The 47,919-nt window shown below is 71.6% G+C and carries 41 protein-coding genes, 1 tRNA gene and 1 pseudogene; 18 read left to right on the top strand and 25 right to left on the bottom strand.

Features of this window, described 5'->3' with window-relative positions; genetic code table 11:
• On the top strand, positions 1-1,523 hold a 1,523-nt coding region (locus tag IG54_RS0130730; RefSeq protein WP_037898034.1), incomplete at its 5' end, for an alkaline phosphatase family protein.
• 143 nt (positions 1,524-1,666) lie between these two features.
• Positions 1,667-3,064 (top strand): amino acid permease, encoded by a 1,398-nt coding sequence (locus tag IG54_RS0130725; RefSeq protein WP_030791975.1) that lies wholly within the window; start codon positions 1,667-1,669, stop codon positions 3,062-3,064.
• A 16-nt stretch (positions 3,065-3,080) separates the two neighbouring features.
• Here the strand turns inward: IG54_RS0130725 and IG54_RS0130720 are convergent, their stop codons facing one another.
• Positions 3,081-4,712 (bottom strand): DUF6345 domain-containing protein, encoded by a 1,632-nt coding sequence (locus IG54_RS0130720; protein ID WP_030791973.1) that lies wholly within the window; start codon positions 4,710-4,712, stop codon positions 3,081-3,083.
• Between the two features lie 312 nt (positions 4,713-5,024).
• Entirely contained in the window at positions 5,025-5,486 is a 462-nt protein-coding gene (locus IG54_RS0130715) for a GNAT family N-acetyltransferase (RefSeq protein WP_030791971.1), read from the bottom strand.
• 277 nt (positions 5,487-5,763) lie between these two features.
• Here IG54_RS0130715 and IG54_RS39460 point away from each other — a divergent pair, with 277 nt between their 5' ends.
• The 6 genes from IG54_RS39460 to dnaK all read left to right on the top strand — a co-directional run bounded on the left by IG54_RS39460 (position 5,764) and on the right by dnaK (position 12,060).
• Positions 5,764-6,150 carry a hypothetical protein gene (locus IG54_RS39460; RefSeq protein ID WP_158708958.1) on the top strand — a complete coding sequence of 129 codons (387 nt, stop codon included), beginning with the start codon at positions 5,764-5,766 and terminating at the stop codon, positions 6,148-6,150.
• Positions 6,147-6,899 (top strand): hypothetical protein, encoded by a 753-nt coding sequence (locus IG54_RS0130705; RefSeq protein ID WP_030791967.1) that lies wholly within the window; start codon positions 6,147-6,149, stop codon positions 6,897-6,899. The genes IG54_RS39460 and IG54_RS0130705 overlap by 4 nt, the downstream gene beginning before the upstream one ends.
• 266 nt (positions 6,900-7,165) lie before the next feature.
• Entirely contained in the window at positions 7,166-8,257 is a 1,092-nt protein-coding gene (locus IG54_RS0130700; RefSeq protein ID WP_030791964.1) for a hypothetical protein, read from the top strand.
• A 100-nt stretch (positions 8,258-8,357) separates the two neighbouring features.
• Positions 8,358-9,458, top strand: coding sequence for a hypothetical protein (locus IG54_RS0130695; RefSeq protein ID WP_420712300.1), 1,101 nt, complete (start codon positions 8,358-8,360; stop codon positions 9,456-9,458).
• 114 nt (positions 9,459-9,572) lie between these two features.
• Positions 9,573-9,998: an OsmC family protein gene (locus tag IG54_RS0130690; RefSeq protein WP_030791958.1), complete on the top strand. Its 426-nt coding sequence runs from the start codon at positions 9,573-9,575 to the stop codon at positions 9,996-9,998.
• Between the two features lie 151 nt (positions 9,999-10,149).
• Positions 10,150-12,060 carry a molecular chaperone DnaK gene (dnaK, locus tag IG54_RS0130685; protein WP_030791955.1) on the top strand — a complete coding sequence of 637 codons (1,911 nt, stop codon included), beginning with the start codon at positions 10,150-10,152 and terminating at the stop codon, positions 12,058-12,060.
• On the opposite strand, the gene narI is transcribed toward dnaK, so the two are convergent.
• The 4 genes from narI to IG54_RS0130665 are packed head-to-tail and all read right to left on the bottom strand — an operon-like array spanning position 12,057 to position 18,697.
• Positions 12,057-12,779: a respiratory nitrate reductase subunit gamma gene (gene narI / locus IG54_RS0130680; RefSeq protein ID WP_030791952.1), complete on the bottom strand. Its 723-nt coding sequence runs from the start codon at positions 12,777-12,779 to the stop codon at positions 12,057-12,059. The two genes, dnaK and narI, sit on opposite strands and share 4 nt — an antisense overlap.
• Positions 12,779-13,351 (bottom strand): nitrate reductase molybdenum cofactor assembly chaperone, encoded by a 573-nt coding sequence (gene narJ, locus IG54_RS0130675; RefSeq protein ID WP_030791949.1) that lies wholly within the window; start codon positions 13,349-13,351, stop codon positions 12,779-12,781. Before narJ ends, narI begins: the two co-directional genes overlap by 1 nt.
• Complete coding sequence (gene narH / locus IG54_RS0130670) at positions 13,348-15,012, bottom strand: nitrate reductase subunit beta (protein ID WP_037898030.1); 1,665 nt, start codon at positions 15,010-15,012, stop codon at positions 13,348-13,350. Before narH ends, narJ begins: the two co-directional genes overlap by 4 nt.
• Position 15,013: 1 nt before the next feature.
• Entirely contained in the window at positions 15,014-18,697 is a 3,684-nt protein-coding gene (locus IG54_RS0130665; RefSeq protein ID WP_030791942.1) for a nitrate reductase subunit alpha, read from the bottom strand.
• 288 nt (positions 18,698-18,985) lie between these two features.
• On the opposite strand from IG54_RS0130665, the gene IG54_RS0130660 reads away from it, so the two are divergent.
• Complete coding sequence (locus IG54_RS0130660) at positions 18,986-19,402, top strand: hypothetical protein (protein WP_030791939.1); 417 nt, start codon at positions 18,986-18,988, stop codon at positions 19,400-19,402.
• A 3-nt stretch (positions 19,403-19,405) separates the two neighbouring features.
• On the opposite strand, the gene IG54_RS0130655 is transcribed toward IG54_RS0130660, so the two are convergent.
• Positions 19,406-20,269, bottom strand: coding sequence for a helix-turn-helix domain-containing protein (locus tag IG54_RS0130655; protein ID WP_030791936.1), 864 nt, complete (start codon positions 20,267-20,269; stop codon positions 19,406-19,408).
• A gap of 65 nt (positions 20,270-20,334) precedes the next feature.
• On the opposite strand from IG54_RS0130655, the gene IG54_RS0130650 reads away from it, so the two are divergent.
• From IG54_RS0130650 to IG54_RS0130635, 4 genes are all read left to right on the top strand, one after another.
• Positions 20,335-20,652 (top strand): 4a-hydroxytetrahydrobiopterin dehydratase, encoded by a 318-nt coding sequence (locus tag IG54_RS0130650; RefSeq protein ID WP_030791933.1) that lies wholly within the window; start codon positions 20,335-20,337, stop codon positions 20,650-20,652.
• 40 nt (positions 20,653-20,692) lie between these two features.
• Positions 20,693-21,433 (top strand): class I SAM-dependent methyltransferase, encoded by a 741-nt coding sequence (locus IG54_RS0130645; RefSeq protein WP_030791930.1) that lies wholly within the window; start codon positions 20,693-20,695, stop codon positions 21,431-21,433.
• Positions 21,434-21,553: 120 nt separating this feature from the next.
• A complete protein-coding gene (locus IG54_RS0130640) occupies positions 21,554-22,498 on the top strand; it encodes a class I SAM-dependent methyltransferase (RefSeq protein WP_030791928.1) in 945 nt (314 codons plus the stop codon).
• A gap of 54 nt (positions 22,499-22,552) precedes the next feature.
• Positions 22,553-22,984 carry a CU044_2847 family protein gene (locus tag IG54_RS0130635; protein ID WP_063756282.1) on the top strand — a complete coding sequence of 144 codons (432 nt, stop codon included), beginning with the start codon at positions 22,553-22,555 and terminating at the stop codon, positions 22,982-22,984.
• 121 nt (positions 22,985-23,105) lie between these two features.
• Here the strand turns inward: IG54_RS0130635 and IG54_RS0130630 are convergent, their stop codons facing one another.
• From IG54_RS0130630 to IG54_RS0130620, 3 genes are all read right to left on the bottom strand, one after another.
• On the bottom strand, positions 23,106-23,978 hold the full coding sequence (locus IG54_RS0130630) for an aldo/keto reductase (RefSeq protein WP_051820171.1): 873 nt from the start codon (positions 23,976-23,978) through the stop codon (positions 23,106-23,108).
• Between the two features lie 88 nt (positions 23,979-24,066).
• Positions 24,067-25,866, bottom strand: a complete 1,800-nt coding sequence (locus IG54_RS0130625) for an AMP-dependent synthetase/ligase (protein ID WP_037898027.1) — start codon at positions 25,864-25,866, stop codon at positions 24,067-24,069.
• A 174-nt stretch (positions 25,867-26,040) separates the two neighbouring features.
• Positions 26,041-27,582 carry an MFS transporter gene (locus IG54_RS0130620; RefSeq protein ID WP_078594719.1) on the bottom strand — a complete coding sequence of 514 codons (1,542 nt, stop codon included), beginning with the start codon at positions 27,580-27,582 and terminating at the stop codon, positions 26,041-26,043.
• 122 nt (positions 27,583-27,704) lie between these two features.
• Here IG54_RS0130620 and IG54_RS0130615 point away from each other — a divergent pair, with 122 nt between their 5' ends.
• Entirely contained in the window at positions 27,705-28,694 is a 990-nt protein-coding gene (locus tag IG54_RS0130615; RefSeq protein WP_030791913.1) for an Lrp/AsnC family transcriptional regulator, read from the top strand.
• On the opposite strand, the gene IG54_RS0130610 is transcribed toward IG54_RS0130615, so the two are convergent.
• A complete protein-coding gene (locus IG54_RS0130610; RefSeq protein WP_030791910.1) occupies positions 28,669-29,559 on the bottom strand; it encodes a LysR substrate-binding domain-containing protein in 891 nt (296 codons plus the stop codon). The genes IG54_RS0130615 and IG54_RS0130610 overlap by 26 nt on opposite strands.
• Positions 29,560-29,714: 155 nt before the next feature.
• Here IG54_RS0130610 and IG54_RS0130600 point away from each other — a divergent pair, with 155 nt between their 5' ends.
• Positions 29,715-30,782: a bile acid:sodium symporter family protein gene (locus IG54_RS0130600; protein ID WP_030791907.1), complete on the top strand. Its 1,068-nt coding sequence runs from the start codon at positions 29,715-29,717 to the stop codon at positions 30,780-30,782.
• Here the strand turns inward: IG54_RS0130600 and IG54_RS0130595 are convergent.
• From IG54_RS0130595 to IG54_RS0130585, 3 genes are all read right to left on the bottom strand, one after another.
• Positions 30,718-31,983 (bottom strand): DUF4185 domain-containing protein, encoded by a 1,266-nt coding sequence (locus tag IG54_RS0130595; RefSeq protein WP_030791904.1) that lies wholly within the window; start codon positions 31,981-31,983, stop codon positions 30,718-30,720. The genes IG54_RS0130600 and IG54_RS0130595 overlap by 65 nt on opposite strands.
• Before the next feature lie 10 nt (positions 31,984-31,993).
• A complete protein-coding gene (locus tag IG54_RS0130590; RefSeq protein WP_030791901.1) occupies positions 31,994-33,904 on the bottom strand; it encodes an exo-alpha-sialidase in 1,911 nt (636 codons plus the stop codon).
• A 227-nt stretch (positions 33,905-34,131) separates the two neighbouring features.
• Positions 34,132-35,055 carry a quinone oxidoreductase family protein gene (locus IG54_RS0130585; RefSeq protein WP_030791899.1) on the bottom strand — a complete coding sequence of 308 codons (924 nt, stop codon included), beginning with the start codon at positions 35,053-35,055 and terminating at the stop codon, positions 34,132-34,134.
• Between the two features lie 94 nt (positions 35,056-35,149).
• Between IG54_RS0130585 and IG54_RS0130580 the strand changes: the two genes are divergently transcribed.
• On the top strand, positions 35,150-35,617 hold the full coding sequence (locus IG54_RS0130580) for a MarR family winged helix-turn-helix transcriptional regulator (RefSeq protein ID WP_030791896.1): 468 nt from the start codon (positions 35,150-35,152) through the stop codon (positions 35,615-35,617).
• Between the two features lie 54 nt (positions 35,618-35,671).
• Here the strand turns inward: IG54_RS0130580 and fdhD are convergent, their stop codons facing one another.
• Positions 35,672-36,520 carry a formate dehydrogenase accessory sulfurtransferase FdhD gene (gene fdhD, locus IG54_RS0130575; protein ID WP_030791892.1) on the bottom strand — a complete coding sequence of 283 codons (849 nt, stop codon included), beginning with the start codon at positions 36,518-36,520 and terminating at the stop codon, positions 35,672-35,674.
• 276 nt (positions 36,521-36,796) lie between these two features.
• Here fdhD and IG54_RS0130570 point away from each other — a divergent pair.
• Positions 36,797-37,651 (top strand): annotated as a pseudogene (locus IG54_RS0130570) (beta-ketoacyl-ACP synthase III); the annotation flags it as partial.
• A 117-nt stretch (positions 37,652-37,768) separates the two neighbouring features.
• On the opposite strand, the gene IG54_RS40770 reads toward IG54_RS0130570, so the two are convergent.
• Both IG54_RS40770 and IG54_RS0130565 read right to left on the bottom strand, forming a co-directional pair.
• Positions 37,769-38,191 (bottom strand): PaaI family thioesterase, encoded by a 423-nt coding sequence (locus tag IG54_RS40770; protein ID WP_078594718.1) that lies wholly within the window; start codon positions 38,189-38,191, stop codon positions 37,769-37,771.
• Positions 38,192-38,278: 87 nt separating this feature from the next.
• Complete coding sequence (locus tag IG54_RS0130565; protein ID WP_030791885.1) at positions 38,279-39,595, bottom strand: DUF2254 domain-containing protein; 1,317 nt, start codon at positions 39,593-39,595, stop codon at positions 38,279-38,281.
• Between the two features lie 141 nt (positions 39,596-39,736).
• Here IG54_RS0130565 and IG54_RS0130560 point away from each other — a divergent pair.
• Positions 39,737-39,824 (top strand) — tRNA-Leu (locus tag IG54_RS0130560).
• Positions 39,825-39,935: 111 nt separating this feature from the next.
• On the opposite strand, the gene IG54_RS0130555 is transcribed toward IG54_RS0130560, so the two are convergent.
• The 8 genes from IG54_RS0130555 to IG54_RS0130520 all read right to left on the bottom strand — a co-directional run bounded on the left by IG54_RS0130555 (position 39,936) and on the right by IG54_RS0130520 (position 47,730).
• Positions 39,936-40,676 (bottom strand): class I SAM-dependent methyltransferase, encoded by a 741-nt coding sequence (locus tag IG54_RS0130555; protein WP_030791881.1) that lies wholly within the window; start codon positions 40,674-40,676, stop codon positions 39,936-39,938.
• 91 nt (positions 40,677-40,767) lie between these two features.
• Positions 40,768-41,430 (bottom strand): GntR family transcriptional regulator, encoded by a 663-nt coding sequence (locus IG54_RS0130550; protein ID WP_030791877.1) that lies wholly within the window; start codon positions 41,428-41,430, stop codon positions 40,768-40,770.
• A 90-nt stretch (positions 41,431-41,520) separates the two neighbouring features.
• Entirely contained in the window at positions 41,521-42,525 is a 1,005-nt protein-coding gene (locus IG54_RS0130545; RefSeq protein WP_030791874.1) for a proline racemase family protein, read from the bottom strand.
• Positions 42,526-42,604: 79 nt separating this feature from the next.
• Positions 42,605-43,513 carry a dihydrodipicolinate synthase family protein gene (locus tag IG54_RS0130540; RefSeq protein WP_030791871.1) on the bottom strand — a complete coding sequence of 303 codons (909 nt, stop codon included), beginning with the start codon at positions 43,511-43,513 and terminating at the stop codon, positions 42,605-42,607.
• Positions 43,510-45,102, bottom strand: a complete 1,593-nt coding sequence (locus IG54_RS0130535) for an NAD(P)/FAD-dependent oxidoreductase (protein ID WP_030791868.1) — start codon at positions 45,100-45,102, stop codon at positions 43,510-43,512. The genes IG54_RS0130540 and IG54_RS0130535 overlap by 4 nt, the downstream gene beginning before the upstream one ends.
• A complete protein-coding gene (locus tag IG54_RS0130530; RefSeq protein WP_051820169.1) occupies positions 45,083-45,442 on the bottom strand; it encodes a (2Fe-2S)-binding protein in 360 nt (119 codons plus the stop codon). Before IG54_RS0130530 ends, IG54_RS0130535 begins: the two co-directional genes overlap by 20 nt.
• An 82-nt stretch (positions 45,443-45,524) precedes the next feature.
• The gene (locus tag IG54_RS0130525; RefSeq protein ID WP_078594716.1) at positions 45,525-46,724 is read right to left on the bottom strand and encodes an NAD(P)/FAD-dependent oxidoreductase; all 1,200 of its coding nucleotides are present in this window, start codon (positions 46,722-46,724) and stop codon (positions 45,525-45,527) included.
• Positions 46,725-46,812: 88 nt separating this feature from the next.
• The gene (locus tag IG54_RS0130520) at positions 46,813-47,730 is read right to left on the bottom strand and encodes a helix-turn-helix transcriptional regulator (RefSeq protein ID WP_078594715.1); all 918 of its coding nucleotides are present in this window, start codon (positions 47,728-47,730) and stop codon (positions 46,813-46,815) included.
• Positions 47,731-47,919: the final 189 nt, after the last annotated feature.

Here is a 47,919-nt window from a genome sequence, read left to right as displayed (position 1 = left end):
CCCCCACCCACCGCCTCACCCCCTGGCGCACCGACTGGTCCAGCCAGACCGGCGCCAGCCAGCTCGGCATCCTGCACGGCTCCAACCACGATGTGCCCGCCTTCCGGTGGTACGAGAAGGACACCGGCGAGGTCATGGTCAGCAACCGGCCCGCCTCCGCCGTCGAACTACAGCGCCGCGCCGTCCGCCGCACCGGCGACGGCGGACTGCTGACCGTCGACGGCGCCAGCCGCGGCAACCTCTTCAGCGGGGGCGCCGAGCAGCTCGCGCTCGTGCTGTCCGTGGCCGCGAGGAGGGGCAAGAAGAACCGGTCCCGCGCCGGGTACTTCGCCTACTTCTCCGATCCCGCCAACGCCGTCCGCACGGCCCTCTCCTTCGTCGCCGAGGTCTTCCGGGAGATCGGCGAGTCCACGCGCGCCCGCGTCGAGCGGCGCCGCCCGAGGGTGAGCCGCGGCGGGCTCTACCCGTTCATCCGCGCCTTCGCGACCGTCGTGGAGCGCGATGTGGTGGTCGCCGCCGTCATCGGGGACATGCTCGCCGGGCGCAGCGCGGTCTACGCCGACCTCGTCGCGTACGACGAAGTGGCGCACCACTCCGGGCCGGCCGGCGGCGACGTGGAGAAGGTGCTCAGACGTCTCGACCGGTCGCTCGCCCTGCTCGCCCAGGTCGCCGAGCACGCCCCGCGCTCGTACCGGATCGTGCTGCTGTCCGACCACGGGCAGAGCCCGGGCGAGACGTTCCGCGCGCGCTACGGCCTGACCCTCGGCGACCTCGTGAAGGCCGGCTGCGGGCTCCCCGTGCCGCGCAGGGCGCAGCGTACGCACAGCGGCGCCGAGGCCCGTGCCGCGGTGCGGGCGGCACTGCGCCGGCCCGTCGAGGAGGGGCAGGACGAGCTGCGCCCGGCCCGCCGCGCCGAACCGATCGTGCTCGCCTCCGGCAACCTCGGGCTCGTCTCGTTCCCGGACGTGCGCCACCGCATGACCCGCGAGGAGATCGACCGCCGCCACCCGGCGCTGCTGCCCACCCTCGCCAACCATCCGGGCATCGGCTTCCTCCTCGTACGCAGCGCGGAGCGCGGTCCGGTGGTGCTCGGGGCGCGCGGCGCCGAGGTGTATCTGGACGAGGACCCGGCGGATCTCGGGCCGCTCGCGGACTTCGGTCCCGGCGCGGCCGACGCCGTGCGGCGCACGGACGGCTTTCCACACACCGCCGACATCATGGTCAACTCCTGGTACGACCCTCAGGACGGCGAGGTCCTCGCCTTCGAGGAGCAGATCGGCTCGCACGGCGGGCTCGGTGGCGCGCAGGGCCGCCCGTTCCTCCTGTCGCCGCTCGTGCTCTCCCCGCCCGTGGAGGAGGGGGAGGAGCTGGTCGGCGCCGAAGCGGTCCATCGCGTGCTGCGGCGCTGGCTGGTCGAGGCCATGGGTCATGCGGCGCCCATGGCTCCTGAGGCGCCGGTGACTCCGGAGGTCGCGGTGGCCGTCGCGGAGGTATCCGTTCCGGTGCATGATCCGCTGTCCTGAGCCCCTGGTGGCACAGCTTTTGCGGCCGTCGACCAGGCTCCGCAGGAGAAAGCACGCTGATTTGGAGCAGCGTCCGCCGTGCCCGACCATGTGTTCCGCTCGGCGATCCCGGGCCCCCTGGCACGACGAGAGGCGCACGACCCATGCACGACACCGGAACCGCACCGCAGTCGGCTCCGGCCCCCGAGACGCAAGCACCGAGCGAGACACAGGCATCGAGCAAGCACGCCCGGACCTTCGGTCTTCCCGTCGCCATCTGTCTCGTGATGGGCAACATCATCGGCGGCGGCATCTTCCTGCTCCCGGCCTCCGTCGCTCCGTTCGGCACCATCAGCCTCGTCGCGTTCGGCGTCCTGACCGCCGGCGCGATAGCCCTGGCCCTCGTCTTCGGGCGCCTCGCCGCGCGCGACCCGCGGACCGGTGGACCGTACGTCTACGCGCGCGAGGCCTTCGGCGACTTCGCGGGGTTCCTCGCGGCATGGTCGTACTGGATCACCACCTGGGTGTCCAACGCCGCCCTCGCCGTCGCCGCCGTCGGCTACCTCGACGTGCTCATACCGGTCGACGAGCACAAGTGGACCGCCTGCCTCGCCGCCCTCACCCTGCAACTCCTGCCCGCCCTCGCGAACTTCGCGGGCACGCGGTACGTCGGCGCGGTCCAGCTCGTCGCCACCGTACTGAAGTTCCTGCCGCTGCTGCTCGTCGCGATCGGCGGCCTCTTCTTCTTCGACAGCGCCAACCTCGGGCCCTTCCAGGCGAGCGACGACAGCCCGGTCGGCGCCGTCTCCGCCTCCGCCGCGATCCTGCTCTTCTCCTACCTGGGCGTGGAGTCCGCGGCGGTCAGCGCCGGTGAGGTCCGCGATCCGCGCCGCAACGTAGGGCGCGCCACCATCCTCGGCACCCTCGGCGCCGCCCTCGTCTACCTCCTCGGCACGCTCGCGGTCTTCGGGACCGTCGCGCACGACAGGCTGGTCGGCTCCACCGCGCCCTTCTCGGACGCCGTCAACGCCATGTTCGGCGGCTCCTGGGGCGGCACCGCGGTCGCCGTCGCCGCGCTCGTCTCGATGGTCGGCGCGCTCAACGGCTGGACGCTGCTGAGCGCCCAGACGCCGTACGCGGCCGCCAAGGACGGACTCTTCCCGAGCGCGTTCGGCAGGAAGAAGCGGGGCGTGCCGACCGTCGGCGTCCTCGTCACCGTCGTCCTCGCCTCGCTGCTGACCGTCTACAACTACACGGCGGGCGCCGGTGGCGTCTTCGAGTCCCTGGTCCTGATCACCACGTTCACGGCGACGGTGCCCTACCTGCTCGCCACCGCCGCGCAGATCTACTTCCTCGTCTCCGGGCAGGGCGAGCGCGTCCACTGCGGGCGCCTGGTGCGGGACGCGGTCCTCGCGGGCGCCGCGTTCGCGTTCTCCATGTGGCTGGTCGCCGGGTCCGGTTACGCGGCCGTCTACCAGGGCGTGCTGTTCCTCTTCGTCGGGGTGCTCGTGTACGCGTGGATGGCGGCCCGCAAGCAGCGGGCCGCCACCTCTCACGCCTGACGGGGGTCTCGCGCGCCTACCTCGCCAGTGGTGCGACGACCCAGCGCCGGGTCCTGAACATGCTGTCCCGCGAGCCGATCTCGATCAGCTTGCGGGCCGCCGGGTACGCCTCGTTGTCCTCCACCTCGTAGCCGACCTCGAAGGTGCCGGGCACGTCCTGGACCCGCAGCTCCTGCTCGGCCGCCGCGCCCTCCCGCGGCTGGTCCGCGGTGACCGCCGCGAGGTGGGCGAGCAGCGTCTTCTGCGCCGCGTCGAGCGCCTTGCGCGGGTCGCGCTCCAGCGGGGCGGCCGAGGATTTGCCGGCCTTGGGCTCGGGCGGCGAGACCTCCGTGCTCGGCTCGCGCGTGGCACCGGTGGGCCTGCGGGTGGCGATCTGCGACTGGATGACGGTGCCGTCGTTGTCGAGGCCGACGCGGATCAGGCCGCGGTCCGGGGTGATGACGGGCACGCCGTCGAACACCTGGCGGAAGGTCACGTGCGTCTCCAGGGAGACCGGGCGCCCGATCTCGGAGCCGTCCTTCGTCCCGGTGTTCTGCATCAGGTCGAGCACGCTGTCGACGACCAGCTCGGCACCCTCCGCGTACCGCTCGGCGAACGAGCGCGCCGCCTCGACCGCACGCTCGGTGGGCAGCTGCTGGGTGTTGCGGTGGTTGGGCGCGGCGAGCTTGACCCAGCTCACGCCGCGCGCGTCGGTGGAGACGATCCGGTCGCCGGAGGTGGCGCTGAGCACGCCCTGCTGCTCGACCTGGACCTCTTGCAGCGCCGCCGACGGGAAGTCGGCCAGCCGCCCGAGTCCGGCGAGTTCCTCGCCCGGGTTACGCGGCGCGAGCTGCACGATCTGCTGCCGACCGGGGATCCGGGTGAGCGGCTCCCTGACGCCCTCGCGAGCGTAGTACCAGCGCCAGGCGTACCAGTTGTCCGGTACGTGCTCGCGGTAGAAGTTCCGCTCGGTGTTGAGGCGGTTGACGGCCTCGGCCTGGGTGGCGCCGGCCGCGGCGACCGACGGTGCCTGGCCGTGGTGGATGTCCCAGCTGGCGTTCAGCCATGCGTCGCAGTACGTCTGTCCGGCCCGCCACTTCTCCCAGAACTTCTTGCCGTAGTCCGGGCTGTCGATACTGACGGTCTCGAACCCGAAGATCATGCGGAAGCCGATGTTGGGCCCGGCCCAGGTGCGGATCGGTGAGTGCCCGCCGGTGACCTTCAGCGAGTCACAGGTCGACCAGAAGACGTAGTTCGCCTTCTCGTTGCCGAGCGCCATCCGGTTGGAGACGGCGTCGCTGCGCCCGTCCCAGGCGGCGCCGAGGGGCGCGAAGAACACGCCGTTGTTGTCCATGCCGCCGTGGCCCGAGTGGTAGACGGCGCAGACGGCGTCCATGCCGTAGCGGTCCTGCCAGTTGTCGTACGTCTCCTCGTACGCCCACACCTGGGCGCCGCCGTCGGCGAACCAGAAGTTGCGGTCGTAGAACTGCTGGAGGTAGTCCAGCCAGCCGGTGGCGTCGGCGTGGGTGTGGTAGAGCGACGACTGGTTGACGAACTTCTGGATGCTGAAGGCACCCCACCAGCCGAAGGTCGAGTCCCGCTCACCCGCCGCTCCGGGCTTCTCCGGTTCGAGCGGGGACGGACCGCGGTCCGAGTAGTTGATGCGCATGGCCAAACCCCCTGAGAGGACTCCTCGCTGTCGTGCGCGAGAAGGCCTCAAAGTGTCACCGCGGACGCGCCTTGCCCAGTTGCCATTCCGGCCATAGGGCCCCCGCCACGGGCCCGTTCCCGCACCTCAGGAGCCTCTTCGGTCCGGCCGCGCGCACAACGTGTTCGTATCGCCCGCCGCGCACCTGCGCTCCCGGCTCGAACACCTCCCGGGGGTCCGCGGGCCCCCGCGCGGCCCGTTTCCATCCCGTGACCGCGGCAGGGGGGCCGGGGGCCACCGACTCTGCGGCCGTAGTCGAGCCGGCTCCGCCGCTCACATGGGCAACGACCGCAGCCGCACCGGCCCGGCGGGCCACTGGGCGTCCTCGTCGATCGGACGCCAGCCGAGCCTCTCGTACAGCACGACGAGCGGTGGGCGACAGAAGAGCAGGGCGTGCCGCGGGCCCAGAGTGCGGGCGTGGGACAGGGCCGCCGCGACGACCGACCGTGCCAGGCCCCGGCCGCGTACGTCGGGGGCGACGGCCACGCCGCCGACCCCGACGACTTCCAGGGCGGTTCCGCCGACCGTCAGCGGAAGGCGTCGCAGTCCCGCGTGTGCCACGAGCCGGCCCTCGTGACGTATGCCGAAGTGCTCTTCTTTGGACAGCCAGGCCAGGCCGGTCTCCGCGACGCCGAAGGGGTCGTCGCCATCGCCCAGGATCTCGGCCACGTCGGCGTGCGTGTACTGGGCGAGCCGGATCGCGCTCGGCGGGCCGGCCATAGGGTGTGTGCTCATCCCCGCATGTTCCAACAGGCCGCCCCGCAGTGTCCTTCGGCCCTGGAACCGGGTGCGGAGGGGGCGCTGGGCAGAGGACTTCGACCTGCCGGGTTCGGGTGCTCCTCTTCTCTTGTTTCGGATGCTCCTCTTCTCTTGTGATGACGAGGTCCGTAGCCTTTTATGTCGACCGTCTAAGTCTCTCCGCACGGACTGGGGGCACGTGGACACTGCGAGTCTGCTTCTGATCGGGGCGGCAGGCGGAGCGGTGCGTGGAATCGTGCACGCATACGACTGCATGTCCGAATGGCTCCTACGACGGCAGGAGTTCCGGCTCTCCGAGCAGTCCGAGGCCGAGGGAGCGCCTCCCGCCTTCGGTGCGTTCTACGACATCGCGGGCCAGAGCATCGCAGCCGTAGTGCACATGGTGATGGGGGCCGGGGTGGCTCTGCTCATGGAGGCCTGGGGGCAGATCGATGGTGGCTTCGCGACGTTCGCCGTCGGGGCATCGGCACCCTTGATCCTCGTCCAGCTCAAGCACACCCGGCTGGCCGGGGTCTTCATCGGCGACCCCGACGCGCCGCAGGCTCCCCAGCCGCAGGACGCTCAGCCACCGGCGACCGGGCCCCCGACCGAGCAGTCCGTCTCCCGGCGGCCGGCCGCGGGCCCGAGGGGCGCCGAATGACCCGGCCCACGCTGCTCCGCCGCGCTGCCGCGGCCGCGATCGGAGTCGACCGGCGCCCGAGCCATGCTCGCGCCCTGCCCCTTGCGCGGGGCCTCACGTTGACGCGCAGGGCCGGCGCCGCAATCATCGGCGTCCGCGCGGACCGTCTGCCCGCAGAGGCGAAAACCGAGGTGCCGGCGCGGAGGGCGGAAGCGGAGAGTGCGGGCGGCCGCCCACTGTCCGCGCTGCCCCCGTTGGTGACCCTCGGCGCGCCCGAGAGGCCGCCGCCCAGGGAACGGTCACGCCGTGGACTCATCCTGGCCACGGCCGCCGCCATCATGGCCGTCGCCTTTGGCACCTACGTCCACCACGAGGGTTCGCGCGTGGTGGAGCAGCCGCCGGCCCACAGGCCGACGGGCGTTCTGCCGGAGAGGTACCTCGGTACCTGGAAGAGTTCGCTCGAGCACAAGGAGGGCTCCCACGCCCGGACGATGGTGATTCGGCAGGGATACGTGGACGACACGGTGATGACCCTGACGGCAGTCGGGCCGAGAAGGGGTGGGGACGCATACCGCTGTGTGTTTGAAGCGCGATTGGACTCCGTCACATCTCGCGCCGTGCGGTTGGGCAGTTCGGTGGTGACCTCGGGGAAACCGCTCTCGGCGTGCGCGCCTGGGAAACCGTCGACGCTGACCCTGGTGGGCGAGGACAAGCTGCGGCGCGCCGACAGGGATGGCGCCGGCAAGCTGACGTACAAGCGCTCCCAGTAAGGACGAGCAGCTGCCTGCTTCGAGATGTCGGAACGGGGTGAGTCGGCGCCTTGGCCTGATCTCGGCCACGCTTCGTTCGAACTGATCGTCAATACCTACACTCACACATGCCCCGGTTCGCGACGGAAGCGGCCGGCGCGGCACTCAACCCCATGGGGCAGGCGGTCGGGCGGCCGAGCCATCAGGCACCGGTGAGTCGGGCATCGAGTCGTCGAACGGGAACGGGAGTGCGTGTGAGCGGGGTTGGCGGGCAGGACGGGTCGTCCGTGTCCGAAGAGGAGTGGGAGCGGTTCCTCCGCGAGTCGGTGACGGGTACGGCCAACGCCCCTGTGGAGCCGTCGGCGCGCGCCCGTGAGGTGGAGCGGCGGCTGCGGGAGCGTTCCGGGCGGCCGGAAGGCTGGCGTACGTACTCACCGGCCCGTCCCCGGCGCAGGACAGGCTGGTACGTGATCGGACTGGTGGCGGCCGTGGCCCTCCTGGTCGTGGCGCTCTTCCCACAGCGGCTCGGTGGTTGGTTCGGCGGCGACGAGGGCGGGCAGGACGGGAAGCCGATGGCCGCCGAGTCCAAGAGGCCGCGGAAGGCGCCCGGCGCCGGGAGCGGTCTGCGCCCCACCCTCGCCGAGCCCTTCCGGGGGTCGCCCGCCGCCCGCTGGGCCGACGGAGCGGCGGGGATCACGGTGCCGCCGGCCAGGGCGACCGGCTGGATGGACACCGCCCAGGTCGAGCGGGCGCTGCGGCGGAGTCGGGATTTCCTGGCGGCCGCCGGGCTCGACCCCCGCGTGCTGCGCGGCGAGCGGCCCACGAAGGCGATCGCCCTGCTGAACCCGCATCAGAAGGACGTCAAGGCATACCTCCGTACCGCCCTGTCGTCGGCGGAGCCCACGGAGGAGACCGACCCGCTGCTGCTGTTCAGCCGCTTCCGGCCGGACCAGGCCCGGCTGGTCGGTGACGTGGTCAAGACGCGCGGCCGGCTCATGTACCGGGAGGGGAAACGGGGGGCGGTCGAGGTGACGGCCGACGTCACCTTCGTGTACCCGGTCACCGCGGCGGGCGAAGGCGGGCGGGACGCCGAGGTCGTCCGTACGATCGTGCGGCGCGAAACGGTGATGAGCTGGGACGACCCGGCGAAGGTCGTCACCGAACCGGGCACGATGTCCCTCGTCTCCTACGCGCTCGACATGACCAACGGCGGCTGCTCCACCCCCACCGGCTACTTCGTGCCGCCCTTCGGCGCGGACGGCGTGCGGTCGGCCGACGAGGACCGTGAAGTCGACCCGTACGACCGCAGCAAGCCGATCGACACGGGTGACGGCATGCGGGGCACGGGCGACGGCTGCGCGAGCGCCAACCGCTCCTAGGGCGTGCCCTGGCCGACCCGCTCGGAAGGGGGGGCTCCGCGCGGGCAGCCGCTCTCCTGTGCCAGTCATGTCAGGAACAGGGCAACCATTTGAGGCAGGTGTGGGTCTACCGACCGAACACACTCACGAGGAGACCATCATCACCGCCATACGTAAGACTCTGACCGCCACCGCAGTCGTCGGCGCGGTCCTCGCCGGCTCGGCCGCCTGCGGCACCGTGGAGCAGCTGTCCGCCGGCCAGAAGCTCGACGAGGCCTTCGACAACCTGAACGAGGAGAAGTCGCTCTCCTTCGAGTTCTCCCTGGACACCGACGCCGCCTCGCTCAAGGCGCTGGACGACTCCTCGGAGCCGGGGTCCGGCGAGGAGATGCCGGACGAGGCCACGCGGCTGCTCAGCGACGCGACGATCAGCGTCACCGTGCAGTCGAAGAAGCCGTTCGGTGAGTCCGGTGAGAAGGACTTCGACCGTATGGCCATGAAGATCAGCGGTCCGGACGGGAAGCTGATCGAGTACCGGGTCATCGGCGACCTGACGTACCTCCGCACCGACGTGGCCCGCGTCGGCAAGGCCATGGGCACCCCCGTGCCGACCGCGGCGGACCTGCCCCCGGAGGCCGGCGCCCTCAAGAAGGTCCTTGAGGGCAAGTGGGTGAAGATCGACACCAAGCAGATGGAGCGGCTCGCCGCGGAGGGCGGCGGCGAGCCGGGGGCCGAGCCCTCCCCGGAGCCCACCCTCGACGCCAGGACGCAGAAGAAGCTCATGAAGGCCGTGCGCGAGGTCGTCGGCCGTGAGGTCAAGCTGAAGACGGCCGGGGGCGAGGACGGGACCGAGCGCATCACCGCCACCGCGCCCTTCCGCACCCTGGCCACCGAGCTGGTCGGCGAGCTGCGCCCGCTGGCGAAGAAGCTGCCGCCCGGTGTGGAGCTGCCGACGGCCAAGGAGCTGAAGGACGCCCCCGACGGCAAGGTCAGGGCGGACATCACGCTGAAGAACGACGAGCTGAAGGAGGTCCGCATCGACCTCGCCAAGCTCGCCGAGAACACCAAGGTCAAGAAGCTCGGCCTGGTCATCCGGATGACCGAGGGCACCAGGCCCACCGCCCCCGCGGGCGCCACCGAGCTGGATGTCGAGGAGCTGATGGGGGGAATGTTCGGCGCGATGGGCGCGGGCGGCCAGGCCGGTGCCGCAGGCGGGGAGTGACACGCAGACCGTGACGGGTCGCCACCGGGAGGCGCTGTCAGCCGCCCCCCGAGTGTGATCGGATGGTGGCAACGGAAGTTCCGATCACGGAACCGCACTGAAGGGAACTGCATCGTGGCAACCACGCGCTCCGCGCACACGGTCTGGGAAGGCTCTCTGACGGAGGGCTCGGGCACCGTCACTTTCGACTCCTCCGGCATCGGGCAGCAGGCGGTGTCCTGGCCGTCGCGCGCCGAGGAGGCGAACGGCAAGACGAGCCCGGAGGAGCTGATCGCCGCCGCGCACTCCAGCTGCTTCTCGATGGCGCTCTCGCACGGCCTGACGGGCGCCGGCACCCCGCCCACCCGCCTGACCACGTCCGCCGACGTGACCTTCCAGCCGGGCACCGGCATCACCGGCATCCACCTCACCGTCGAGGGCGAGGTGCCGGGCCTGGACGAGCAGGCCTTCACCGCCGCCGCCGAGGACGCCAAGGCCAACTGCCCGGTGAGCCAGGCGCTGACGGGCACGACCATCACGCTCTCCGCCAAGCTGGCCTGACGCGACGCCCGTTGACGATGCCGCCGTCCCGCACCGGGGCGGCGGCATCGTCGCGTCAGGGCATTGACAAGATGCCGCTCAAGTTTTGTGATGGAGTGCGGAGTAGACCTGGATACGGGGGACTTGGGCTCGCGGCGGAAGGGACTGGACCATGGCACGTGCGGTCGGGATCGATCTCGGAACGACGAACTCAGTGGTGGCCGTGCTGGAGGGCGGTGAACCGACCGTCGTCGCCAACGCGGAGGGCGCGCGCACCACCCCGTCGGTCGTCGCCTTCGCGAAGAACGGCGAGGTCCTGGTGGGAGAGGTCGCCAAGCGGCAGGCGGTCACGAACGTGGAGCGCACCGCCCGCTCCGTCAAACGCCACATGGGCGACAGCGGCTGGCGCTTCCCGGGGAGCGGCTCCGTGGACGGCGTCCGCTACACCGCGCAGGAGCTGTCCGCGCGCGTCCTCCAGAAGCTCAAGCGCGACGCCGAGTCCTACTTGGGCGAGGACGTCACCGACGCGGTGGTCACCGTGCCCGCGTACTTCGACGACACCCAGCGCCAGGCCACCAAGGAGGCCGGTGAGATCGCGGGGCTCAACGTCCTGCGCATCATCAACGAACCGACGGCCGCGGCCCTCGCGTACGGCCTGGACAAGGGCGACGACCAGACCGTCCTCGTCTTCGACCTGGGCGGCGGCACCTTCGACGTCTCGCTCCTGGAGATGGGCGAGGGCGTCATCGAGGTGAAGGCGACCAACGGCGACACCCAGCTGGGCGGCGACGACTGGGACCAGCGGATCGTCGAGCACCTGGTACGGCAGTTCAAGAACGGGCACGGCATCGACCTCGGCAAGGACAAGATGGCCCTCCAGCGCCTGCGCGAGGGCGCCGAGAAGGCGAAGATCGAGCTGTCCTCCTCCAGTGAGACGGACATCAACCTCCCCTACATCACCGCCTCGGCGGAGGGCCCGCTGCACCTCGCCGAAAAGCTGACGCGCGCCCAGTTCCAGGAACTGACGGCCGACCTGCTCGACCGCTGCAAGGAGCCCTTCCACCAGGCCGTCAAGGACGCGAACATCAAGCTCTCCGCGATCGACCACGTGATCCTGGTGGGCGGCTCCACCCGCATGCCCGCCGTGAGCGAACTGGTCAGGGAACTCACCGGGAAGGACCCGCACAAGGGCGTCAACCCCGACGAGGTGGTCGCGCTCGGCGCGACCCTCCAGGCCGGGGTGATCCGGGGAGACGTCAAGGACGTCCTGCTCCTCGACGTGACCCCGCTGTCCCTCGGCATCGAGACCAAGGGCGGCATCATGACCAAGCTCATCGAGCGCAACACCACGATCCCCACCCGGCGTTCGGAGACCTTCTCGACCGCCGAGGACAACCAGCCCTCGGTCGGCATCCAGGTCTTCCAGGGGGAGCGGGAGATCGCCGCCTACAACAAGAAGCTCGGCGTCTTCGATCTGACGGGGCTGCCGCCCGCCCCCCGCGGGGTCCCGAAGATCGAGGTCACCTTCGACATCGACGCCAACGGCATCATGCACGTCTCGGCGAAGGACGAGGCCACCGGACGCGAGCAGCGCATGACGGTGACCGGTGGCTCGGCGCTGCCCAAGGACGACATCAACCGCATGGTCCGCGAGGCCGAGCAGCACGCGGAGGAGGACCGCAAACGGCGCGAGGCCGCCGAGACCCGCAACCAGGCGGAGCAGCTCGTCTACCAGACGGAACGGTTCCTGCGGGAGAACCGGGAGAACGAGGACAAGATCCCTGCCGACACGAGGAGTGAAGTGGGGGCGGCGGCCGCGGAGTTGAAGGGCCTCCTGAAGGACCGCGGCGACGACACCGCGGCCCTGCGCGCGGGCGTCGAGAAGCTGGCGGCGGTCAGCCAGAAGATGGGCCAGGCGATGTACGCGGCCTCGGGCGGGGGCGCCCAGGAGGAGACCGGCTCCACGGGTTCCGCCGCGGAGGAGGGCGTGGTGGACGCCGAGATCGTGGACGAGGATGACAGGAGCAAGGCAGGCGAGGACCAGGACGGTCAGGGCAAGGGCGACCGGGGCAGGGCGACTTAAGAACCCGTCCGCTCCCAGCCACGCCTCTCCGGCCGTGCGCCAAGACGCTTCGGATCCCGGGCGCGGTAGACCACGTACGGCCGGAAGAGGTACTGGAGCGGCGCGCTGAACATATGGATCAGCCGGGTGAACGGCACCAGGGCGAACAGCACCATGCCGACGACCGCGTGGATCTCGTACAGCACCGGCACGCCCGTCATCCGGTCGATGTCCGGCTGGAGCGTGAAGAGGCTGCGTGCCCAAGGGGCGATGGCCTCGCGGTAGTTGTAGCCGTCGCCGGACGTGTGCGTCAGCTTGGCGACCATGCCGAGCACGATCGCCGCGAACAGCACCAGGTACATCAGCTTGTCGTTGGCGGTCGTCGCGCGGAACACCGGCGTGTTGGTCCGGCGCCGGTAGAGCAGCAGCAGGATGCCGAGGACGAGCAGGACCCCGGCCGCCGTGCCGCCGTACAGCGAGAACAGGTGGTACGTGTGCTCGCTCACGCCCGCCTTCTCCGTCCACGACTCGGGGAGGAACAGGCCCACCAGATGCCCGACGAGCACGAAGAGGATGCCGTAATGGAACATCGGCGAGGCGATGTTGAGGAGCTTGGACTCGTAGACCTGTGACGAACGGGTCGTCCAGCCGAACTTGTCGTAGCGGTAGCGCCAGATGACGCCCGCGACGAGCAGCACGAGGGCGAGGTAGGGAAGGACGCCCCACAGCAGCGTTTTCATCAGCGTTCCCCGATGAGTGCGAAGGGTTCGAGGCCCACGTCCTCGCGAGGCGGCCCCGAGCGGGCCAGGGCGAGGGCCTCGGCGCGGTCCTTGGGCGAGGGGCCCGGCAGGCTCGCGCACACCGCGTCGAGCACGGACGCGTACGGCGTGCCGAAGTCGGCGAGCGCGAGCCGCAGCAGCTCCAGGCCGCTGCGGTGCTCCAGGAGCAGTACGGGGCCCGCCCGCGCCGAGAACTCCAGGACCGCGGGCAGGAAGTCCGGCAGTTCCTCGCCGCTGAACTCCAGGCCGTGCGCGCGGTAGACCTCCTTGAAGCGGACCAGGGCCATGCCGCGCCGCCGGGTGTCGCCCTCCCGCCACCAGCTGAGATACAGGCTGTGCCGGTTCTTGAAGTCGAAGACCCGCACATAGTGCGCCGCGAGTTCCCGGGGGTCGGTGGTCGCGGCGTACGTCAGGAAGTCGTCGAATTCCGGGGGTGCGGCGGCCTTCAGCAGCGGAAGCCGCTCGTGGAACTGCTCGTCGGGGTAGCCGAGGCAGAGCGCCGCGGCCTGGTAGAGCACGGCGTGGCCGGTCACTGGTCGTCCTCCTCGGCGGCGTGCGCCTTCTCGATGGCGCTCGGCTCGCGGTCGGCGGTCTGCCGGTCGCGGAGCGCGTGGAAGTTCTCGATGGTGACCAGCGGCAGCTGCTTGCGGCCGGAGTCCTGGCCGAAGGGGCCGTCGCCGCCCATGCCGGGCCCGCCCTCGAAGTCGAGGCTGCACGAGTCGGACAGCTCGGGGAGGGCCGACTCCTCAAGGCGCCGCGCGTCCCCGACGGCCGCGGTCGGGATGACGTACCGGTCCTCGTACTTGGCGATGGCCAGCAGCCGGTACATGTCCTCGATCTCGGGCCCCGACATCCCCACCGACCGCGCCACCGAACTGTCCGGCGCGTCACCGAGGTTGATGGCCCGCATGTGCGCCCGCATCGCCGCCAGCTTCTCCAGCGAGGCGCGCACCGGGCCGACGTCCCCCGCCGTGAAGATCTCCGCGAGGTATTCGAGGGGGATGCGCAGGGTGTCGATGGCGCCGAAGAGGTTCGCCGCGTCCTCGCCGTCGTGCCCGGTCTCCGTCAGCGCGTCGACCACCGGGGAGAGCGGCGGGATGTACCAGACCATCGGCATGGTGCGGTACTCCGGATGCAGCGGGAGCGCCACCTTGTACGTGCTGATCAACGCGTGTACGGGGGAGCGGCGCGCCGCCTCGATCCAGTCGTACGTGATGCCGGACCGCTCGGCGTCACGGCGCACGTCGGGATCCTCGGGGTCGAGGAAGACATCCAACTGGGCTTGGTAGAGCTTGTGTTCGTCCGGCTCGGAGGCGGCCGCCGTCACCTTGTCCGGGTCGTAGAGGATCACCCCGAGATAGCGCAGCCGCCCCACGCAGGTCTCCGAGCAGACCGTGGGCAGGCCCACCTCGACGCGCGGGTAGCACATCGTGCACTTCTCGGCCTTGCCGGTGCGGTGGTTGAAGTAGACCTTCTTGTACGGGCAGCCGGTCACGCACTTGCGCCAGCCGCGGCAGTGGTCCTGGTCGACGAGGACGATGCCGTCCTCCTCGCGCTTGTACATCGCGCCGGACGGGCAGGACGCCACGCACGCGGGGTTGAGGCAGTGCTCGCAGATGCGGGGAAGGTATAACATGAACGTCTGCTCGAAGGCGAACTGCACCTTGTCGGCGGCCTGTTGACGGGTCTTGGCGACCATCGGGTCGAGGTGGCCGTGCTCGGTGGCGCCGCCGAGGTTGTCGTCCCAGTTCGACGACCACTCGATCTTCATCGGCTTGCCGGAGATCAGGGAGCGGGGCTCGGCCACCGGGTAGTCGTCGCCGAGCGGGGCGTCGGTGAGGTTCCTGTACTCGTACGTCCAGGGCTCGTAGTAGTCCTTGATCTCGGGCAGCTTGGGGTTGGAGAAGATCTCCAGGAGCGACTTGATCCGGCCGCCGTTCTTCAGCTTCAGGGCGCCGCGCCTGTTCAGCTCCCAGCCGCCGCGCCACTTCTCCTGGTCCTCGTAGCGGCGCGGATAGCCCTGGCCGGGCCGGGTCTCGACGTTGTTGAACCAGACGTACTCCATGCCGTCGCGGTTGGTCCACGCCTGCTTGCAGGTGACCGAACAGGTGTGACAGCCGATGCACTTGTCGAGGTTCATCACCATCGCGATCTGGGCCATCACACGTCTGCGGGGGGCCTGGTCACGGGGCATGTCAGTACTCCACCTTCTGCGACCTGCGGCGGATGACCGTCACCTCGTCGCGCTGGTTGCCCGTCGGACCCAGGTAGTTGAAGGCCCACGACAACTGCGCGTAACCGCCGATGAGATGGGACGGCTTGAGGATCAGCCGGGTCAGGGAGTTGTGGATCCCGCCGCGCCTGCCGGTGGTCTCCGCCTTGGGGACGTTCACCGTGCGCTCCTGCGCGTGGTGCATATAGACCGTGCCGGCCGGCATGCGGTGCGAGACGACGGCCCGAGCCACCACGACGCCGTTGCGGTTGACCGCCTCGATCCAGTCGTTGTCCCGCACGCCGATCGCGTCCGCGTCCTGCGGCGCCATCCAGATGCACTGGCCGCCGCGCGAGAGCGACAGCATGAAGAGGTTGTCCTGGTACTCGGAGTGGATCGACCACTTGTTGTGCGGGGTGAGGTAACGAACCGTCACCTCCTTCTCGCCGTCCGGCCCGAGCCGCGGCTCCCCGAACAGACGGTTCATGTCCAGCGGCGGCCGGTAGACGGGCATCGCCTCGCCCAGTTCGTGCATCCAGTCGTGGTCGATGAAGAAGTGCTGCCGCCCGGTGAGGGTGTGCCAGGGCTTGAGGTGCTCGGTGTTGAGCGTGAAGGCCGTGTAGCGGCGCCCGCCCGACTCGCTGCCGCTCCACTCCGGCGAGGTGATCACCGGCACCGGCGCGGCCTGCGTATCGGCGTACGTGATGCGCTTGCCCTCGTGCTCGGCGGCGAGGTGCGCCATCTCCTGGCCGGTGCGCGCCTCCAGGGTGTGGAAGCCCTGGGTGGCGAGGCGCCCGTTGGTCGTGCCGGACAGGGCGAGGATGGTGTTGGCCGCCTTCACGGCCGTGTTCAGGGCGGGACGGCCGTCGGCGGGTCCGCCGACCACCACGCCGTTGCGCTCCTTCAGCTCCTCGACCTCCTGGTCGGGGTGGAGGGCGATGCCCTTCGCGGGCAGCCCCAGTCGCTCCACCAGCGGCCCGAGCGCGGCGAACTTCGCGCCGATCGCGGTGTAGTCGCGCTCCACGACCGTGAGGTTCGGCATCGTCCTGCCCGGCACCGGCTCGCACTCGCCCTTGCGCCAGTCCAGGACGACCCCGCCGGGCTGCGCGGTCTCGCCCGGCGTGTCGTGCTGGAGCGCGGTGGCGACGACGTCCTTGCGCACGCCGAGGTGGTCCACCGCCAGCGCGCTCAGCCGCTCGGCGATCACGCGGAAGGTGTCGAAGTCGGTGCGGGCCTGCCAGGGCGGGTCGACGGCCGGGGTGAAGGAGTGCACGTAGGGGTGCATGTCGGTGGTCGACAGGTCGTGCTTCTCGTACCAGGTGGCGGCGGGCAGGACCACGTCCGACAGCAGCGTGGAGGACGTCTGCCGGAAGTCGAGGGAGACGAGGAGGTCGAGCTTGCCTTCGGGCGCCTCGTCGCGCCAGGTGACCGTGGAGGGGCGTTCGTCGGGGGCGGCCTCCTCGGCGCGCAGCGAGGAGTGCGTGCCGAGCAGATGCTTCGTGAAGTACTCCGCGCCCTTCGCGGACGAGCCGAGGAGATTGGCCCGCCACAGGGTCAGTACGCGCGGCCAGTTCTCAGGGGCGTCCGGATCTTCGCAGGCGAACTTGAGGGTGCCCGCCTTCAGTTCGCCGACGACGTTGGCCACCGGGTCGCCCGCCGTCGCGCCGAGGTCCAGAGGGTTGCGGTCGAACGTCGGGTACGACGGCATCCAGCCGGTCCGCGCCGACAGCGCCAGACAGTCGGCGCCCGTCATCCCCGCGAAGCGGCCCTCGCCGAGCGGCGAGGCCAGCACGTCCGCGGCGAACCTGTCGTAACGCCACTGGTCGGTGTTGAGGAACCAGTACGCGGCGCCGATCATCTGCCGCGGCGGCCTGCTCCAGTCCAGGCCCCCGGCGAGCGTCGCCCACCCCGTGACCGGGCGGCACTTCTCCTGCCCGACGTAATGCGCCCAGCCGCCGCCATTACGCCCCTGACAACCCGTCAGCTGGAGCAGGGCGAGGAAGGACCGGTAGATCGTCTCGGAGTGGAACCAGTGGTTGGTGCCGGCGCCCATCAGGATCATGCAGCGGCCCCGCGACTTCTCCGCCGTCGCCGCGAACTCCCGGGCGATCCGCACGCACTTGCCGGCGGGCACCGATGTGTGCGCCTCCTGCCAGGCGGGCGTGCCGGGCTGCGAGGCGTCCTCGTACGAAGCGGGCCAGGAACCGGGCAGCCCCGCGCGCCCGACGCCGTACTGCGCGAGCAGCAGATCGAAGACGGTGGTGACCAGCGGCCCGTCCTGCCCGCCCAGGCGCGTCGCGGGAACGCCCCGGCGCACGACCTCCCCGCGGCCCTGCCCGTGCGAGCCGCCCTCCGTGTCGAAGCGGGGCAGCAGCACCTCGACACCCGCCGCGACCGGGGAACCGTGCAGGCTCAAGCGCGGCTTGATGTCCCCGAGGTCCAGATTCCACTTGCCCTTGCCGGACTCGGTCCAGCGGAAGCCCAGCGAGCCGTTCGGCACGGCGGGCCGCCCGGTGTTCTCGTCGAGCACAGCCGTCTTCCAGTCGCCGCCCTCACCGTCCTCACCCAGATCGGTGGCGCGCAGGAACTTCGCGGGCACATACGCGCCGTCGCGCTCGGTGAGCGTCACCAGGAAGGGCAGGTCGGTGAACTTGCGTACGTAGTCGGTGAAGAACTCCGTCGGGCGATCGACGAAGAACTCTTTAAGGACGACGTGCCCCATCGCGAAGGCCAGCGCCCCGTCCGTGCCGGGGTGCGGATGCAGCCACTCATCGGCGAACTTGGCGTTGTCGGCGTAGTCGGGCGCGACGACCACGACCTTCTGCCCGCGATAGCGCGCCTCGGCCATCCAGTGCGCGTCGGGCGTCCGCGTCACCGGCACGTTCGAGCCCCACATCATCAGATACGCGGCGTCCCACCAGTCGCCCGACTCCGGTACGTCCGTCTGGTCGCCGAAGACCTGCGGCGAGGCGACGGGAAGGTCCGCGTACCAGTCGTAGAAGGAGAGCATCGGCGCGCCGATCAGCCCCATGAAACGGGCCCCCGCCGCGTGCGACACCATCGACATCGCGGGGATCGGCGAGAAGCCCGCGACGCGGTCGGGACCGTACGTCTTGATGGTGTGGACGTGCGCCGCCGCGATGATCTCGACGGCCTCGTCCCAGGTCGCCCGCACCAACCCGCCCTTGCCGCGCGCCTGTTGATACCGGCGGCGGCGTTCCGGGTCGCCCTGGATGTCCGCCCAGGCGAGCACCGGGTCCCGCAGCCGCGCCTTCGCCTCCCGGTACATCTCCACCAGGACGCCGCGCAGATACGGGTAGCGGACGCGGGTGGGGGAGTACGTGTACCAGGAGAACGCGGCGCCCCGGGGGCAGCCGCGCGGCTCGTACTCGGGGCGGTCGGGGCCGACGCTCGGGTAGTCCGTCTGCTGCGTCTCCCAGGTGATGATGCCGTCCTTGACGTACACCTTCCAACGGCAGGAGCCGGTGCAGTTCACGCCGTGCGTGGAGTTCACGACCTTGTCGTGGCTCCAGCGGTCACGGTAGAAGGCGTCCGCGTCCCGGCCCCCGGTCAGCGCGACGCTGTGCAGGTCGGGGGCGGTGGTGCCGTGCCGGAAGAACTTCCCCGCCCGCAGCAGGGCCGCGGCGGGCTCGGACGTCTCTGTCACCGTGGGCTCCCTAGATCTGCCTTTCAACGAACCTAGGGGGGCGGGGCGAAGGGCGCCTTTCGGCCGACGCCGTATGGGTTGCGGGCGCTCGCCGGGGGCGTGACGCGCCGGGGGAGGGGCCTCGGCGGAACGCCGCCAAGCGGTCCTCGCCGTGACGCCGCTCGTCGGCATTACCTGTGACGTAATCGACCGGTCGACGGGCGCTCGGCACAGTGGTGTCAACGGAAAACGGACCGGGGCCGCCGCCCCGTACCACCGCCCTTCCCCGCAGCCCGGAGGCAATCCGCCATGACGACCTACCAGCTCACCGCACTCGCCCGCACCACCGACCCGACCACCATGCTGCGCCGCTTCCTCGGCCTGGACGCGGTCGTGACCGCCGGCAACGGCCTGGCGTACGCCGCCGCCTCAGGGCCCCTCGGACGCTTCCTGGGCGTCGACTCCGGGCTGCTGCTCGGCCTCGGCGTCTTCCTCACCCTCTACGGCGCGGGCGTCGGCTACCTCGCGGCCCGCAAGAGCCCGCCGACGCTCGGCGTGCGGGCGGTCATCGAGGGCAACGCCGCCTGGGCGGTGCTCAGCGTCGTCGCCCTCGTCGTCTGGCTCTCGCCCAGCACGGCCGGCGCGGTCTGGATCCCGATGCAGGCCCTGACCGTCGGCGGCTTCGCCGCGCTCCAGTACGCGGCGCTGCGAGCCCTGCGGCCCTGACCGCTACGCCATACGGGTCTGGAGGAACTTGACCGTCGCCGGGTCGGCCGGGAGCAGCGTCTCGATGGCCAGCTCGGCGACGGTCACGTCCATCGGGGTGTTGAACGTCGAGATCGACGAGATGAAGGACAGGACGTGCCCGTCGTGCTCGATCCGCAGCGGCAGCGCGAAGTACGGTACGTCCGTCCCGGCGTCGAAGGCGTCCACCCCCGGATCCTCCACCGGATACGCGGCCACCTCCTCGTACACCGCCCGCAGGGCGTCCGAGCGCTGCAACGCGATCTGCCGCTCCATCTGGTGCAGCAGATGGCCGCGCCACTCGCGCAGATTGCGGATCCTCGGGGCGAGGCCCTCCGGGTGGAGGGTGAGCCGCATCGCGTTCAGGGGCCCGGCGAGAAGGTGCTCCGGAAGGCCTTCGAGGATCATCGCGATGCCGCGGTTCGCCGCGATCACGTCGTAGGCCGCGTCGACGACCAGCGCGGGATAGGGCTCGTAGCCGGTGAGCAGCTGCTCCAGGCCCTCGCGCAGCGTGCCCATCGAGGGGTCCTCCAGCGGGGTCTCCCTGAAGCGCGGCGCGTAACCGGCGGCCAGCAGCAGGGAGTTGCGCTCCCGCACCGGCACGTCGAGGTGGTCGGCGAGGCGCAGCACCAGCTCCTCGCTGGGGCGGGAGCGGCCCGTCTCGATGAAGCTGATGTGCCGCGCGGACGAATCGGCGCGCAGGGCCAGCTCCAGCTGACTGACCCGCCGCCGCTCGCGCCAGCCGCGCAGCAGCGGACCCACTCCGCTCGCGTGCCCCTTGGCCCTGCCTTTGGCGCTTCCCTTGATGCTTCCCTTGGTGTTCCCCTTGGCGGGCGCGGCGGTTGTCATACGTAGACGGTAATCGAAACGGGCTGTGGCAAGGTGAAGGCGACCCAGTGGAAGGAGCATCGCCCATGACCCCCGAACCGCTTTCGCACAAGGAGATCGAGGACCGCCTCGCCGAACTGCCCGGCTGGTCCCTCGACGGGTCCCTCGACGGCGGCAAGATCACCCGGTCGTACCGGCTCGGCTCGCACTTCGCGGCGGTCGGCCTGGTCGTCCACATCGCGCAGACGCAGGACGAACTGGACCACCACGCGGACATCGTCCTCGGCTACAACACCGTGGCCCTCTCCGTGAACACCCACAGCGCGGGCGGCGCGATCACCGCTCTCGACCTCGAACTGGCGCGCAGGGTGGAGGAGTTCGCCCCCGGGCACGGCGCGCACTGAGCACCACCGCGCTGGACTACAACCGTGCTGGACTACAACCATGCTGGACTACAACAAGGAAGCCGACCGCTACGACGCCTCGCGCGGCGGTGAGCCCCGCGCGGCCGCCGCCGCGGCCGCCGTCCTCGGGCTGCTGCCCGCGGACACCCGCACCCTCCTCGACGTCGCCTGCGGCACCGGTCTTGTCGCGCGCCGCCTCGCCGCCCGCGCCGGCCTGCGGGTGACGGGAGTGGACGCGGCACACCGCATGGCCCAGCTCGCGGCGGCCCGCTTGCCGGGCGCCGTAATCCTCGGCGACAGCCGCCAACTCCCCTTCCCGGACGGCTCGTTCGACGCCGTGAGTACGGTGTGGCTGCTGCACCTGTTCCCCGGCCCCGAGGAGACGGCGTCGGTCGTCGCCGAGTGCGCGCGGGTGCTGCGGCCCGGCGGCACCTACGTCACCACCGTCGACAAGGCCGCCTCGCACGACGTGGGCAGCGACATCGACACCGTGCTCGCCCCGCGCCCCGTGCGCCCCGCCGTCGACCGCGCCGAGGCCGTCGAGGCGTACGCCGCCGAGTACGGCCTCGCGCCGGCGGGCCGGGCCGGTTTCACCGGCCACGGCCAGGGCCGCTCGCCCCGCTCCACGGTCGACGACCTCCACCGGGGCTGGTTCACCCGGGTCCCGCCCGACAGCCCACTGGCCGCCCGACTGGAGGCCGGTCTCGCGGCGCTCCCGGACCAGGACGTGCCGCGCCCCGACCCCCGGTTCACCCTGCGCGCGTTCCGCAAGCGGGGCTGAGACGCGTAGCGCCGTTTGCCGTTACAGCAACGTGAGTGGTCGAAAACCGCGAAGGGAGAGCAGGCTGGTCCCTGTCCACGGCAAAGGGGACAACGGCAGGAACGGGAAGGCGGCACAGCGATGGGGCACCAGCACACGCACGGACAGAATCAGGGGCAGAGCCAGGGCCAGACCCCCGGCGAGGGCAGCCACGGCCACAGCCACGGGCACGGGCACGGCCATGACGGGGAGGACATGGACTGGGCCACCATGGGCACCATGCTGGAGCGCTACGCGGAGATCGCGGCGCCGATGTACGGCGAGGCGGCCGCCTGGCTGCGCACCTGGGTGCCGGAGCCCGGCGTCGTCGTCGACGTCGGCAGCGGCCCCGGCGCCATCTCCTTCCTGCTGGCCGACTCCTTCCCCAAGGCGCGGATCGTCGCGGCGGACCCCGAGGAACCCCTCCTCGAACGGGCCCGCGAACGTGCCGCCCGCGAGGGCCTGACCGACCGCTTCGACACGGTGCGCGCGGCGCTCCCCGACGCCATCGACGACGTACCGGCCGCCGACCTCCTGTGGCTGTGCAGGTCCCTGCACCACGTCGGCGACCAGGGCGCCGCGCTCAACGCCCTCGCGGAGCGCCTCGCACCCGGCGGCGCGATCGCCCTCCTGGAGGGCGGCCTGGGCACCCGCTACCTCCCCCGGGACATCGGCTTCGGCCGCCCCGGCCTCCTCGCCCGCCTCGAAGCCACCGACGAGGAGTGGTTCACCGGCATGCGCGCGGGACTGCCCGGCTCGAAGGACGCGGCGGAGGACTGGCCCGCTCTCCTCAACGGCGCGGGCCTGCGCCACGTGGCCACCCGCAGCTTCCTCCTCGACCTGCCGGCCCCGCTCTCCGACACGGCCCGCGCCCACGTCCTCGAAGAGTTCACCCGCCGCCGCGGAATGCACGAGGACCGCTTCACCCCCGACGACCTCGCGACCATCGACCGCCTCCTGGACAAGAACGACCCCCAGAGCCTGCACCACCGCCCCGACCTGTTCGTGCTGACGGCGCAGACGGTGTATGTGGCGGTCAAGGATTGACGCTACCTTTCAGGCAGCGACGGGGCCGGTCGGGTCCGGAGGGGGGAGCCGTACGTGAGTGAGCTGATCCGCTGGGAGTCCGACGAGGGGCCCGTCGTGGTCGAGGTGGACTCCAGGGACCCGGGGTTCCGGTCGGTGTCACGGCGGGGAGAGGGCGAAGAGGTCCATGAGGTCGAGGGGCGGTTCGAGGCGGCGCTCGGGCATGTGCGCGGGGCCGCGCTCTCCGCGCTGCGCACCTTTCGGGAGCGGGCGCTCGACCCCGACGCCATCGAGCTGGAGTTCGGCGTCAAGCTCACCGCTGCGGCGGGGGCCGTCATCGCGAAGACATCGACCGAGGGTCATCTGACGGTCCGGCTGACCTGGTCGCGCGAGACCGCGTCCCAGGGCACGCCCGCGACGGACGCCCCGACTCAGCCGGCACGGCGCCAGGATGCCGAGCAGGGCATACCCCACGACGTACCGCGGGGCCCGCAAGGCGACGAATAGCGCCTCCTATCCGGCCGTCCGGCGCTGGCGACCGTCAGGGCCCGCGGACGGACCGGCCCCGCCAAGCGGTTGGGCCCGCCTGCGCTGACCCCGAAGGGTCCGCGCAGGCGGGCCCTGTCGACTACGCCTCGTCGAACGTCACCGGGTCCGGGCCGAGCCGCCGGTCCTCGTTCAGGGCCGAGATCGCCGCCATGTCCTCGGGGTCGAGTTCGAAGCCGAAGACGTCGATGTTCTCCTTGATCCGCGACGGGGTCACGGACTTCGGGATCACGACGTTGCCCAGCTGGACGTGCCAGCGCAGCACGATCTGCGCGGGCGTGCGCCCGTGCTTGCGGGCGATGGCGACGATCGCCGGGATCTCCAGCAGCCCCTTGCCCTGGCCGAGCGGCGACCACGCCTCGGTGGCGATGCCCTGTGCGGCGTGGAACTCGCGGGAGGCGTGCTGCTGGAGGTGCGGGTGCAGCTCGATCTGGTTGACGACCGGGACGACGGACGTCTCGGAGATCAGCCGCTCCAGGTGCTCGGGCAGGAAGTTCGACACGCCGATGGACCTGGCGCGACCGTCTGCGTGGAGCTTCTCGAAGGCCTTGTACGTATCGACGTAGGTGTCCTTGGAGGGCATCGGCCAGTGGATCAGGTACAGGTCCACATAGTCGAGACCCAGCTTGTCCAGCGAGGCGTCGAACGCGCGCAGCGCCGAGTCGTGGCCCTGGTCGGTGTTCCAGAGCTTCGTCGTGACGAACAGCTCCTCGCGCGGCACGCCGGAGGCGGCGATGGCCTTGCCCGTGCCCTGTTCGTTGCCGTAGATCGCCGCGGTGTCGATACTGCGGTACCCGGCCTCCAGGGCGGTCGTGACAGCCCCCTGCGCCTCGTCGTCCGGCACCTGCCAGACACCGAAGCCGAGCTGGGGCATCTCGACGCCGTTGTTCAGGATGATCGGGGGGACCTTGCTCACTAGCTCTCGATCCTTCAAGTCGTCGGGTGGTACGTCCATGGTCAACGATCGGGGCTCGCGCCGCATTCCTGAACGGAAGCAAACATTCCAGACACATTCCGGACGCGTTCCGGACGCAGCGGTGACGTCAGGACCGGTAGAGCGCCTCGACCTCGGTCGAGTAGGCCTGCTCAATGGCCTTCCGCTTGAGTTTCAGTGAGGGCGTCAGCAACCCGTGCTCCTCGCTGAACTGATGCGCCAGTATCCGGAACGTACGAATGGACTCGGCCTGCGAGACAAGGGTGTTGGCGGCGACGACGGCCCGCCGCACCTCCGTCTCCAGATCGTGGTCCCGCACCAGCTCACCGGGCGGAAGCATGGGCTTGCGCCGCATGGTCAGCCAGTGTTCCACCGCCTCCGCGTCCAGCGTGACGAGCGCGGCGATGTAGGGGCGGTCGTTGCCGACGACGATGCACTGCGCGACCAGCGGATGATCGCGCACCCGCTCCTCCAACTGGGCCGGTGAGACGCTCTTGCCGCCCGAGGTCACCAGGATCTCCTTCTTGCGCCCGGTGATCGTCAGATAGCCGTCCTCGTCGAGCGAGCCCAGGTCACCGGTGGCGAGCCAGCCGTCCCGCAGCGTCGCGTCGGTCGCCGCCGGGTCGTTGAGGTAGCCCTGGAAGATGTTGCCGCCGCGCAGCCAGACCTCGCCGTCCTCCGCGACGCGTACCGTCGTACCCGGAATAGGTTGGCCCACCGTGCCGTAGCGGGTGCGCTCGGGCGGGTTGGCGGTCGCGGCGGCCGTCGACTCCGTCAGGCCGTACCCCTCGTAGACCGTCACGCCCGCGCCCGCGAAGAACAGGCCGAGCCGCCGGTCCATGCCCGAGCCGCCCGACATCGCGTGCCGCACCCGGCCGCCCATCGCCTCGCGCACCTTGGAGTACACCAGCTTGTCGAAGAGCTGGTGCTGCATGCGCAGCCCCGCCGAAGGACCGGGGCCCGCCCCGAAGGCCTTGGCCTCCAGGGCGTCCGCGTACCGCACCGCGCACTCGACGGCCTTGTCGAACGGGCCCGCCTTGCCGTCCCTCTCCGCTGTGCGCCGCGCCGCGTTGAAGACCTTCTCGAAGATGTACGGCACGGCCAGGATGAACGACGGCCGGAACGCGGCCAGATCGGGCAGCAGCGCCGCCGCGTTGAGGTTCGGCTGGTGCCCCATCTTGACCCGGCCGCGCACCGCCGCGACCTGCACCATCCGGCCGAAGACGTGCGCCAGCGGCAGGAAGAGCAGCGTGCTGGCCTCGTCGCCGCGCTTGGCGTGGAAGACCGGCTCCCAGCGCTCGACCATCACATCCGCCTCGAACATGAAGTTCGCGTGGGAGATCAGACAGCCCTTGGGCCGCCCAGTGGTGCCGGAGGTGTAGATGATCGTGGCGATCGAGTCGGGGGTGACCGCACGGCGGTGGCGGTGCACCACCTCGTCGGCGATGTCCCGGCCCGCGCCGTTCAGTTCACCCACGGCGTCGGCGTCCAGCTGCCACAGCCTGCGCAGCCGCGGCAGCCGGTCGATGACCGAGCCGATCGTCATCGCGTGGTCCTCGTGCTCGACCATCGCGGCGCTGACCTGCGCGTCGTGCAGCATCCACACGACCTGCTCGGCCGAGGAGGTCGGATAGACCGGCACGACCTGGGCGCCGATGGACCACAGCGCGAAGTCGAAGAGCGTCCACTCGTAGCGCGTACGGGACATGATGGCCACGCGGTCGCCGAACCGTACGCCGTGCGCGATCAGCCCCTTGGCGAGGGCGAGCACCTCGTCGCGGAAACGGGCCGAGGTGACGTCCTGCCACTGTCCGTCGGTCTTGCGGCCGAGGGCGATGCGCGTCGGATCCTCGGCGGCATGGTCGAAGACGGCGTCGGCAAGGCCCCCCACCAGTGGCGCCGACGCCATCGGAGGGTTCGAGAACTCGCGCAATGATGCTCCTTGTGGCGCTCCGCACAGCGCCGTGACCGTACCCCACGCCGCGGCCCCCGCGGGAGGGGGTCGATGCGCGGCCGGTGGGGGCCATCAGCACTGGTCAGCCGGTGGAAATACGGCCACAAGGGGAACGGCCGGACAGATTACTTACGCTTGAGTAAGTTTCGGTGGCGCAATCTCCACCGAATCTGTACGCGGCGTGCAGACCTGCGCCTGCCCCTTCCGGCGCGCGTCGCCGTCTCCCGTGGCCGGGGGCCGCTGACGCGACGTACGCACCATGACGAGCACCAGCGCTCCCGCGACGAGACCGGCGACACCCGCCGCGAGCGACGCCCCGTTCAGGCCCGCCGCGAAAGCCGCCCGGACCGAGTGCTCGGAGACCGTGCCGCGCAGGTCCGGGGCGCCACCGCCCGCCACGGTGTGCGCCGCGTCATGACCGAGCGAGTCCGCCATACGGGAGGTCAGCACCGTGCCGAACAGGGCGACCCCGACCGCGTAACCGAGCTGGCGGAAGGTGTTGACCGCGCCGCCCGCCATCCCCGAGTTCTCGGGCGGCACCGCGGCGAGCGCGGCCCCCGCGAGGCCCGGCGCGACCAGCCCCGTACCGATGCCGGCGAGCGTCAGCCCCGGCAGGAGCGCCGGCCAGGACGACCCGGCGTCGAGCACCGCCATGCACAGCCCGCCCGCCCCGATCAGCAGCAGCCCGCCGCCGATGACCAGGCGCGGCGCCACGCCGTGCAGCAGCCGTCCGCCGACCGCCGCCACGACGAACGACGTCGCCGCGAGCGGCAGCAGCACCAGGCTGCCCCGCACCGCACTCATGCCGAGCACGGTCTGGAGCCAGATGGAGAGGTAGGGGATGACACCGAACGCCGCCGCGTTGTATCCGATCGCGCCGAGCAGCACCCCGGTGAACGCGGGCTTGCGCAGCAGCCGCAGATCGAGGAGCGGATGGGTGACGCGCCGCTCGACCAGAACGAAGCAGAGCAGCGAGAGGGCCGACACGGCGAAGGCCGCGGTGGTGAGCGACGACGTCCAGCCGCCGGTCCCGCCGTGCAGCACGCCGTACGTCCCCGCGCCCGCGAAGCAGGCGAACGCGGCCGTACCCGCCCAGTCGACGCGGCGCCCGGCGGGGCCCTTGGACTCCGGCACGACCCGCAGCGTCAGCCAGACCGACGCCACACTCACCGGCAGGTTCACGAAGAAGATCCATCGCCAGCCGGGCCCCGCGGTGAGCAGCCCGCCCACGATCGGCCCGAGCGCGGCGGACGCCCCGCTCACGGCGCCCCAGACGCCGAGCGCGACGGACCGGTCGCGGCCCTGGTAGGCGGCGGCGAGCAGCGGCAGGGTCGTCGCGAACATCGCCGCGGCGCCGAGGCCCTGCGCGGCGCGGGCCGCCACGAGCAGTTCCGCGTCCGACGCGAGGCCGCAGCCCAGCGAGGCGACGGCGAAGAGCACGGTCCCCGCCACGTTGAGCCGCCGCCGGCCCAGCACGTCGGCCGCGGCGCCGACGCCGAGCAGCAGCGCGGCCAGCGCGAGCGCGTACCCGTCGATGACCCATTGCAGGTCACTCAGCGAGGCACCGAGCGCCCGCGCCATGTCGGGCAGCGCCACGACCACGATCGTCACGTCCAGCAGCAGCATGAACGTCCCCAGAGACACCGCTGTGAGCGGCCCCCATGTACGCATTTCCTGTCCTCCGACTCGTCGTGCGAGTGACGCGTGCGCGCCTCCTCGTACGATGGGGCCGCGGCGAACGATCCCGGTGTCTCCGGTCGCCTGGGTGCACGAATCCGACATGTGAGAGGGTCTTGCTGGTGGAATCCGAAGCCTTCGACGAACTGGACCTCAAGCTGCTGCACGCCCTGGAGATCGACGGCAGAGCCCCGTTCAGCCGCGTCGCGGGCGTCCTCGGTGTCTCCGACCAGACCGTCGCCCGCCGCTTTCGCCGCCTGCGCGCCGAGGCGGGCCTTCGCGTCGTCGGCGTCCGCGACAGCGCACGGCTCGGCAGGGACCAGTGGATGCTGCGCCTGCGCTGTGCGCCCGACAGCGCCGAGGCGATCGCGGCCGCCCTGGCCCGCCGCCCCGACACGGCGTGGGTCCACCTCACCTCGGCCGGCACCGAAGTGGTCTGCATGACGCTGCCCCGCACCCCGGGCGACTACGACGACCTGCTCTTCGGCAAGCTCCTGCGCACCCGCGAACTCGTCGAAGTCACCGCACACCAGCTCCTGCGCAACTTCTACGGCGGACGCACCGGCTGGATCGGCAAGCACCGCCCGCTGAGCGACGAGCAGGTCGCCGCCCTGCGCCCCGCCGAGCCGTCGACCGGCCCCGGCCCCGGCCCCGTCAGCATCGCCCCCGACGACGAGCCCCTGGTCGCCGCCCTGAAGGCCGACGGGCGCGCCACCTACCCCGAACTCCAGCGGCTCACGGGCCGCTCCGAGTCAGCGGTCAAACGCCGCGTCGCCGCGCTGCTCGCCTCCGGCGCGCTCTACATCGACACCGAGTACGACACCGCCCGCTTCGGCTTCGGCACCGCCGCGATGCTCTGGGTCACCGTCGCCCCCGGAGCCCTCGACGAGGTGGGGCGGGCGATGGCCGGGCACCCCGAGATCGCCCACGCCTCCGCGGTCACCGGGTCCGCCAACCTGATGGCGACCGTCATCACCCGCGACACGGCGGAGCTGTACACCTATCTGAGCGGCACGCTCGGCCCGCTGGACGGCGTGCGGCACATCGAGTCGGCGCCCCTCCTGCGCCGCTTCAAGGAACTCACCTACCCGCGCCCTCTGCGTTAGGGCCGCCCCGCCGCAGCCGGTCGCCGCCCGCCAGGATCGCCGCGGCCAGCGCGTCGGCCGCGGCCTGGTCGGCGGCGCGTCGCTCGCCGTGCAGCAGGACGAAGTCGACCGCGCCCAGCTCCGGCAGGCCCGCCCGGTCGGGGACGCGGACCAGGCCAGGCGGGATCAGGCCGCGTGAGTGCGCCATCACGCCGAGGCCCGCACGGGCGGCCGCCACCAGGCCGTTGAGGCTGCCGCTGGTGCAGGCCACACGCCAGGCGCGGCCGCGCCGCTCCAGCGCCTCGAAGGCGAGGGCGCGGGTGATGCCCGGGGGCGGGTAGACGATCAGCGGGACCGGGCGTTCGGGGTCGAGGCGCAGCCGCTCGGAGCCGATCCACACCAGCTCGTCGTGGCGCACCAGCTGGCCCCGCGGATCCTCCGGACGCCGCTTGGCGAGCACCAGGTCGAGCTTGCCCGCGTCGAGCTGCTCGTGCAGGGTGCCGGACAGCTCGACCGTCAGCTCCAGGTCGACGTCCGGGTGGTCGTGCCGGAAGGACTCCAGGATGTCGGTGAGCCGCGTCAGGACGAAGTCCTCCGACGCCCCGAACCGCAGCCGCCCACCGAGCCGCGTCCGCGTGAAGAACGCCGCCGCCTGCTCGTGCACGGCCAGGATGCGGCGGGCGAAGCCGAGCATCGCCTCGCCGTCCTCGGTCAGCTCCACGCTGTGGGTGTCCCGCGTGAACAGCTGCCGCCCCGTGGCGTCCTCCAGCCGGCGCACGTGCTGGCTCACCGTCGACTGGCGCAGGCCGAGGCGCCGCGCGGCCTGCGTGAAGCTCAGCGTCTGGGCGACCGCGAGGAAGGTGCGGAGCTGCGAAGGGTCGTACACGAGAGTCAGCCTAGACCCGCTCATCGCAGTCCGTGATGACAGTCAGAGCGGTGTACGGGATTCCCGATCGCGCCGAGCGGAGGATCATGAGGATCATGGGGAGGAGGCACCTTCCGTCCCTGAACCGGAACCCCGCACCGAAAGCATGGAGCCCCGTGAAACGCCTGAAGTGGCCGTCCTGGATGCCGGTCGACCCGTACATAGTGGCGTTGCTCGCGACCGTGGGCGTCGCGGCGCTCCTGCCCGCCCGCGGCACCGCCGCCGATGTCGCCTCGGGGGCCTCCACCGCCGCCGTGTCGTTCCTCTTCTTCCTCTACGGTGCCCGGCTCTCCACCCGTGAGGCGCTCGACGGGCTCAAGCACTGGCGGCTGCACGTCACGGTCCTCGCCTGTACGTTCCTCGTCTTCCCGCTGCTCGGCCTCGCCGCGAAGGGCCTCGTCCCCCACGTCCTGACGCCCGCCCTCTACAGCGGCTTCCTCTTCCTCACCCTGGTGCCGTCGACGATCCAGTCCTCCATCGCCTTCACGTCCATGGCCCGCGGCAACGTCCCCGCGGCGATCTGCGCCGGCTCCTTCTCCTCCCTCGCCGGCATCCTGCTCACCCCGCTGCTCGCCGCGGCGCTGCTCGGCAGCAGGGGCGGCGGCTTCTCGGCGGACTCCGCCGTCAAGATCGTGCTGCAACTGCTCGTGCCGTTCGTCGCCGGGCAACTGCTGCGCCGCTGGGTGGGCGGCTTCCTCGCCCGGCACAAGAAGGTCCTCGGATACGTGGACCGCGCCTCGATCCTGCTCGTCGTCTACACCGCCTTCAGCGCGGGCATGGTGCAGAACATCTGGAGTCAGGTGACCCCGTGGCGGCTGCTCGCGCTGCTCGGCGTCGAGGCCGTACTGCTCACCGTGATGCTCACGCTCACCTGGTACGGCGCGAAGCGGCTGGGCTTCGGCCGCGGGGACCGCATCGCGATCCAGTTCGCCGGGTCGAAGAAGTCCCTGGCCGCGGGGCTGCCCATGGCCAGCGTCCTGTTCGGGGCGCACGCCTCGCTCGCCGTCCTGCCGCTGATGCTCTTCCACCAGATGCAGCTCATGGTCTGCGCGGTCATCGCCAAGCGCCGCTCGCGCGATCCGCGGGACTTCGACGCGGCGGAGTCCGCAGGAGCCGGTGTCAGCGGGACTCCGCGAGCCGCAGCGACACGAACCGGGGCCGGTACAGCGCCACGTTCCGGTTGATGTTCGCCTGCGCGCTCGCGGGCACCGGGTCCAGCCAGTTGACGTCGTAGCTGAGCGCCACACGGCCGTCGCCGCCGAGCGATGGATGGACCTGCGGGTTGTAGGCGGCCGTGTCCTGGCGCGCGGCGCTGTCCTTCGGCAGGGGCGCCTCGAAGCCCTTGGCGGGGCCGTGCCAGGGGCCGGTGGGGGAGCACGACCAGTACGACATGACGTCGGTCAGGCCCTCGGCGCCCGCCGCCATGGTGAACAGCACATACGTCCTCTCGTCGCGCACCACCGTGAACGCGCTCCCCACCCCCTTGCGCCCGCCGTCCCCGAGCACGGACCGCGACGGGCCCTCGCCCCACTCCTCGCCGTCCCAGTACTCCCACGCGTCGGCGTCGGCGAGCCGGCCGTGCGGGACGCGCGCCACATGGGCGTCCGAGGAGGGGCGCGAGGCGGCCTGGGCGTCGGTGCCGCCGAACACGTACGTCCACCCGTCCTCGTCGACGGTCGTCACCCCGTACAGCACCCGCTTCTCCGGATCCGCTACCCGCTGCTGGTCGGACACCTTCACGATGCCCTCGACGCGCAGATCCGGCAGGGAGAGCGTGGCGACCTCCGTGGCCAGGGGGACGCCGTAGATCCACGGGCCCTGGCTCGCCATGCGGTTCCACAGCAGGACGCGTACGACGTTCTCGTCCGAGCCCGGCGTACGGGGCTCGACCCGCGCCGCCACCGGCCAGCGCCACTGCTGGGGCGCCGGGTCGCTGAAGAGCGGGGTGGGCAGGGTGCGCTCCAGGGTGCCGGAGCGGGACATCACCACGGCCGAGTTGCGGACCATGGGCGCGTTCGGGTCGCGCCAGGCATGCGGCTGTCCCGCCGAGTTGGGCGGCGCGTGGACCTGGCCGAGGAGCGTGTCGGAGAAGAGCCACAGCACCCGCCCGTCCGGCAGCCGGACCGAGTGGGTGCCGTCCCCGCCGGTCCAGTCGTCGGTCCGCGTCGGGTCGTCGCCGTAGCGCGCGAACGCGTCCGTGACCTTGTCGTCGGCGGACCAGGACGCCACGGTACGGGGCCGGCACGCCGTCGATCCCCTGCTGCCGTCGCCTCCCCGGTCGTCTCGGGGGAGGACGACGAGCAGGACGGCCGCGCAGACGAGGGCGAGCAGCAGGACCAGCCAGATCCTGCCGCCCACCCCGCCGTGGCGCTCTTGGTCGGACATCCCCGGGACGTTAGTTGCTGCCGTGCACGCGGTCCATGGGAAGCCGGACGACGGTGTCCCGTGTCACAAGGGCGTCGGTGTCCCGCAGCGTGTCCACCTCGGCGTCGCTCAGCGCCCTGTCGTACACCCCTACCTCGTCGAGCGCCCCGGTGAAGTGAGCGCGACTGTCGAGCCGTTGCCCGATGTGCACGCCGAAGGGCGAGTTGCGGGCGACCGAGCCCGGCACGTCGGCGGCGCTGACGGACGCGCCGTCGACGAACAGCGTCAGGCGCCCGTCGCCGCGGCGCAGCACGATGTGGTGCCACTGGCCGTCGTTGTACGCGCTGGTGGTGCGCACGGACGCCGACCTCGGGGGCGTGCCGCCGTCCCGCGTGGTGATCAGGCCGGTGACGCGGTTGCTCGCGGGCTCGCCGCGCAGCCACACCTGCGGCTGGTTGGTGCCGATGCCGCCCATCCAGAGCAGCGGCTGCTCGCCGGAGGTCGCGGAGTAGCGGAACCACATAGCGGCGGTGAAGTCACGCGTACCCAAGGGCAGTTGACGGCGGAAGGGCAGTCGTACGGCGTCGTCGGTGCCGTCGAAGGAGAGGGCGCCGCCGAAGCGGCCGCCGGTCTCGCGCGCCCCTCCGAGCACGGCCGCGGGGCGGGCCCCCGGAGCGTGGTCGCGGGTCGTCGGGTCCGGGCCCCGGCGCGGCTTCAGCCAGTCCTCGGTGAAGCGGGCGAAACGGATCTCGTCGCGCGCGTCGACCGCTCCGCCCTCGTACATCAGGCCGACGTGCGTGCCGTCGGCCCGCACCAGGTCGGAGTAGCCGGACCAGTCCGTGGTCACCGTCGTGCCCCGGTCGACGCTGTCCCAGGTGCGGCCGCCGTCGTAGGAGGAGCGGATCTGCATCGTGCGGCGGCGGTCGGGGTCGCCGGGACAGCCGAGCAGCATCCGCTTGCCGAACCGCAAGGTGGAGCACTGCACTTGCGGGGCGTACAGATCGGGGATCGCGCGGAAGGGCGCGGCGAAGGAGTCGCCGCCGTCGCGGCTCACCGCGTGCGAGCGGTGGCCGAGGTCGGTGCCGTCCTGCTCGCGCCCGCTGACGTAGACGGTTCCGTCGGGCCGCTCGGTGAGGGTCATCTCCGAGGGCTTCTGGCGGAAGACGCCGTTCTCGCTTATCGGGTACGAGTCGGTGGCGCCGATCCTCCAGTGGTCGCCGCCGTCGTCGCTGACGGCCAGGGCGGCGTGGTTGGCGGTGACCCGGCCGCCGTCCCACGTCTCGGCGTTGACGGCGAAGGCGAGCCGTCCCGCGTGCTTGCCCCGGGACAGCTGGATGCCGTGCACGGGGCCGGTCGCGTACCAGGAGTTCCAGTCCTTCGGCAGGATCTCGTCGCTCAGGTCGCGCGGCCGGGACCAGCTGCGGCCGTCGTCGTCGCTGTACTGCATATGGGGCGTGCGGTCGCACGGCACCGCGCAGTTCGCGCCGTCGGTGCGGCCGGTGTTGTACGTCTCCGCCAGCAGGACACGCCCGTTCCCTCGGTCCACGACCGGCGCGGGGTTGCCGTGCGTGTCACCGGCGCCCTCGTTGACGACCTGGAGCGGACCCCAGGTGCGGCCGCCGTCGTGCGACCGCTTGAGCACCAGGTCTATGTCGCCCGCGTCGCTGCAATCGTTGACGCGGCCCTCGGCGAAGGCGAGCAGGGTGCCCTTCGTCGTCCGTACGACGGCGGGGATGCGGAAGCAGGCGTACCCGGGATCCTGCGAGGCCTTGAACAGCACCTGCTGCTCGAACACCGGTGTCCGCTCGGCCGACGCCTGCGTGGCCCGCGCCGAGGGCGCGGGGAGCAGGGCGCCGACGACCGCCGCGTTCACCGCGGCGGTCACGGCGGCGGCCCATCTGAGGAATCTGAGGCGTACGGGGAGGCTCGAACTCGACGGCATGGTGCGGCCCGCCTTTCCTGGCGACGGCGATGGCGACTGGACGTCCTGACATCCCACGTCCTACGTGCGCGCCACAGACGGTACTGGGGCCCACCACACCTCACAAGAACCGTGCGTCCGGGGGCCCGTGCGCGCCGCTCCCGGCGCGCGCGGGCCGGGGGGTGACGGGCCGTCACGGGCCAGGACCGCCTTCCTGCCATCACGGGACCAGGACCGCCTTCCCGCCGTCACGGGATCAGGACCACCTTTCCGAGATTGCCCCGCCCCTCGATCACCGCATGGGCGAGCGCCGCGTCCTCCAACGCGAACCGCGCGTGCACGGCGGGCCGCAGCTCGCCCGCCGCGTACAGCCGCCACAGTTCCCGCCGCCACGCCTCGTACAGGTTGGGCTTGCCGCGCGCGATCAGTGCGATCTGGAAGCCGACGACGGACTTCGCGCCGGCAAGCAGGTCGTGGGCCGCCACGCTGCCACCGCCCGAGCTGTAGGCCACCAGCCGGCCGTGTGGGGCGAGGGCTTGGACGGCGGGCGCGAGCAGTTCGCCGCCCACCGCGTCCAGGGCGTAGTCGACGGGCTCGCCCCAGTCCTGACGGTCGTACGTGATGACGTCGTCGACACCCAGCCCGCGCACGAAGCCCGCCTTGCGCGAGTCGGAGACGGCGCCGACGATCCGTCCGGCCCCCCTCACCCTCGCGAGCTGCACCGCGAGATGACCGACCCCGCTTGCCGCGGCCGTGACGAGCGCGGCCTCGCCCGGCTCGGGGCGTGCGGCGTCCAGCGCGCCTAGGGCGACGAGTCCGGAGCGGACCAGCGCGACCGCGTCGACCGCGCTCGCACCGTCGGGCACGGGCGAGGCCATCGCGGTGTGGAGCAGGGCGTAGTCGGCGTAGCCGTGCCCGAAGACGAGGCCCGTGACGCGGTCGCCCGGTGCGTGGCCGGTGACACCCTCGCCGAGTGCGACGACCTCTCCCGCGATCTCACCCCCGAGGGCGATCGGTTCGCGGGGCTCGCGGACTTTGCGGACGACGGGCAGCGTCACCCCGGCCGCCTCCACGCGGACGAGAAGCTCGCCGGGCCCCGGCTCGGGGACGGGCGCCTCCTCCAGGAACAGCACCTCGGGGCCGCCGCTGCGTTCGTATCGGACGCGACGCATCCGCACCACCTCCAGAGTGGACAGGGAATCGTTGGATGCCCCAACGGTACGACATATCGTGGGGTGGTCCAATGATTTTCGCTAGGCTTCTCCCATGCCCACGACGCCGCCCGCCCCCAGCACGATCCGCACCCTCCCCAGCTGGCTGCTCGGCCGAGCAGCCGCCCGAGGCCGCGGCCTGGTCGCCGACGCGCTGGCCGAGGAGGGGCTGAAGATGTGGCACCACGTGGTGCTGGCCGCCGTCGCCGACCTCGGCCCGCTCGCCCAGGCGGAGCTGGGCCGCAGCGTCCGGCTCGACCCCAAGGACATGGTCGGCGTCCTCAACGACCTCCAGGCGCAGGGGCTCGTCGACCGCGCCCCCGACCCCAAGGACCGCCGCAAGAACGCGATCACGATCACGGCCGAGGGCAAGCGGCTCGTGACGCGCTGCGCCGAGGCGGCCGAGCGGGCCAACGACGAACTGCTCGCGCCCCTTTCGGCGGCCGAGCGCGAGCGGTTCCTGGCGATGCTGACCAGGATCTCCGGCGTTGCGCAGGACGGTCGGGTCCAGGACGGTGCGTGACGGCCCAGGCGGGTAGCCGGGGGGCCGGTTCGCCCGGGACGGGGACGCCGACCGTTATCCCTGGGCCGTCGCGGACCGCAGGGCGACGCGGTGTTCGCCCGCGTACACGTTCATGGAGGAACCGCGCAGGAAACCGACCAGTGTCAGACCGGTCTCGGCGGCCAGGTCGACCGCCAGTGAGGACGGGGCGGAGACGGCGGCGAGCAGCGGGATGCCCGCCATCACCGCCTTCTGCGCGAGTTCGAACGAGGCGCGGCCCGAGACGAGCAGGATCGCGCGCGACAGCGGGAGCCGGCCTTCCTGGAGGGCGCGGCCGACGAGTTTGTCGACGGCGTTGTGCCGGCCCACGTCCTCGCGGATGTCGAGCAGCCGCCCCTCCTCGTCGAACAGGGCGGCCGCGTGCAGCCCTCCGGTCCGGTCGAAGACGCGCTGGGACTCGCGCAGCCGGTCGGGGAGGCTCGCGAGGAGTTCCGTCGTGACGCGGACCGGGGGCGTGTCGGCGATCCGCCAGCGGGCGGTGGTGCGCACGGCGTCGAGGCTCGCCTTGCCGCACAGGCCGCACGAGGAGGTCGTGTAGACGTTCCGCTCCAGGGTGATGTCGGGCAGGACGACGTCGGGCGCGGTGCTGACGTCCACCACGTTGTACGTGTTCGAGCCGTCCTCGGTGGCACCCGCGCAGTACACGATGGAGCGCAGGTCCGCGGCGCTCCCGAGGACGCCCTCGCTCACCAGGAACCCCGCCGCGAGCGCGAAGTCGTCGCCCGGGGTGCGCATGGTGATGGCGAGCGGCCTGCCGTTCAGCCGGATCTCCAGGGGCTCCTCGGCGACCAGGGTGTCGGGCCGCTCGGAAACGTGCCCGTCCCGGATCCGGATGACCTTGCGTCGCTCCGTGACTCGTCCCATGTCTTGATCAGTCCCGGTTCTGTACGTGTCGGCAGCCGGGGCGGCCCCGGGCTCCCATTCTCGTACACAAGGTCACACAGCCCATCGGAGGGTGACCGGATCATGAGAAGCATCCAAAGCGGGCGTGCCTTTCCTGTCGCTTTACGTGTCCTGTTACCGGTGAGTCGCTGACCACACTGGAGGGTCCCGCACCACCGGAACCAACCTCTCCGCAACCAACTTCTCCGGCACCAACATCTCCGGCACAACATCTCCGGCACCAAGGGGGACCCGTACATGCACGGCTCGCGCATCGCCGCTGTCGGCCACTACCAACCCGCCAAGATCCTCACCAACGAGGACCTGGCGGGACTGGTCGACACCAGCGACGAGTGGATCCGCTCCCGGGTGGGCATCCGCACCCGTCACATCGCGGGGCCCGAGGAGCCGGTCGACGAGCTGGCCGCGCACGCCGGCGGCAAGGCGCTGGCCGCCGCGGGTCTGACCCCCGACGCCATCGACCTCGTCCTGGTCGCCACCTCCACGGCCATCGACCGCTCGCCGAACATGGCCGCCCGCGTGGCGGCCCGACTGGGCATCCCCTCGCCGTCCGCGATGGACATCAACGTCGTGTGCGCCGGCTTCACGCACGCCCTCGCCACCGCCGACCACACCGTGCGGGCCGGGGCCGCCACGCGCGCCCTGGTCATCGGCGCGGACAAGATGTCCGAGGTCACCGACTGGACGGACCGCACCTCGTGCGTGCTGACCGGTGACGGCGCGGGCGCCGCCGTCGTCGAGGCCTGCGGGCCCGGCGAGGAGGCGGGCATCGGCCCGGTGCTGTGGGGCTCGGTGCCCGAGATGGGCCACGCCGTCCGCATCGAGGGCACCCCGCCGCGCTTCGCCCAGGAGGGGCAGAGCGTCTACCGCTGGGCGACGACGCAGCTGCCGCCGCTGGCCCGCGCGGCCTGCGAGCGCGCCGGACTGACCCCGGCCGACCTCGCCGGACTCGTCCTGCACCAGGCCAACCTCCGCATCATCGAGCCGCTCGCCGAGCGCATCGGCGCGGTCAACGCCGTCGTCGCCCGCGACGTCGTGGACTCCGGGAACACCTCGGCGGCGAGCATCCCGATGGCCCTGTCCAAGCTGGTCTCGGCCGAAAGCCCAAGTACGCCCAGTACGAGGGCTTCCGGCCGCCACGCCGAGAGCACGCACCGGACGCCGCGACGCCCGCCCTGCGGGCGAACGACGGGACTTCGCGGACGCGCCCTAGCTCCTGGCGCCGAGCACCGCCTGCGTCTGCGTGGTCTGACCCGCCAGCTGCCCCTGATCGTCGTACATCTCGGTCTGTACGACGATGAAGGAGCCGCCGATGTGCAGCGGGCGGGCGACGGCTCGGGCCGTTCCGGAGCGCACGGCCCGCAGGAAGTTCGTCTTGGATTCGATCGTCGAAGTGGCCGCGTCCTCGGGCAGGTTGAGGAACGCGCACACCGCGCCGACCGTGTCGGCGAGCGTCATCACCGCCCCGCCGTGGAGCACTCCGCCCACCGTGCACAGTTCCGGTGACCACGGCAGGGTGCCCTCCACGCGGTCGGGCCCCGCCTCTTCCAAGGTGATGCCGAGGTGCCCGGCGAAGGGGACGAGGGAGAGCAGTTGGGCGCGCGGATCGTTCTGGGCCAGGGTGTCCGACATGAGGCGACCTTCCACTGGGGGGTGGCGGACCACCATCGTGCGGTACGCCCCCGGGAGGCGTCGATTACCTCAGAGGTAAACCGGACGTCAGCCGATGCCCTGGCGGTCCGGGCGCAGGGCGAACGTGCGGTCGGCCGGCTGAGGCACGCAGCGCTCCACGGCCTGCGCGAGGAGTTCCCGGTGCCGGAGCAAGGGCTCGCGCCGCTCCTCGGGGGCGAGGAGCAGCAGGTCGTCGAGGCCGGCCAGCATGCGCCGTGTGACCTGCGGATTGCCGAGCGCGCACCCGCGGATCTCGGCGAATCCGAGATCCACCAGCGCGGCCCAGTCCGGCACCGACTGCACCAGCCGCGTCACCCCGCGCCGGTCGCGGTGGCCGAGCGCGCCCAGCGGATGCCGGGCGACCGACGCCAGGAACTGCACGATCCGGTCGAGGGCCTGCACTGCGGTGGTCGGGTCGTTCACCGCGGGGGACAGGGCCCGCAGCGCGATGTCGGACAGCTGCCGCAGGCCGAAACCGAGATCCTGGTGGAAGGTCCGCTCCACCCCCACCGACACGGTGTACCTGAGGGCCCGCCGTGGGGGCGCCGCCCCGCCGTGCACCGTGAACACCGGCGTCCCCGGCACCACGAAGTCCCCGATGCGCGGGATCAGCCGCAGGACGACTCCCTGGCGCCGGGCGGCCCGCACCGCCCGCGCGATGTTCACGTCCCGCAGCACCCCGGCCCTGCCGAGATGCGCGATCCGGGCGGTCTCCGGGCCGAGCGCGCCGGTGTCCACCGGCAGCTCGGTCGGCTGCCTGACCGCCACCCGCAGCGCCTCCCGGGCGATCCGGTCGATCACGAAGCCGATCCGCATCATCCGGACCGTTCCGTTCACATAGGCCACGAACAACAGGAGGCTCAGCAGCACCATCAGCAGAGCCAGGACCGACTCGAGCAGCGGCACCGTCGTCACCAGGCGCGGATCCCGCTCGCTGTCGAACGACGTCAGCGTCATCAGGGAGAACAGGAACGTCGCCATGAAGACGGTGAGCGTGGCCTTGGTGATCCGCGAACGTACGTACAGCCGCACCACCCGCGGGCTGAACTGCCCGCTGGCCATCTGCACGGCCACCAGCGAGATGCTGAAGACCACACCGATGAAGGTCATCATGGCGCTGCCGATCGTGCTGATCACCGCCTTGGCATCGTCGGCGACGCCGATCAAATCCTTGATCGCGTCGTAGTCCCGGCTCTCCCGGAAGGCGCGGACGATCTCCGCGTCCAGCTCCGCCGCGGCCCACCACAGCACCATGGCGCCCACGAGCCCCGCGGTCGGCGCGAACCACATGGTGTCCCGCAGATGCTCGCGAAGGGGCGACAGAACGCGGGGCCGATGGGTAGGGGTAATCATCCCGTCACTCATGGTGAGACTGTAGGCGGGGTGCTGCGGCGGCCCGTGTATCCCGTGGTCGGCGGACGGATACGCAGGTGAAAGGCACTCCGAAACCTTGGTATTGTTGTCCATGTCGCCGCGGGGAACACCCCGCAGGGCGGCAGACACCTAGTCCGGGTGGCGGAATGGCAGACGCGCTAGCTTGAGGTGCTAGTGCCCTTTAACGGGCGTGGGGGTTCAAGTCCCCCCTCGGACACCAGCGAAAACCCCAGTTCATCTGGGGTTTTCTGCGTTTCTGGGCCGTGGCGCGACCAACGCGGCGCCTGCCGTTGCGGCTCAGGGCGTAGCCCGCCGAGTGATCTTCGCGGACTTACGGTTTGTGGGTTACCCAGAGCAGTTCCGCCGGCCAGCTGTGGGCCCAGTCGGGTGGGTCGGTTTCGTTGTAGCCGTTGGGTGTTCCGAATTCGGGCCGGGGCTCGATGAGGTCGTCGATGATGAGGCCCGCGCCGCGCAGGACCCTGACCCAGTCTCCGTAGGTGAGCTGATAGCTGGTCGCGTCGTCGCCCTCGGCGATGGTGTTCAGCCCGAAGTAGTCCTTCCGCAGCGTCGTGGTCACGCGGCCCGCGGCTTCGTCGTAGCAGGCTTCGAACCATGGGCTGGCGACGTTGAACACCAGGCGCCCGCCTCGGCCCAGGACGCGTGCGGCCTGTGGGACGGCCAGGTGCGGGGGCGCCCAGCTGAGTCCACCGAAGTCGCAGAACACCAGGTCGAAGCTGTCGGCGGCGAAGGGGAGGTGTTCGGCGGCGCCCTGCACCAAGGGGTAGCGGGCCGCTCCCATCGCGCGGGCCGCCGCGGCGAGCTGGGCTTCGGACAGGTCGAGCCCGACCACGGTGGCGCCCTCGGCGGCGAGCGCCCTGGACCACTGGCCGGCGCCGCAGCCGAGTTCGAGGACGCGCTTGCCGGTAACGTCGCCCAGGGCGTGCAGGTGGGCGTCGGGGATGGAGTACATGCCCCACAGCCGGGGCGCGGCGCCGATTTGAGGGTCGTGCTCGTGCTGATAGGCACTGCTGATCTGGTTCCAGAGCCGCCGGTTGGCGGGGATGCTGTCCACGGGCCGACTCCAGCACTGCCTGACCGGGGCGGTCAACACGATAAGGACTGGTCGACCCTCGCCTCGGTCCGGCCGGGCCCAGCCGGCGGCGTCAGGACGTCGCCCAGAGCGACCGCACGTGCCCCAGGTGGCGTGCCATGCACTTCTCCGCCGCCTTCGCGTCGCCCGACAGCATCAGGTCCAGGAGTTCGATGTGCTCCTCCGCCGACGGGGTCAGCTGGTCGCGTTCGTCCAGGGTGGTGAGGCCGTAGAGGCGGGAGCGTTTGCGGAGGTCGCCGACCGTTTCTACCAGGCGGTCGTTGCCCGAGAGGGCGAGCAGGGAGAGGTGGAAGCGGCGGTCGGCCTCCAGGTAGGCGATGAGGTCGTGGTCGCGGGCGGCGCGCACGATCTCCTCGGCGATCGGGCGCAGCACCTCCAGGTCCTCGCGGGCCGCGCTGCGGGTGATGCGGCCGATCATCGGGATCTCGATCAGGGCGCGGATCTCCGTGTACTGGTCGAGGTCGCGTTCGTTGACCTCCGTGACGCGGAAGCCCTTGTTGCGGACCGGCTCGACCAGGCCCTCGCGGGCCAGGTCGAGCATCGCCTCGCGTACGGGCGTCGCCGAGATGCCGAAGTCCTCGGCGAGGCCGGGCGCGGAGTAGATCTCGCCGGGGCGCAGTTCGCCGGAGATCAGGGCGGCCCGCAAGGCGTGGGCGACCTGATCGCGCAGCCGCTCCCTGGTGGTGATGAGGTTCTTCTGCTTCAGGTGCCCCATGGTGCTCCCCTCCGGTGGTTCCCGCGCCCGCGCGAAGCACCAAAGTACAATGTCACGTTGCCAGTTGGGTGGGCGGGGAGCCGACGGGAGTCAGAGAGCGAAGCCCGTGGGGAACGGGTCGTCGGGGTCCAGGAAGTACTGGGCCGTGCCGGTGATCCACGCCCGTCCGGTGATTTGGGGGACGACCGCCGAAAGGCCCGCCACCTCCGTGCGCGCGATCAGCCGGCCGGTGAACTCCGTACCGATGAAGGACTCGTTGACGAAGTCGCGGTCCAGCGGGAGTTCCCCGCGCGCGTGCAGCTGGGCCATCCGCGCGGAGGTGCCGGTCCCGCACGGGGAGCGGTCGAACCAGCCCGGGTGGATCGCCATGGCGTGCCGGGAGCGGTGCGCGTCCGAGCCCGGCGCGGCGAGGTAGACGTGCTTCACCCCGGCGATGTCCGGCTGCTCGGGGTGCGTGGGGCGGTCGGGCGAGGCGTTGATCGCGTCCATGACGGCGAGGCCCGCCGCGAGCAGATCGTCCTTGCGGGCGCGGTCGAACGGCAGCCCCAACGCGTCGAGCTGCACGAACGCGTAGAAGTTCCCGCCGAAGGCCAGGTCGTAGGTGACCGTGCCGTGACCCGGCACCTCGATCTTGCGGTCCAGGGCGACGCAGAACGCGGGGACGTTGGTGAACGTGACCGAGGTCGCCGCCCCGTCGCTCACCTGTACGTCGACGGAGACCAGGCCCGCCGGTGTGTCCAGGCGGACCGTCGTGACGGGCTCGGTGACCCGCACCATGCCGGTCTCTACGAGCACGGTGGCCACCCCGATGGTGCCGTGGCCGCACATCGGCAGCAGACCCGACACCTCGATGTAGAGGACTCCGTAGTCGGCGTCGGGGCGGGTCGGGGGTTGCAGGATCGCGCCGCTCATCGCGGAGTGGCCACGCGGCTCGTACATCAGGAGGGTGCGCAGATGATCGAGGTGGTCGATGAAGTGAAGTCTGCGTTCGGCCATGGTGGCGCCGGGGATCACCCCTACGCCGCCGGTGATCACGCGCGTGGGCATGCCCTCGGTGTGCGAGTCGACGGCGTGGAAGACGTGACGGGTACGCATGGGGCTCCTCTCGAGACGGGATGGGGTGGGGTGGGGTGCAAAGGGAGGGGGTGGGGTGGAACACGTGTGGCGTGTGGGCTCAGTGGTGTCCGGCCGCCAGTGCCTTTTCGGTGGCCGCCCGCACCAGTGCCTCCGTGGCGCCGGTCAGCGCGGTGCGCGGCGGGCGGGTCGGGCCGCCGCGACGGCCCGCGAGGTCCATGGAGAGCTTGATGGACTGCACGAACTCGGTCTTGGAGTCCTGGCGCAGGAGCGGGTGCAGCGACTTGTAGAGGGGGAGCGCCGTGTCCAGGTCCCGGGCGCAGGCGGCGTGGTACAGCTCCGCGCAGGTGGCGGGGAAGGCGTTCGGGTAGCCGGCGATCCAGCCGACCGCGCCCGCGAGGGCCAGCTCGACCAGGACGTCGTCCGCGCCGATCAACAGGTCCAGCTCCGGGGAGAGTTCGGCGATCTCGTAAGCGCGGCGCACATCCCCGCTGAACTCCTTGACCGCCACGATGGAGCCGTCCGAGTGGATCCGGGTGAGCAGGTCGGGCGTCAGGTCGACCCTCGTGTCGAGGGGGTTGTTGTACGCGACCACGGGCACCCACGCCTTGGCGACCTCGGCGTAGTGGGCGCGAACGGTCCGCTCGTCGGCGCGGTAGGCGTTCGGCGGCAGGAGGAGCACCGAGCCGCAGCCCGCCTCCGCCGCCTGCTCGGCCCAGCGGCGGGACTCGGTGCTGCCGTACGCGGAGACGCCGGGCATCACGCGCGCCCCGTCGCCCGCCGCTTCGACGGCGGTACGTACGACGCGGGCGCGTTCGTCGTCGGTGAGGGTCTGGTACTCGCCCAGGGAGCCGTTGGGGACCACGCCGTCGCAGCCGTTCGCGATGAGGTGGCGGACGTGTTCGGCGTAGGCGTCGTAGTCGACGGAGAGGTCGTCGCGGAGGGGCAGCGCGGTGGCGACCATGATGCCGCGCCAGGGGCGGTCCGGGGTCCAAGTGGCGGAGGTCATGAGGGGTGCCCTTCTGTCGGGTCTGTCGGGTCTGTCGGGTCTGTCGGGTCTGTCGGGTCTGGCGGGAGGTGGGCGAGCGTGCCCAGGGAGACGGGGGTGGCGAGCGGGCGTCGGTCAGGGGGCGTGGGCTCCGTGACGGTCGGCGCGGCGAGGCACGCCACGGCCGCCCCGCACATCCGGCCCTGGCACCAGCCCATGCCCGCCCGGGTGAGGAGTTTGACGGTACGGACGTCGCGGGCGCCGTAGTCGCTCACGGCCGCACGGACGCGTCCCGCCGGTACTTCCTCGCAGCGGCATACGTCGGTGTCGTCAGTGAGCCACTGGGTCCAGCCGTGGCCGGGGGCGTGCGCGCCGGTCATCGTCTCGGCGAAGGCGCGCAAGCGATCGCGGCGTCGGCGCAGGGCGCGCAGGCGCCGGACGGGTGAGGGGGGTGTGCCGGTCAGCCGGGCGGTGATGGCCAGCGCCGCCAACTCGCCCTCTACTCGGGCTAGTTCGGCTCCGCCGATGCCCGAGGTCTCGCCTGCCGCCCACATGCCCCGGAGCGAGGTCTCTTGCAGGGGGCTCAGTTCGAGGGCGTGGGTTCCGTCGGGGGTGCGGCGGGTGGCGCAGCCGAGCGCGGTCGCCAGGTCGATCTGCGGGACCAGGCCGTGACCCACCGCGAGCGCGTCGCAGGCGATGCGGCGTTCCGTGCCGGGTACGGGCCGCCAGGCGCGGTCCAGTCGGGTGACCGTCACCGCCTCCACCCGGTCCTTGCCGTGTGCCTCGGTCACCGCGCTGCGGGTACGCAGACGTACGCGGTGGCGCAGCAGGGCCGAGCCGTGGAGCGCCGCCTCGGCGAGCTTGTGCGGGTTGGCGGCGAGTGCGGCGGGGCGGCGGGCGTAGCCGAGGTAGCCGGAGGCCTCGATCAGCTCCGGGACGCGGGCGCCGGCCGCGGTGAGCGAGGCGGCCACGGCGAGCAGCAGCGGGCCGCTGCCCGCGACGACGATGTTCCTGCCGGGCAGCACGAGGCCGGACTTGAGCATCGCCTGGGCTCCGCCCGCGCTCACGACGCCGGGCAGGGTCCAGCCGGGGAAGGGGAGATGACGTTCGTACGAGCCGGTGGCGAGGAGGATGGCGCGGGCTCGGACGATGGCGGGGCGCTGTCGCTGTCCGTGCGGGTTGCCGGTGGTGGTTGTCCTGGCTCCCGCCTGGGTAGTGAGGCCCGCGCCGTCCTCGCCGGTGACCGCGTGAATGACCCACTGTGCCCCGGACTCCCCGGCCTCCATGGGGGCCTCGGGTCTTCCGGGTGTTCCGGGCGTCTCGCGGGTGACCGTCCAGACGTGGTGGCCGAGGAGCGGGGTGACGGCGCTCGCCGCCAGACGGTCGCGGAGGTCGGTGAAGGCGGGCCAGTCGTGGTGCAGGGCCTCGGGGCGGGTGGCGCCCGCGGCGGGGGAGGGGTGTCGGTAGAACTGGCCGCCCGGCTGCCCGGACGAGTCCAACAGAGCGACCGACAGGCCGAGTTCGGACGCGGTGACGGCACCGGCGAGGCCCGCCGGGCCCGCGCCGAGTACCGCGAGGTCGTACATCTCCTCAGCTGGCGAGTCCGGCATGGCCGTCCCCTTCCTGCGTGGTCACCGCGTCGCCGGGCCGGGCGGTGACCAGGCAGGCCCGCCGGTTGGGGTGGCCGTTGACGGTGGCGAGGCAGTCGTAACACTGGCCGATCCCGCAGAACGCGCCGCGCGGCCGGCCGCCCACCCGGGTGTTCCGCCAGGCGAGGATCCCGGCGGACCAGAGCGCGGCGGCGATGGACTGGCCCGGCGAGGCGGCCAGTTCACGCCCGTCGAAGGTGATCGGGAAGGTGGTGCCGGAGGTGGCGCCCACGAGGTTGGCCGGCGTCCGGCTGCCCTGAGGCCGGTCGCCGCGAGCCCTGCTGTCGTCGTCCTGCGTCATGGGGCTGGCTCCTCTCCGAGGCCGATGCGCACGTCGGGGCATTGAGTGAAATGAATGCAGTGGGCGAGTCGAGCGAGGTGAGTCATAGGGGCGGCGTGGACGCCTCTCGTGAGAAACGGTCAGGGGCGAACGGCCCCGGACTCAGCGGAGTATCACGACCCGTCAGCATGGCGGCGATGAGCAGTCCTGTCGCCGGTGCCAGCCCGATGCCCGCGCCTTCGTGGCCGCACGCGTGCAGCAGGCCGGGGACGCGTGGGTCCGGGCCGATCGCCGGCAGGTGGTCGGGGAGGTAGGGGCGGAAGCCCGCGTAGGCGCGGATCGCCCGCACCTCGGCGAGTGCGGGGAAGAGGCGGGTGGCCTGCGCCGCGAGGCGCCGCAGGACCTCCACGGACAAGGTGCGGTCGAAGCCCACCCGCTCACGGCTCGCCCCGATGAGCACGGGCCCCGCCGGGGTTCCCTCCACCACGGCGGAGGTCTGGAGGGCGGCCGAGCCGCTGGCGACGTCGGCGACGTAGTCCGCGGAGTACACCTTGTGCCGCACCACGCGCGGCAGCGGTTCCGTGACCAGGACGAAGCCGCGCCGGGGGAGTACCGGCAGCTCCACGCCCGCCAGAGCGGCCAGTTGGCCGCCCCAGGTGCCGGTGGCGTTCACCACGTACGGTGCTCGCGCCTCGCCCGCCCGGGTCCGTACCCCGCGCACCTCGCCGTTCGCCCCGGTGAGGACCGCGGTGACCTCCTCGCCGAGCCGCAGCGTGAGGCGCCCGGGGCCCTTCCCGTCCGCCGCCCGCAGCAAGTGCGCGGCTGCGAGGGCGGGTTGGACCTGGGCGTCCTGGGGGTAGTGGAAGCCGCCCGCGAGCCCGGGAGCCAGGTACGGTTCGAGGTCGGCGAGGCGGTCGTGGGGTACTTCGACCGCCTCGACGCCGGCGCGCCGCTGCTCCGCCGCGAAGTCCCGCAGGGCGTTCATCCCGCCTTCCGTGGACGCGACGACGAGGCCGCCCTTTCTCTCGTACTCGATGCACGAAGGGAGTTGGGTCGCGAGGTCACGCCACAACTCGGTGGAGAGAAGCGCCAGTTCGAGTTCGGGGCCCGGCTCCTTGTCGGAGACGAGGAGGTTTCCCTCGCCCGCTCCTGTGGTGCCGCCGGCGACGGGGCCGCGGTCGATGACGGTGACGTGGAGGCCGGAGCGGGAGGCGTAGTAGGCGCAGGCCGCGCCGACCACCCCCGCCCCCACGACGATGACGTCCGAGAATTCCGGTGGTCCGGAAGGGTGTCCCGTGAGCACGGCAGTAATATTTCACATGGCACTGGTGCTGCCAAGGGTGCGTGCGTGAAGGGAAGTTGTTCGCGACCGAGCGGGCTCAGCCGCGGGCTCAACCGCGGCGGTTGTGGGTGCCGGGGGTGTAGCCGAGGGCGCGGCGGAACACATCGATGAAGGCGCTGGTGGAGGCCCATCCGCAGCGGTGCGCGACCGTGGTGACCGGTGCGCCGTCGGCCAGCATGCGCAGGGCGTGGTAGAGGCGGAGCTGGGTGCGCCACTGGGGGAAGGTCATGCCCAGCTCGCGGCGGAAGAGACGGCTGAGGGTGCGTTCGCCCGCTCCGACGGCGGCTGCCAGTTCGGCCAGGCCGCGCGCGTCCGCGGGGTACCCGTGCAGCAGGTCGCAGACGGCGGCGAGGCGCGGGTCCGCGGGGGTGGGCAACTGGACGGGCTGCTGTGGCGAGGCACGCAGCTGGTCGAGGAGCACCGCGCGCAGCCGCCGCCGCTCCAAGGTCTCCTCGTGCGGGGTCCGGGTGCAGGCGAGGATCAGTTCGCGCAGCAGCGGGCTGACGGTGAGGACGGCGGGAGCGTCGAGGCCGAGAGGGTTCGCGTCGGCGGGCAGGCCGAGCAGGTGCAGGTCCAGGTGGCCGTGGGCGCGGTGGGCGTGGACGCAGCCGGCGGGGACCCAGATGGCACGGGTGCCGGGCGCGAACCACGTACCGGCGTCCGTGGTGACGGCCACGACCCCCGAACCCGCGTAAATGATCTGGTGGTTGTCGTGCCGGTGCGCGTCGATGCGTTCGCCGGGGGCCAGGACCTGGGTGCGGGTGGGCGCCTCCGGGGTGTGGCGGATGTCCGGCTGGGCAGGTTGGGCTTGGCGGGTGTCCGGCTGGGCAGGTTGGGCTTGGCGGGTGTCCGGCACAGGTTCGGTGCGGCGGACGTCCGCAGGTTGGGCCTGGCGGGCTTCCGGTGGCGCAGCTCGGGCGCGGCGGGCGTCCCGCTGGGCAGCTCGGGCGTGGCGGAAGTCCGACATAGGTTGGCACTTTATCGGAAGCGCGCCAACGGAGTACGTGGCGACGATGAGGCGGTGTCAGATAAGCAGCCCTCATATACGCGACGGAATCCTCCCGGCAGGTGGCGCGCCCCGGCCCCGTTCCAGGGCAGGGGGATGGCGCCCCCTCGGAGTAACGTGTCCGCGCCCCGTCAGCGACGGAAGCCCACC

The organism is Streptomyces sp. NRRL S-920, from assembly GCF_000717945.1.
GTDB classification, from domain to species: domain Bacteria; phylum Actinomycetota; class Actinomycetes; order Streptomycetales; family Streptomycetaceae; genus Streptomyces; species Streptomyces alboniger.
Note: the sequence above shows the minus strand (reverse complement) of the source record. Positions and strands in the feature narration are given on the sequence as shown.

What these genes read in the sequence shown, in the direction of transcription:
- IG54_RS0130725 (WP_030791975.1), top strand. Translation starts at nt 1,667, where the DNA reads ATGCACGACACCGGAACCGCACCGCAGTCGGCTCCGGCCCCCGAGACG.
- IG54_RS0130720 (WP_030791973.1), bottom strand. Translation starts at nt 4,712, where the DNA reads ATGCGCATCAACTACTCGGACCGCGGTCCGTCCCCGCTCGAACCGGAG.
- IG54_RS0130715 (WP_030791971.1), bottom strand. Translation starts at nt 5,486, where the DNA reads ATGAGCACACACCCTATGGCCGGCCCGCCGAGCGCGATCCGGCTCGCC.
- IG54_RS39460 (WP_158708958.1), top strand. Translation starts at nt 5,764, where the DNA reads ATGTCCGAATGGCTCCTACGACGGCAGGAGTTCCGGCTCTCCGAGCAG.
- IG54_RS0130705 (WP_030791967.1), top strand. Translation starts at nt 6,147, where the DNA reads ATGACCCGGCCCACGCTGCTCCGCCGCGCTGCCGCGGCCGCGATCGGA.
- dnaK (WP_030791955.1), top strand. Translation starts at nt 10,150, where the DNA reads ATGGCACGTGCGGTCGGGATCGATCTCGGAACGACGAACTCAGTGGTG.
- narI (WP_030791952.1), bottom strand. Translation starts at nt 12,779, where the DNA reads ATGAAAACGCTGCTGTGGGGCGTCCTTCCCTACCTCGCCCTCGTGCTG.
- narH (WP_037898030.1), bottom strand. Translation starts at nt 15,012, where the DNA reads ATGCCCCGTGACCAGGCCCCCCGCAGACGTGTGATGGCCCAGATCGCG.
- IG54_RS0130660 (WP_030791939.1), top strand. Translation starts at nt 18,986, where the DNA reads ATGACGACCTACCAGCTCACCGCACTCGCCCGCACCACCGACCCGACC.
- IG54_RS0130655 (WP_030791936.1), bottom strand. Translation starts at nt 20,269, where the DNA reads ATGACAACCGCCGCGCCCGCCAAGGGGAACACCAAGGGAAGCATCAAG.
- IG54_RS0130650 (WP_030791933.1), top strand. Translation starts at nt 20,335, where the DNA reads ATGACCCCCGAACCGCTTTCGCACAAGGAGATCGAGGACCGCCTCGCC.
- IG54_RS0130645 (WP_030791930.1), top strand. Translation starts at nt 20,693, where the DNA reads ATGCTGGACTACAACAAGGAAGCCGACCGCTACGACGCCTCGCGCGGC.
- IG54_RS0130640 (WP_030791928.1), top strand. Translation starts at nt 21,554, where the DNA reads ATGGGGCACCAGCACACGCACGGACAGAATCAGGGGCAGAGCCAGGGC.
- IG54_RS0130630 (WP_051820171.1), bottom strand. Translation starts at nt 23,978, where the DNA reads ATGGACGTACCACCCGACGACTTGAAGGATCGAGAGCTAGTGAGCAAG.
- IG54_RS0130625 (WP_037898027.1), bottom strand. Translation starts at nt 25,866, where the DNA reads ATGGCGTCGGCGCCACTGGTGGGGGGCCTTGCCGACGCCGTCTTCGAC.
- IG54_RS0130620 (WP_078594719.1), bottom strand. Translation starts at nt 27,582, where the DNA reads ATGCGTACATGGGGGCCGCTCACAGCGGTGTCTCTGGGGACGTTCATG.
- IG54_RS0130595 (WP_030791904.1), bottom strand. Translation starts at nt 31,983, where the DNA reads ATGTCCGACCAAGAGCGCCACGGCGGGGTGGGCGGCAGGATCTGGCTG.
- IG54_RS0130590 (WP_030791901.1), bottom strand. Translation starts at nt 33,904, where the DNA reads ATGCCGTCGAGTTCGAGCCTCCCCGTACGCCTCAGATTCCTCAGATGG.
- IG54_RS0130585 (WP_030791899.1), bottom strand. Translation starts at nt 35,055, where the DNA reads ATGCGTCGCGTCCGATACGAACGCAGCGGCGGCCCCGAGGTGCTGTTC.
- IG54_RS0130580 (WP_030791896.1), top strand. Translation starts at nt 35,150, where the DNA reads ATGCCCACGACGCCGCCCGCCCCCAGCACGATCCGCACCCTCCCCAGC.
- fdhD (WP_030791892.1), bottom strand. Translation starts at nt 36,520, where the DNA reads ATGGGACGAGTCACGGAGCGACGCAAGGTCATCCGGATCCGGGACGGG.
- IG54_RS40770 (WP_078594718.1), bottom strand. Translation starts at nt 38,191, where the DNA reads ATGTCGGACACCCTGGCCCAGAACGATCCGCGCGCCCAACTGCTCTCC.
- IG54_RS0130565 (WP_030791885.1), bottom strand. Translation starts at nt 39,595, where the DNA reads ATGAGTGACGGGATGATTACCCCTACCCATCGGCCCCGCGTTCTGTCG.
- IG54_RS0130550 (WP_030791877.1), bottom strand. Translation starts at nt 41,430, where the DNA reads ATGGGGCACCTGAAGCAGAAGAACCTCATCACCACCAGGGAGCGGCTG.
- IG54_RS0130545 (WP_030791874.1), bottom strand. Translation starts at nt 42,525, where the DNA reads ATGCGTACCCGTCACGTCTTCCACGCCGTCGACTCGCACACCGAGGGC.
- IG54_RS0130540 (WP_030791871.1), bottom strand. Translation starts at nt 43,513, where the DNA reads ATGACCTCCGCCACTTGGACCCCGGACCGCCCCTGGCGCGGCATCATG.
- IG54_RS0130535 (WP_030791868.1), bottom strand. Translation starts at nt 45,102, where the DNA reads ATGCCGGACTCGCCAGCTGAGGAGATGTACGACCTCGCGGTACTCGGC.
- IG54_RS0130530 (WP_051820169.1), bottom strand. Translation starts at nt 45,442, where the DNA reads ATGACGCAGGACGACGACAGCAGGGCTCGCGGCGACCGGCCTCAGGGC.
- IG54_RS0130520 (WP_078594715.1), bottom strand. Translation starts at nt 47,730, where the DNA reads ATGTCGGACTTCCGCCACGCCCGAGCTGCCCAGCGGGACGCCCGCCGC.